The sequence below is a fragment of the Collinsella sp. CLA-JM-H32B genome (assembly GCF_040098065.1).
In the GTDB taxonomy this organism is placed as follows: domain Bacteria; phylum Actinomycetota; class Coriobacteriia; order Coriobacteriales; family Coriobacteriaceae; genus Collinsella.
Genome location: NZ_JBBNNA010000003.1, coordinates 1 through 57,671, shown reverse-complemented (window position 1 = coordinate 57,671; position 57,671 = coordinate 1). Strand labels below are relative to the sequence as shown.

Here is a 57,671-nt window from a genome sequence, read left to right as displayed (position 1 = left end):
GGCGGCGCTCGTTTTAAGCAACAGGTTCCTGCCCAGCGCACGCAGGGGCAGGCCCCGCAATCACGCTCCCACGCACATCATGCTCATGGCTCGCACGGCGTTGCTCCAGCCACGCGTTCGAGCTATAACACGCACGCCCGCCGTGGTGCCCAAAAGAAAAGCTCCCCGGTGCCTTTGATTGTCGGTGGCGTCGCCGCCGTGCTTGCGCTTGTCGCGATCGTTTTCTTTGTCGTGCCAGCCGTTAAGGGCTTCTTTGGCGGTGAGGATGCGAAAGTCGTTGCAGGCCAGCAGGTTACTATCACGATTCCCGATGGTGCCTCGGGTGACAGCATCGCTTCGATTCTCTCTGAGAACCATATCGTCGAAAATCCCAAGGATTATTACGCGGCGGTCAAAAAGCTCAACGCCGATATGTCTCTCAAGCCGGGTAAGTATTCGTTCACCACGCTCATGGACGCGACCGAGGTCGTTCAGCAGCTCATGGAAGGCCCCAATGCGGGCTCCGATGCGCTGACTATCCCTGAGGGCCTGACGGTTGACCAGGTCGCCGATCGCGTGGCCAAGGCATACGACAGTATCTCCAAGGAAGACTTCCTCAATCAGGCAAAGGCCTCCAACTATGTGAAGGACTATAGCTTCCTTGAGGGCGCTGCAAACGATTCGCTCGAGGGCTTTCTATTCCCCAAGACCTATTCGTTGGGCAAGGACCCGTCTGCCGACGATGTGATTCGCGCCATGCTCGACCAGTTCAACGCCGAGTATAAGTCGCTTGACTTTGCCAGCTGCGAGGCAAAAATCAAGGAGCGCTACGGCGTGGAGATGTCCGATTACGACATCGTTAACCTTGCCTCGATCGTCGAGCGCGAGGGCCTTAACGCCGATCAGCGTGCGCACGTGGCATCGGTTTTCTATAACCGTCTGGCGGGCAAGCTCGATGGCCTGCGTTACCTCAATAGCGATGCGACCATGATGTATGTCACCGGCGGCGAGGTTACCGCCGACGACCTGCAGAGCGATAGCCCGTATAACACCTATAAGCACGAGGGCCTGCCGCCCACGCCCATCTGCTCTCCGTCGCTCGAGGCGCTCAAGGCTACCCTTGAGCCGACCGACTCCGATGACCTGTATTTCTACATTACGCAGGACGAGGAGTATTTCTCGAAGACCTACGAAGAGCACCAACAGTCTTGGAATTGATCATGAGGATTTTTAGCCCCAAACGATATGTTGCCTCAGTCGACCGCATCGACCTCGATACCCTGTGGGCCGACGGCAAGCGCGCCATTCTGCTCGATCGCGACAACACCCTGGTGCCGCGTGATACCGAGCAGGTTCCCGCTGCGGTTTCCGCTTGGCTCGAGGCCGCCCATGCCAAGGGCTTTAAGCTGTGCATGGTGTCCAACAACTGGCATCGCGACCAGGTCATGGCATCGGCGCGCGAGCTGGGGCTCGAGGCCATCAGCCATGCCATGAAGCCGGCGCCCTTTGCCCTGAAGGTCGGTCTTAAGCGTCTGGGCGCCACGGCCGATGAGGCCGTGCTAATCGGGGATCAGCTTTACACGGACGTGTGGAGCGGTAACTTTGCCGGTGTTGACACTATTCTGGTCAAGCCGCAGGCAACCCAGGACCTGTGGTACACGCAGATCTTCCGTATCTTTGAGCGCCGGGCCCTGCGCGACCTTCCCTGCGAGGAATAGGTTTCGCCATGTCTCAGCACATCAAACACGGCTGCGACCATATCTTCTTTATCGGCTTTTTGGGCGCGGGCAAGTCGACGCTTGCGCGCAACGTGGGCACTATGTTCAAGCGTCGATTCATTGATACCGATCGTTTGGTTGTGCGTCGTTGCGGCAAGTCGGTGACCGAGATTTTTGAGACCGAGGGCGAGGATCGTTTTCGCGAGCTCGAGACCTCGGCACTCCGTTCGCTTCAAAGCGAGCGCAGTCTGCTGGTATCGTGCGGGGGCGGCATCGTCGAGACGCCGGTTAACATTGAACTGATGCACGAGATGGGTACCTGTGTGTACCTCGAAGGCGACTTTGAGGACTCGTTGCGCCAGATTCGCCGCTCCGATACCCGGCCCGATTTCCGCTCGCCCGAGCACGCCGCGCGCCTGTTTGAGCATCGCCGTCCGCTGTATCGCCAAGCCGCCGATATTACCCTTGATATTCGCAACAAGTCCTTCGAGGACGTTTCCTACCTTTGTGCCGAGAAGCTTTTGGAGCGTGGACTGCTATGATTCGCCGTCAACTTATCAATTTCCAAAACCGCAGTGTCGATGTCCGCGTCGGATTGGGCGCGTTCGAGGAGCTGTCGCGCATGTTTGCCTCGGCTGTGGGCAAGCCTAAGCGCGCGATGGTTGTTTGGAACGACGCCACATCCGAGCGTTTTGGCGAGGTCGTCGAGCATGCGCTGGTCGACGCCGGTTTTGCCGTGTCGCTGCTCGCCCTCGAGGTTTCTCCTGCCGGCGCTACGCTGGCCGATGCCGATACCGTCTTTGGCGCCCTGTCGGCTAACGGTATTACCTGCGACGATCTTGTTGTCGCTGTCGGTGACACGGCGACCTGTTCGGTCGTTTGCTGGTGTGCCAATCAGTGGTGCGGTCGAACCGAGTGCGCCTTGCTGCCGACGACGCTCGACGCCATGCTCACGGTCGCGACGACCATGAAGCCGCTCGTCGCCTCGTCGGCGAATGCGCTTCCCGCTATCGCGTTCCGTCCCGAGCCGGGCTTGGTCGTGTGTGACCTCGACCTTGTACGCGAGGCGGACCCCGAGGACCTCAGACTCGGCTATGCGGTACTTGTTGGCACCATGCTTTCGAGCAGCAAGTCCCGCTGGAATCAGTTTACTGAGACCGTCCCCGAGATTCTCGCGGGCGAGGAGGTCGCGCTCGTCAATGCCATTCAGTGGTCTCAGACTGCCCGCAAGGACGTGCTGATGGCCACGAACCCGAGCGCCCGCCATGCACTTGATTTTGGCAAGATGGGGGAGCGTACCCTGCGCGCCTGCTTGGGCGATGCCGCTTCGCGGGTCCCTGCCTACCAGCTGTTGTCCGAGGGCATGCGCTTTGAGGCGCGCCTAGCACATGATGCCTGCGATTTCGATATCGATTACGTCTTTGAGGTCGATGATTGCCTGGAGGACTTTGGTATCGAGGAGCTTGCCTTCGATCTGGAGCCTGCCGCATATATCGAGGAGTTCCGTAGGCAGCAGTTTGTCCGCTCGAACCGCAGCATGTTGCCGCTGCCCGCGGCACTCGGCGCCATTCGTCTTACGAGCGTTGAGGACGAGGTTCTTGAGCGCCATGCTCACGCCTACTTGGCTTCTCGCAAAGAACTTCTCTAAGTTTTATTGACATCCATCGTCTTTCGTATCATGTTGAGGGGCGGGTTTTCAATCGGTTGCGGATCGCATGCGATTCCGTCGTTCGGTTGAGACCCGTCCCGCACTTTTTGAGACAACAAGAAAGGAATCTGCATGTCTGAGTTTGCTGCCGGTCCTGCCGGTCGTATCGAGCGTGTCCGTGCCCTGATGGTCGAGCGCGGCTACGACGCTATCGTGGTGCGCGACGAGGCCAACCTTCGTTGGCTCACGGGCGTGAAGGGCGTCTTCGACTACACCTTCGAGTTCCCGCACGCGGCGTTTATTACGGCTGACCAGTGCCTGTTCCATACCGACTCGCGCTACCTCAACAGCTTTGAGGAGAACACGCCCGCCGGCAGTCCCTGGGTCTACGACATGGACGAGGGCACCATCCCCGGTTGGGTCGCCGGTAAGATCGCGGCCAACAAATGTCGCGTCTGCGCTGTTGAGGACGATATGCAGATCAACTTCTACCAGGGTATTCAGCGTGGACTTGAGGATCGTTCCGTTGCCTGCATGTTGCCGCTGATGCATGACGACATTCGCAAGATGCGCGCCATCAAGGACGCCGAGGAGATCGAGCTCATGCGCCATGCGCAGTCGATCACCGATGCCGCCTTCCAGCACATGCTCGGCTTTATTAAGCCCGGTATGACCGAGAAGCAGGTTCGCAACGAGCTCGAGAACTTTATGTTCGCCAACGGCGCCGACAGCCTGGCCTTCGGCTCCATCGTGGCGAGCGGTCCCAACACCGCCAACCCGCACGCCGTGCCGAGTGACCGCGTGATCGAGAAGGGCGACTTCGTCCTCATGGATTACGGCGCGGGCTACTGCGATTATCGTTCCGACATGACGCGCACCGTCGTGATGGGCGAGCCTACCCAGGAGCAGCTCGATCTGTACGCGCTCGTGCGCCGTACGCACGAGGAATGCGTCGCCGCCATCCATCCGGGCGTCGAGGGCAATGACATTTTTAAGCTTTCCAAGAAGATCATCGGCGATGCCGGCTATGGCGATTACTACAACCACGGTCTGGGCCACGGCGTGGGTATCGACATCCATGAGCTGCCCAACTTCAACCGCAGCAAGAACACCATCGAGGTCGGCTCGGTTATCACCATGGAGCCCGGCGTGTATCTGCCCGGTGTGGGCGGCGTGCGCCTGGAGGACTACGGCGTGGTCACCGAGAACGGCTACGAGCCCTTCACCAAGACCCCGCACGACCTGCACGTCATCGACTGCTAGCCCATTTCGATAGATTTTTGGGGCGGGGCGTCCGGTTCGATTCGGACGCCCCGCGTTCTCTTTTTATGCGCTCGCTGCAGGCGAGCTCTGCAAGTGTATAATTTCGGTCGTATGTAATTTGGACGCTTGTGCGTTCTGCCCATAACAAGAAAGGTCGCTATGCCTACCATTTCTACCGCCGACTTCAAGAACGGCCTCGGTCTCCGCATTAAGGACAAGGTCTACACCATCGTCGAGTTCCAGCATGTCAAGCCGGGCAAGGGCGGCGCGTTCGTGCGCTACAAGACCCGCGACATCAAGAGCGGCCGCGTCGTCGAGAACACCTGCAACGCCGGCACCAAGTTCGAGAGCGTCATGCTCACCACCCGTGAGTTCCAGTACCTCTACAACGATGGCGCCGACTACATCTTCATGGACAATGAGACCTATGAGCAGGTTCCCGTTCCCGAGGATATGGTGGGCGAGAACTCCAAGTGGCTGCGCGAGAACGACATCTGCCAGCTGCTCTTTGCCGACGACGAGCTCATGGGCGTGACCCCGCCGATGTTCATCGAGACCACCATCGTCCAGACCGACCCGGGCTTTAAGGGCGACACCGTCCAGGGTTCCACCAAGCCGGCCACGATCGACACCGGCGCTGTCATCCAGGTCCCCATGTACCTCAACGAGGGCGAGGTCATCAAGGTTGACACCCGCGACGGCAAGTTCGTCTCCCGCGTCTAGCAACCAACTCTTCTAGGAGGACTCATGCCCCAGGAAATCAAGATTGACGGCATCGGCATTTCGCCCGATGTTCTGACCGCCATCGTCTCGCGCGCCGTGTCGGATGTCGAGGGCATCGCCTCCGTTGGCGTCAAGGACCTTGCCACCAACCTTGTCTCCATGATGCTCTCGTCCAAGGCCCCGGCTTCCGAGCCGGCGGTCGAGGCCGAGGTCGTCGGCGACAAGCTCGCACTCACCGTGCGTGTCGTGGTGTTCTTTGGCTATCCGTTCAAGAAGCTCGCCGAGGCCGTTCGCGCCGCCGTGGTCGCCGCCATCGATGCCCAGGTGGGCGTCGAGGTCGAGCGCGTTGACGTTTGCATCGACGGCCTCGTTTTCCCCAAGGAGTAACCTTTGAGCCTTAAGGTTTATCGCGGGCGCACGCTTGCCCGCAGTCAGGCGCTGCAGCTGCTGTTCCAGGCCGAGGCCACGGACAGCCCGCTCGAGCGCGTCCTCGAGGGCGATTTCCTGATCTCGAAGGGTCCCCTCGACCCCTATGCGCTGGAGCTTTGCCGCGGTGCCTACGAGCACATTGATCGCATCGATTGTGCCCTGCGCGCCGTCGCCAAGAACTGGGATCTTATGCGCATGCCCGGTGCCGACCGCAACCTGCTGCGTATCGCCGTCTACGAGATGCGCTTCCTCACCGACGAGGAGGTCTCGGACGCCATCGTCATCAACGAGGCCGTCGAGATCGCTAAGGCCTATGGTACCGACCAGTCCGCATCGTTTGTCAACGGCGTGCTGGGCAAGATCGCTCGCAGCGAGGAGCTGCCGGGCGAGGACCTGTACCAGGGGCTGCTGGCCGAGGACTGTGCTCGTGAGGAGGCACAGGCTGCCGAGGCAGCCGCCAAGGTCGCTGCTGCTCAGGCTGCCGCCGGTGTACTTGACGAGGATGCGGACGCTGCTGGGGCCGTCGAGGCCGACTCCGTCGAGGAGTAGCCATGCCAGAGGGTTCCGTCCGCAACTTCGATGAGATCTCGGATCGCCTGGACCAGATCATCGCCACCGTTCGCTCCAAGGATACGTCCTTGGAGCGTTCGCTCGATTTGTTTGACGAGGCGATTGAGCTGGGCTCCCGAGCGGTCGATATGGTCGACAAGTTTGAGCTGACGCCGCGTGAGGCCGACAAGCTCGAGCAGGAATACGATGAGGATGCGGCAAACGAGTCCCAAGATAGACAGGCTGCATCTCCGGATACGAATGGTTGATGGCATTCATGAAACGCGTGCGTCTCGATGACGAACTGATTTCACGGGGCATCTGCGCCGATCGCGCGGATGCCCTTCGCACTCTTATGGCCGGCTTGGTTTCGAGTGGCGGTGAGCGTTTGACCTCTCCGGGGCTCAAGGTGACGCCGGGCCTGCCACTGCACGTTAAGGGGCGCATCCCGTATGTTGGGCGCGGCGGCCTTAAGCTCGAGGGCGCGCTCGATGCGTTTGGGATCGATCCGACGGACCTTGCTTGCCTCGATGTGGGATGCTCCACGGGCGGCTTTACTGATTGCCTGCTCAAGCGCGGCGCCGCGACCGTTGTCTCGGTCGACGTGGGCCGTGCCCAGTTTGATTGGTCGCTGCGCCAAGACGATCGCGTGACGCTCCACGAGCGCACGAATGTGACGCAGTTGCCCGAGCTCGGCTACGGCGCTGCTATTGACCTGGCTGTGTGCGATGTGTCGTTTACGAGTATCGCGAATATCATCGACGCCGTGCTGGCGTGCCTGAAGCCTTCGGGTTCGTTTTGCACGCTCGTAAAGCCGCAGTTTGAGGCGCCGGCTGCGCTGGTGGGCGAGGGCGGTATCGTGACCGACCCTGCCGTCCGCCGCGATACACTCGTGGCGGCGATTGAGCTCTTTGCCGCCAAGGGCCTGTTCCCGCTCGATGTGTGCGTGTCGCCAATCCATGGCGCTAAGGGCAACGTTGAGTTTTTCCTGTACGGCACGAGGTTTGCCCCCGGCGAGCGCGCCGAAGATGAGTTGCAATCCCAGGTATCGGCTTTGAGCGAGAAAGCGGCAACGCTATGAAGGTCTTTCTGGTTCCCAATTACTACAAGCAAGAGGCGGTCGAGAGCGGCCTGATGCTCGAGCTCTGGCTGACGCGCCAGGGCTACGAGGTTGCATGGGCTGCCGACCAGCGCTCCAAGATCCAGAGCACGCCCGATGTTGACGATGCCGACTTGGTCATCACGCTCGGCGGCGACGGCACACTGCTGCGCGCCGCCCGTATTCTCAACTACCGCGAGATTCCCATTTTGGGTCTTTCCTATGGCCACCTGGGCTTTTTGACGGCGGCCAGTCCCGAGGAACGCGATATTTTGCAGGTTGTGAGCGATGCCCTGTCCGGTGAGCTCCACGTGAGCCGCCGCGCCACCATCGCCGCGGATATCGTCTCGGTGCGCGATGACGGCACGAAGGATGTCGTGCGTTCGTTCGCCCTCAACGATATGGCGCTCACGCGTGGGCCCCTGTCCGATATGGTCGAGTTTGACATCACGGTGTCCGGCCATCATATCGATCGCCTGCGCGGTGACGGTGTCGTCGTGTCGACGGCGACCGGCTCCACCGGCTATGCGCTTTCCGCCGGCGGCCCTATCGTCAGCCCTGATTACACGGGCATGGTTTGCGTGCCGATTGCTCCGCATACCATTCAGGCTCGCGCCTTCTTGACCTCGCCGAGTGATGTCGTCGAAATCTTTATGTCCGATGATCGCCCGAGCGTGCCTGCCATCGCTATCGACGGACAGTTTATTACCTGCGATGGCACGGTCGAGAGCGTGGCTGTTCGTCGCGGTCCCGGCGATGTGCTGCTGCTGGATTACGGCCCCGAGAGCTTCTATAACTCGGTGAGCCGCGTGTTCTATGGAGTGCGCCATGATCGATGAACTGCAGGTTTCCAACATCGCGCTCATTCGCGAGGCGACGTTGGTTCCGGGTACCGGCTTGACCGTCCTGACCGGCGAGACCGGTGCTGGCAAGACCGCGCTGCTCTCGGCGCTCAAGCTCATTTTGGGCGAGCGCGCGGATTCGTCGACGGTTCGCGAGGGCGAGGCGCTTGCCAGCGTCGAGGCGCGCCTGTTTGACGGCCCGCACGACACGGAGGGTTTTACCGTACAGCGCAGCCTTTCTGCCGAGGGCCGCAGCCGCGTAAAAATTGACGGCCGCATCGCCAGCGTGCGCGAGCTTTCGGAGCGCGTTGGCGTGATGATGGATCTATGCGGCCAGCATGAACATCAGCGTCTGCTCGACCCGGCGCACCATGTTGCCATGGTCGATGCTTGGGCTGGGCGCGCGGCGCTTGAGGCGCTCGAGAAGTATCGCACCTGCTTTAAGGCTTCGCGTGCCGCCGCCAAGGAGCTTCGCCGTGTGGAGGAAGCCTCACGCGCGCAGGGAAGTCGCGTCGAGGAAGCGCGTTTTGCTCTTGAGCGTATCACCGAGGTCGACCCCAAGCCAGGCGAGTACGAGGAGCTCGAGGAGCTGCTGCCGCGCTCGGAGCACGCCGAGGTCTTGGTTGCGACGGCCAACGAGGCCCATGCATCGCTTGCTGCCGAAGGGGGAGCGCTCGATGCCGTGAATGGCGCCGTTGCCGAGCTTTCACGCATGGCGACCGTTGACCGCAAGCTCGGTGACATCGCCGATGCACTTTCGGATGCCTGCATCTCACTTGAGGATTGTGCCAACGAGCTGCGTGCTTATCGCGATGGCGTTGCGTTTGACCCTCGCGAGCTCGCTCGCATGCGCGAGCGATATTCAGACCTCAAGGGCCTGCTGCGTCAGTGGGGTCCTACCATGGATGACGTGTTTGCCATGCGCGATCGCTCACAAGAGCTGTTGTCGCTGGTAGACGATGGTGATGGGCAGATCAAGAAGGCGCGTGAAGCGCTTGGCGCAGCGGAGCATGAACTGTTCGCCGCCGCCAAGGCGCTTAAACGTGCACGCAATACGGCGGCCCCGCGTTTTTGTCATGAGGTTGGCCGCCAAATGGCGCGTCTGGAAATGGGGGGCGCCGAACTCGTCTGGGAGTCGCGTGATCTTCCCCGCGCCGAGTGGACGCTTGCTGGCCCTTCGAGCTATGAGCTTTTGTATCGCAGCGGCGCTGGATTGACGCCGCGTCCCCTGCGCCGTATTGCGTCGGGTGGCGAGCTCAGCCGCGTTATGCTGGCGAGCAAGGTTGTCCTCGGCAACGCGGATGGCGTGGATACACTGGTGTTCGACGAGGTCGATGCTGGTGTCGGCGGCTCTACGGCTCGTGCTCTTGCTGGTGTGCTGGCCGATCTTGCCGCCACGCATCAGGTCATTGTCGTAACCCACCTGGCGCAGGTTGCGGTCATGGCCGACAAGCATTACGTGGTCAGTAAAGAGCCGGGCGATGTTCCCCAAACGCACCTGGACGAGGTGACCGGCGATGCCCGTACCGCCGAGATCGCCCGCATGCTGAGCGGCGATCAATCCGAGGCAAGCTTGGCCCACGCAAAGCAGATGCTCGAAGAAGCGCGTGCTTAGGCCGAGCCGCCACATACATGCCCGACCCGATCGCTACGAAACCGGCCTATCTACTACGTTTAATAGACTATCGGCAACCACGCCAAGAATTGCAAAAAGAAAACCGCAGGTAGAACGCCTGCGGTTTTCTCTATTTTCGGTATGTGGTTGGGCCATACGGATAAAACGTAGTAGATGGGGCGGGTTTCGTGGCGAGAGGCGTCTATCGGCTCCCCAATTTACCTACTCCACGACCTTATCCGGCTGGATGAGCTCCTCGTAGTAGCTGATGTGCTCTCGGGCGTCCTCGATTTCGGGCAGCAGGAAGTTGTAGATGACCTCTATGATCATTGTGGCGCTCATCTTGGAGAACGCGAAGTCGCCCGTTGTCAGCAGTGCCTCGTGATTGACGGTATTAAAGGTGTAGTCGGCCAGGCGCGCAAGCGGAGATTTGCTGTCGCTGCTGATGACGACTACAGTGGCGCCGCAGCCGCGAGCCGCTTTTGCCATGCGATTCAAACGGCGCGACTTGCCGGAGTTCGAGATTAGCACGATAACGTCGCCGGGGCGCAACGTGAGCGCAAAGCCGATTGATGTCTCGCTGATGGTGCTCGCCATACAGCGCAGGCCCAGCTGCGAAAACTTAAATGTCGCATCGAGCGCGACTGCGTTCGTATTGCCCACGGCGGCGAACTCAATAACGCCGGCATTCTTAAGCGCGTGCACAACAGCGGCCAACGTGTCGTGATCAATGCCGTCGATGGTCGCATTAAGCTCGCTCACCTTGGCGGCGAGGATATTTTTAAGGCTCTGCTCCATGTTGTCGAGCGAGACCTCGTCTGTCAGGCCCTCGTTGCGCTGGCTCTCCAAGTCGCGCGCCAACGAAAACTGAAAGCTGCGGAAGCTGCCGAAGCCCAGCTTACGGCAAAAGCGTGAAACCGTCGCCTCGGACGTGGCAGCGGCTCGTGAGAGCTGGGCGGCTGTCAGACGCGGCGCCTCGGACTGGTGCTCCAATATATAGTCGACAATGCGCTGCTCGGAATCGCTGTACCCTTTGTGCGTGCTAATAAGGGAGAGCGCGCTCTTGCTGCTATCGGTCATGGATGGCTCCTGGTTGGCATGAAAATCGGACTCGTTTTTCATGCCATAGTATACGGGTAGTTTCATTTACAAGATACACCTTGCCGTTTCAAGTGTTGATGGTAAACTTTCACTTACCGTTTACGGTTATGAAAGAACCTTTCACCGGAGAATTGCGCCTTGTCTCTTCTCACGCGGACGGTAGGTTGGTATCTTTCAAGTGTGGAAAAACGCGCATTTAAGCGCGTATAGGGGAGCGCCCGCGGGCGCTGTACTCAAGAAGGAGGGACACATGGCTAAGTTTGACATCATCGCCGCGACCGGTTGCCCGACCGGCATTGCGCACACCTTCATGGCGAAGGAGGCGCTGGAGAAGGCAGCTGCCGAGCGAGGTCTGACCATTAAGGTCGAGACTCATGGCCAGGTCGGTGTCGAGAACGAGCTCACGAAGGGTGAGATCGCCGGTGCCAAGGCCGTCGTCGTCGCAGCCGATAAGGATGTCCAGGCTGAGCGTTTCGCCGGTAAGCCCATGGTTTCCGTTGGCGTTTCCAAGGCCCTGTCCGTCGAGGCCGCCGGAAAGCTGATTGACCGCGCGCTCGCCGCCAAGGGCGACGACACGGTTGCCGCTGCCGCCGATGTCGAGGACGAGGTCGAGGAGAAGGAGTCCATCGGTCACGTCATTTACAAGCACCTCATGAACGGCGTCAGCCACATGCTGGTCTTCGTCGTTGCCGGTGGTGTTCTGACCGCCATTTCGTTCCTGTGGGGCATCACGTCCTTTGATTCGACGGCTGCCGACTACAACAGCTTTGCCGCGATGCTCAAGATTATCGGCGGTATCGCCATGAACCTCATGGTTCCGGTGCTCTCCGCCTACATCGCCGAGTCTATCGGCAAGCGCCCGGCGCTCGTCCCCGGCTTTGTTGCCGGTATGATTGCCATCCAGGGTCTGCCCGTTAACGCCGATACCGGCATGATCGACGCTGGAGGCTCGGGTGTGGGCTTTGGCTTCCTGGGCGGCATCGTCGGCGGCTTCCTCGCCGGCTATGTCATTTTGCTGCTCGAGAAGGTTTTCTCTAAAATTCCCGCGAGCCTTAATGGCCTGAAGGCAATCTTCCTGTATCCGCTTTGCTCTACCGCCATCGTCGGCCTGGTCATGCTCGGTATTTCCGGCCCCATGGCTGCCATTAACCAGGGCATGATGGATTTCCTGCAGAGCCTCGGTAACTCCGGTCCGGTGATCCTTGGCCTGGCCATCGGCTGCATGTGCGCCTTTGATATGGGCGGCCCGGTCAACAAGGCTGCTTACGCTACTGGCACCTTCCTGCTCGGCACCGCTCTCGAAGCTGGCGTCGGCACCGAGACCTACAACTTCGGCACCAACTTCATGGCTGCCGTCTCCGCCGCTTGCATCGTTCCGCCGCTGATCACCACCTTCGCAGTCGTTGTCGGCAAGAAGTACTTCAGCCAGGAGGATCATGACGCCGGTATCGTCAACCTTATCCTTGGTTGCACCCACATCACCGAGGGCGCCATTCCGTTCATGACCAAGAACATCTGGCCCGTCATGCCCATCATGATGCTCGGTTCTTCCATCGCTTCCATCCTGACCATCTTCTTCAACGTTCACGATCCGGCGCCCCACGGCGGCTTCCTGGTCCTGCCCGTTGTCGAGAACGGCCCGCAGTGGGTCCTCGCGATCCTCATCGGCGCCGTGGTCGGTGGCATCCTGTTCGTCGCCTTCAAGAAGTATGACTTCGAGAAGAACCAGAAGGCCGCTCCTGCAGCCAAGCCGACTGAGGCCCCTAAGGCCGCTGCTGTCGAGGCCCCCAAGGCCGAGGCTTCCGACTTCGTGAAGGTCGAGAACGTCTTTGTCGCCGAGGACTTCGCTTCTCGTGACGAGGCCCTGAGCTTTGTCTCCAACCAGGCCGTCAAGGCCGGTATCGCCGGCGACGCCGACGCCGTGATGAACGCCTTCCTGGCCCGCGAGGCCGAGGGCACCACGGGCATGATGGAGGGCTTCGCCATCCCGCATGCCAAGTCCGACGCCATTACCGAGGCTGCCGTCATCGTCGTCAAGGACGATTCTGGCGTGACCGGTTGGGACACCATGGACGGCGCTCCCGTCAACGTTGCCATCGCCCTGCTCATCCCGGGCGCTCAGGCTGGCACCACGCATCTCAAGATCCTGTCCAAGGTCGCCGAGGCGCTTATGGACGAGGACTTCCGTGCCACCGTCAAGGGTTCCACCGACGCCGCCGAGATCGCCAAGACGATCAACGCCCGCCTGGTCTAATTCCACGGTACGCGAATAACATCGCCCCTTGTAACAAAGGCGGAGACCCTCACCAGGGCCTCCGCCTTTTTCTACCCCTCCCATAAGTTGCGGTGAAATAGGGACTGTTTAAACGATTCAACCCCAAATTCAGTCCCTATTTCACCGCAACTTACAAAAGGGTATAGATAAACCCCATCAACTAGATCAACCAGACGAACAAAAAATCAGCCAGAATTCCGTTCGCACGATATTGCTCTGGACCGACTGTGTTTCCGCAGCTTGCTCGCCCACAGGGGGCCGGGCGCTGCCAGTGAGATTTATCGCGAGTTCCGCACGAGCCGAAGAGCACTTAATGTGCTCTTCGTGCGAGCAGGACTGTAGAGCAGGAAATCTCACTGGCCGCGCCCGGCCCCCTGTGGGCGAGCAAGCGGACGACAAACACATCTGTCCAACAATTCGTGCGAAACATAATGAAAAACCGTTTGATGTGAGTTAATATAAACAACGTCGTGAATCTGACTCCTGCCGCATGCATGACAGGGGTTAAACACAAAAAAGGAGTCAATTATGGTTTCTGAGAAGGCTACCCTCGTCAATCCGCAGGGTCTTCACATGCGTCCGGCCGGCCTCTTCGCCTCCACCATGGGCAAGTACGCCTGCGACGTGACGGTCGTCACCCCCGAGAAGGAGGTCAACGGCAAGTCCCCGATGGCCCTCATGGCTGCTGGTATCCCTTGCGGTACCGAGGTCGAGGTCAAGTGCGACGGCGCTGACGAGGCCGAGGCTCTGGCTGCTGCCATTGAGCTCATCAAGAGCGGTCTTGGCGAGTAGAACTCAAACGGGTCGCATGTTGAACAATTAAGTTCATACTTAGGGGCGCAGTGACCTGTTCAAGGTAGCTGCGCTCTTTTGTCATGGATATGGCAAAACGCTTTATCACATGACACGGAGAGAGGAATGGGAATGTATCAGGGAGTCAACGCATCCGAGGGCATCGGTATCGGCACCGTCATGGTCGCCGTCGATCCCGACTTGACGTTTGAACCGCACGCGGTTGCTGATTCGGCCGCAGAGAAGGAGCGTTATCAGGCTGCTCTTTCGGTCTTCTGCGAGAAGACCCAGGCTCAGGCCGACCACATGAAGGAGACGGTGGGCGAGGCCGAGGCCGAGATCATGAGCGGGCACATTGTCCTGGCTCAGGATCCGGGCATGACCGACGCCATTAACGCCGCTATTGACGGCGGCACCTGCGCCGAGCAGGCGCTCATGGACACCTCGACCATGTTCGAGAACATGTTCCTGTCCATGGACGACGAGATGTTCCGTCTGCGCGCGGCCGACATCGCCGACATCCGCACCGGTATTCTGGCCGAGCTGCTGGGCAAGGAGGTCGTCGACCTCTCCGTCCTGCCCGAGAACACCGTCGTTGTCGTGCACGACCTTACTCCGTCCATGACCGCTACGATCGATAAGGCCCACGTTGCCGGTATCGTCACCGAGACCGGTGGCCGCACGTCGCACTCCGCAATCATCGCGCGCGCCCTTGAGATCCCGGCTGTCCTTTCGGTTGCCAACAGCTGCACCGCACTGCGCAACGGCATGACCGTTGTCGTCGACGGTGGCAAGGGTGTCGTCGAGGCCGATCCCGACGAGGAGACCCTCGCCGCCTACACCGCCAAGGCCGAGGCTTTCGCTGCCGAGAAGGCGGCTCTCGAGGCCTTCCGCGGCAAGCCTTCTGTGACTGCCGACGGCATCAAGAAGATCATCGCCTGCAACATCGGTAACCCCGATGACGTGCCCAACGCGCTCGATCACGATGCCGAGGCCATCGGTCTGTTCCGCTCCGAGTTCCTGTTCATGGACTCCGCTGAGCTTCCTTCCGAGGAGGAGCAGTTTAACGCCTACCGCAAGGTCGCCAGCGCGCTCAAGGGTGCTCCGGTCATCATCCGCACGCTCGATGTGGGCGGCGACAAGGAGATCCCGTACCTGCACATGGTCAAGGAAGACAACCCCTTCATGGGCTTCCGCGCCGTGCGTTACTGCCTGGCCAACCCCGACCAGTACAAGGTCCAGCTCCGCGCTCTGCTGCGCGCCAGCGCCTTTGGTGACGTCAAGATCATGATCCCGCTCGTCACCTGCGTCGAGGAGGTCGTGGCCGTCAAGGAGCTCGTCGAGCAGTGCAAGGCCGAGCTGACCGAAGAGGGTCGTAAGTTCAACGAGAACATCGAGGTCGGCATCATGGTCGAGACGCCTGCCGCTTCGCTGCTCGCTGACCGTCTGGCCGAGGTCGCCGACTTCTTCTCCATCGGCACCAACGACCTGATCGGCTACACCATGTGCGCCGACCGTGGCAACGACACCATCTCCAACCTGTACCAGGTGTACTATCCCGCCGTTCTCCGCTCGCTCAAGAACATCATCGAGAGCGGCGTGAAGGCCGGCATCATGGTCGGCATGTGCGGCGAGGCCGCTGCCGATCCGCTGCTTGAGCCGCTGCTGATCAGCTGGGGCCTGGAGGAGTTCTCGATGAGCGCTCCGTCGATCCTGCGCGCCCGCAAGACCATCAGCCAGTGGACCAAGGCCGAGTGCGACGAGCTCGCCGAGAAGGCACTCGCCTGCAACACCGCCGCCGAGGTCAAGGCGCTGCTCGAGTCCGCAGCTCGCTAATTTGGTATCAGAGGTAACCGCGTGGTTGGAATGGGCCGGCCACGCGGCCCTCACATATACAGGGGGTACTGTAAATGTTCTACACGCTAACCGCTAACCCGGCTGTCGACATGACGGTTTCGAGCTCTCCGCTCGAGCCCGACGAGAACGTCCGCACCGGCTCGGCCAGCTACACGGCTAACGGCAAGGGCCTCGACGTGTCCTTTGCCTTTAAGAAGATGGGCGTCGACACCGTCGCGCTCGGCTTCTTCGCCGGCTTCACGGGCAAGTTCATCGTCGAGGAGGTCATGAACCTGGGTTGCCTGTGCCGCCCGGTCTGGACCGACGGCATCACGCGCATCAACACCTACGTCAACGATGGCCAGCACGAGTACGGCATCCTTAACCCCGGCGCCCCGATTACGCCGGAGCACCAGAAGGAGCTCTACAACATCCTGGACACCGCGGGCGACCTTGAGTGCCTGATCGTTTCCGGCTCCGTGCCTCCCAAAGCTACGCCCGACTTCCTGACTCAGGTCATGGAGCACGCTCAGGCCCGTGGTGCTGACGTCGTCCTGGACCTGTCCTCCGACAAGCTCAAGGAGCTCGCTCACAAGAAGCCGCTGCTCATCAAGCCGAACCATCACGAGATGAAGGCCATCTTCGGTGTGCCGGTCGACACCGACGACGAGGTCCGCGTTGCCATGAAGCTCGCCCACGACGCCGGCGTCCAGAACGTGCTGCTCACTCGTGGTAGCCGCGGCGACGCCTACTTCTCCAACGGCGAGGACATCTGGTACGCCAAGCGTGAGTTCAACATCAAGCTGGTCTCTTCCGTCTGCGCTGGCGATTGCACCCTCGCTGCGTTCCTGCACAAGTGGTACAGGGATCGCGACAACGTCGAGGAGGCCATGAAGCTCGCTATGGCTACCGGCGCCAACGTTGCCGAGTCCGTGGGCATTGGCGACTTTGGTCACGTTGACGAGTACAGCAAGCGCGTTGCTGTCCGCAAGCTCGATCGCAAGTAAGCGAGACGCGACAAATTCGTGCGCATGCGGCGCCCTGACTTCGGTCTGGGCGCCGTTTTTTTCGTGGGAAAAGTGAGATGAAACTGACCTTCACCGCTTCCACACCGTTCGCCGAGTTGTTGTAGCCTTTTGCCGAAGCGTGGAATATACTTTCATTAACACGTTGCTTCGTGAAAGGAACATTCATGATTTACACGCTCACTGCAAACCCCGCTATTGACTACAACATCGCCTGCGACGGCCTTTCCGCCAATACCGTTACGCGCACCCGTAACGCGGTCTACACCCCCAACGGCAAGGGTCTCAACGTCTCTTTTACGCTCGACCACTACGGCGTCGACACCACAATCCTGGGCTTCTTCGCCGGCTTCTCGGGCGAGTTTATTGTCAAGGGCGCCGAGGCCCTGGGCGTGCCCGTCAAGCCCGTGTGGACTGACGGCATCACGCGTGTCAACGTGTTCCTCAACGCCGGTCCCGACACCGAGTACAACATGGTTAATGCCGGTGCCGCCATTAACGAGGCCAACGAGCAGGAAATGTTTGAGCTTATTGATTCGCTCGACGACATGACCTGCCTGGTTATCAGCGGCTCGCTGCCCCCCAACACCTCCGAGGGTTTCCTGGCCGAGGTCCTGCGTCGCGTCAAGGCGAAAGGCGCCGAGTTCGTGCTCGACATCTCGAGCCATCAGCTTGCCGACCTCATTGCCATGGAGCCGTTGCTCATTAAGCCCAACGACGACGAGTTGCTCGACATTTTTGGCATTAAGGTGAGCGGTGGCGATGACGAGTCCGTCAAGGGCGCGATGGCCGAGCTGCACGCCAAGGGCGCCAAGAATGTGCTGCTGACCCTCGGCGGCGCCGGTGCCTATTTCTCCAACGGCGAGCACATCTGGTTTGCCAACCGCACCTTCGACGTCAAGCTCCTGTCGACCGTCTGCGCCGGCGATTCCTCGCTTGCTGCCTTCTTGTCCGTGTGGCACGACGCCCCCGAGCGCGTCGAGGACGCCCTGCGCCTTTCGATGGCCACCGGCGCCAACGTGGTCGAGTGCCCGGGCTTGGGCGATTTTGCCAAGGTGGACGAATACAAGAAGAACATCGAAGTTCGTCAGGTCTGCTAGCCGCATCGATACATCGTTGCCGAACACCCGCTTTGGATCTCCGAGGCGGGTGTTTTTTGCGCGCTTAACGTATATGGCGTCTGCTGTCTCGTTTTATCGAATCGACGACGCGATTGCGTGTGCGCGCTTTCCCGTTTCTTGTTAGACTTCTTGAGAACCATCGATTTACGCTCGCAAGTGCAGGAGGCCTTAGGCATGTGCAATGTTTCGCTCAACGGTACGCAGCCGACCGATGCCTCCCTGCGCGTCCTACGCGCGCTTGAGGCGGCTGGTCTTGAGGCTTGGTACGTAGGCGGTTGGGTACGTGATGCCCTGATGGGGCGCCCCAGCCACGATGTGGACATGTGTTGCAGCGGCCTGTGGCAGGAGTCCAAGGCGGCGCTCGAGGCGGCTGATATTGTCGTGGTTGAGTCGGGCATTAAATTTGGCGGCATCACGGCCATTTGCGATGACGAGCGCATTGAGGTCACCACCTACCGCCTGGACGGCTTTTACACCGATGGCCGTCACCCCCAGAGTGTGGAGCGTGCGGCGTCGCTTGAGGACGATCTGGCGCGCCGCGACTTTACCGTTAACGCTATGGCCTGGCATCCCGTGCGCGGTCTTGTCGACCGCTACGATGGCCAGGGCGACCTGAAGCGCAAGCTCATCCGTGCCGTTGGAGATCCCAAGCGTCGTTTTAACGAGGACGCGCTTCGCATGCTGCGCGCGGTGCGTTTTGCCTGCCGTCTGGATTTTATGATTGAACTCGCGACCAAACAGGCGCTGGCCGAATGTGCGCCGCTGCTCGATGCCGTGGCACGCGAGCGCGTGGGTATTGAGCTCGAGGGCATCCTTTCGACCGGCCACGGGGGAGACGCCATGCTGCGCTACCCCGAGCTTGTTTGCGCCGCCGTGCCCGAGCTCACGCCCGCCCGCGGGTTTGACCAGCGCAGTGTCTATCATGCCTTTAACGTCTACGAGCATATCGCCCGCGTGCTGACGGTGGCAGGGGAGCTGGCGCTGTGCGATGGTGTTGCGCCCTCTTCGAGCCTTATGTGGGCGGCGTTTTTGCACGACGTTTCCAAGCCCGATTGCTTTACGGTCGATCACGCCGGCAGTGGACACTTCTACGGTCATCCCGAGCTCGGCGCCAAGAAGGCACGTGCCATTATGGATCGTCTGGCGCTCTCGCACGATTTGGTGCGCGATGTGTGCCTGCTGATCAAATACCATGACAAGCCTCTGCGTCCCGAGCGATCCTGTCTGCTCAATATGATGCGCGCGCTTTCGGGCGAGGGCGTCGATACGCCGCGTCTGATGGACGAGCTCATGGACCTTAAGCGTGCCGACACGCTCGGCAAGGCGCCCTCGTGCTTCTATTACGTCGAGACGATCGAGGAGATGCGCGCTCTGGCACGCGAGTTGCTGGCGGCGGGGGAGCCCTATACGCTCAAGATGCTTGCTATCAATGGTGGGGATTTGATCCGCGCCGGCGTCAAGCCCGGGCCGGAAATGGGGCAGCTGCTCAACGCCGCCCTCGACGCAGTGATCGAAGATAACATCCCCAACGAGCGCGAAGCACTCCTGGCTCATCTCAACCTGGGGTAGCCTTCTAGGGATGATTATTCTGGGACGGGGATTTAAAAATCATTAGGTACACAATGATTTTTAAATCCCCGTCCCAGAATAATCATCCTTTGGCTCCATCCCAAATTATCGACCCAGATGACCTGCGCGTTCCATAACCTGCCGACAATTTTTCGGCAATTTGGAATTTCTTCTTGCGCTCGCGTTTTTTGTCTCGTAATATATTTCCTCGCATCACGGCAGTGCAGATGTCATGTGGCCCGTTCGTCTAGCGGTTTAGGACGCCGCCCTCTCAAGGCGGAGATCACCAGTTCGAATCTGGTACGGGCTACCACTTCTTTTCTGCTGAGGCTTATGGCCCGTTCGTCTAGCGGTTTAGGACGCCGCCCTCTCAAGGCGGAGATCACCAGTTCGAATCTGGTACGGGCTACCATGAATCTGATACCCGGACTTCCCACGGAAGTTCGGGTTTTTTATTTACGAGCAAACCATCTGCAATTCCCATTTGGCCCATAGCTTTACGTTCTGCTTGTGGCCCTTGCGGGTACAATATGCAAGATATTTGGACGGTCAGAAGGAGCCTCATGAAGGAGTCCTCTCAGCATACATCTAAGCCCCAGGTCGAGGTTGAGGCCTCGGGCGGCGATGACAACAAGGGTGCACGTCGCGGTGCCATTTTTATCGGCGTCGTGCTGGTTGGCTATATCGTCTATCTGGTCGTGACCGGTCAGATGGGACAGTTCTGGGCCGCCATGTCGAGCGTCCAAGCCCCGTGGCTCGTTGCTGCATGCTTTTGCATGTTCCTGTACCTCTTCTTTGGCATCGTTGCCTATGCGATCGCTGTCTGGCTCGATCCCAATTCGCCCGTTGGCATTCGCGACCTGATTTCGGTCGAGGCGAGCGGTATCTTCTTTGGCAACCTAACGCCCATGATGATGGGCTCCACGCCTGCCCAGATTTACCGCCTGACCAAGGCAGGCCAAAACGTCGGCGAGGCCGGTGCCACGCAGTTCACGCGCTTTATCGTGTATCAGTTTGGCCTCGTTGCCTGGGGCGCCATTCTGCTGCTTGCCCGCATGCCGTTTTTCGCCGAGCGCTATGGCGACATGACGCTGCTGTGCGTCTTTAGCTTTGGCGGTCACTGCTGCATTCTGCTCGGCATCTTTGCCGTCGCGCTTATGCCCAAGACCGTCACGCGCGTCGCGCACTGCATCATCAATTGGCTCGAGCGAATGGGCGTCTCGGCCATCAAGATCGAGGGCTGGCGTACGTTTGTCGACGGCGAAATCTACTCGTTCTCCGAGAAGTTCAAGCTTTCGGCCGGTCACTTTTCGTCCATGCTGCTCACGGTGGTCATCACCATGTTGCAGCTCGCGTTTTTCTATCTCGTGCCGTATTTCCTGATGCTTGCCTTTGGGCACCACGAAGTCGACTTTTTCTCGGTCATGGCCGCGAGCGCCTTTGTTCAACTCCTGAGCTCTGCTGTTCCCCTGCCCGGTGGCACCGGCGGTGCCGAGGGCGGCTTCGCGCTGTTCCTGGGTCATTTCTTTGGATCGGCGTCGACCGCCGGTTATCTGCTGTGGCGCCTCATTACGTTTATCGCGCCGACTATTTTGGCCGCGCCCCTGCTGGGCCTTAAGAGCGCTCACAACGAGAGCATCCATGCACGCTGGGATCGCGTGATGCGCAAGCTCGGACGAACGCCTCAGACGTCCTCTAAGCCTGCAAAGCCCCATCCTGTGCATGCGGTTACCGTGGATCCTAATCAGCATGTTCAGAAGGCTTCTGGGGCCGCCAAACCGGCGCATAAGGCTTATGTGCGCCAGACGGGCGACGGTATCCGTGTGTCCCCGGCTGCTTTGAACAAAAAGAAACTCCCTAAGGCGTAACAGTTGGTCGTGCGTTCTTCATGTTGCCGGGCATTTTTGTGCCGGATGGGGGATAATCCTCTTACGTAGATTAACTCTCATCTGTTGATGAATGCCTGCATTCTGAAGGGACACGTCCATGGCCACCAGCAAACCGCGCCTCGACCGCCGCATTGTTCGCAGCCGCAATGCCATCCTGTCTGCATTTGAGCGCCTGTTGATGGATAAGCCGCTTGCCGACATTACGGTGAGTGCCATCGCGCGTGAGGCGAATGTCGACCGCAAGACCTTTTACGTACACTTCGGTACGGTTGACGGCCTGCTCGATGCCATCGCCGTTGATGTGGTGGAGATGATTGCCGACTCGGTCGAGAAAACGCTTGCTTCCATAGACGGCGACACGAACGAGCGTGCCCTCGGAGCGGCGGCAACGTTTTTTAAGACCATCAACGAGGCACTTTGCAATAACCTCGTGCTCAATCGCCAGTTGATTGAAAACATCCCGCTCGACGATTTTATGACGCGTTTGCGCGTGCCACTCGAGCATGAGATTGCCGAGCGCGACTTGCTGCCCCACGGCCTCAAGGACGAGATGTTCGACTATTATCTGGCATTTTTGCTTTCGGGCATTATCGGCATTTACCGCACGTGGGCGCTCTCCGATGGCTCGGTGCCCATCGAGCGCATCTCGGAGGTTGCTAACAATCTGACGTTGAACGGACTATCGAGTCTGGAGTCTCGTTTCGAATAGCACTAGCGCCTTATCCCCCCCTGAGTTGCGGTGAAATAGGGACTGAATAGGCCTTCTAGCGGCCTATTCAGTCCCTATTTCACCGCAACTCAGGGGGAGTGCATTACTGGTAGCGCAGGCACTCCACGGGGTCGAGTTTTGCTGCTCGGCGGGCGGGATAGAAGCCGAAGATGACGCCGATGCCGACGGAGACCGCAAAGGCCAGCAGTACCGTGGCGATCGAAAAACTCGGCGTAATGGTACCGCTGGCACCGAGCTCGCCAAGCACGCCAGAGCTCGCGGCGAACATCGCTAGACCCCAGGCAAGCAGGTAGCCAATCAAAACACCCAGCAGGCCACCGGTGACGCATAGCGCCGAGGACTCGGCCAAAAACTGTGCGGTGATATCGCGACGGCTCGCACCCAAAGCTCGACGAATACCGATCTCGCGGATGCGCTCGGTCACATTGGTGAGCATCATATTCATGATGCCGATACCGCCCACGAGCAGCGAAATGCTGGCAACGGCGCCCATGATGAGCGAAAACGCGCCCATAAAGGAATTGAGGGCGTCGATGGCACTTTTCATTGAGGTCGCCGATACGCTGTCATACTCGTCGTCGTCCGCGATGCCCTTCATGCTGCGCACCTTGGATTCAATCGTCTTGCACATCTCATCCATGTCCGTGCCCTCGGCGGCGAGCGCCGTTACGCTGGGAAACGACGGGTTCTCGTCGCCAAAAAGACCCGAGATGGTCTCGCGCGGCATGTATAGCGTGAGCGAGCCCATAGAGTCGCTGCCGCCGTCGATAACGCCGACAATCTGCACCTCGCCGTTCGACACCTTGATGGTCTTGCCGAGCGCGTCCTGCTCGTTGCCGTACAGCTGATCAGCGCCGCCACGGCTGATGAGCGCCACGCGTGCGCCAGATTGGGACTCGGCCTGGGTGTAGGTGCGTCCCGCGACAAGCTTGCTGGCGCTCACCGCGTCGAGCATGTCACTATCGACGCCCTGCGCCATGACGGTATAGCTTTTGTCACCGGCCTTGTACTCGGTATAGGCGCTGTCCACGATGCCGATCTGCTCGATCTGCGGCACCATCTTGCGAAGCTTCTCAACGTCCGATTCGGTGAGCTCTTGCGACGAATAGATCTGCACCATACGCGCTGCGTTGAGGCCCAGGCTGTTGACCAGGCTGTTTTGGATACCGCCGATAAGCGAGGTCATGGCAATGACGGAGGCGATGCCAATGACGATGCCCAGGATGGTGAGTAGGCTGCGTCCCTTGTTGGCCTCGAGGGAGTGAAGGGCTTCTTGGATGAGATCGCGCGTGCTCATGCCTTCACTCCTTTCGTCGGATTGGCGTCTGCGTAAATCATGGGCAGGTTATCAATGACGCCGCGCAGGGTCTGCGGCGCGTGCGCGATGTACGCGCCGTCGTGAATCCGGCCGTCGCGAATGGTTACGGCACGGTCGGCCTCGGCGGCGATACCGGGATCATGCGTGATGAGCACGATGGTCTTGCCGCGTTCCTGAAGTTTGTGGAAGGTTTCCATCACGAGTGCTCCGGTGGCGGAGTCCAGGTTTCCCGTCGGCTCATCCGCCAGGATGATGGGCGGGTCGTTGACGAGGGAGCGCGCGATGGCAACTCTCTGCATCTGCCCGCCCGAGAGCTCGGAGATGCGGTGGTCCCAGTGGTCGACCGGCAGCGTGACGGCTTGCAGCGCATGGACGGCGCGCATCTCACGCTGAGCCCGCGGCACGTTGGTGTACGAAAGCGGCAGCATGACGTTTTCGATGACCGATAGGCGCGGCAGTAGGTTAATGCTCTGAAAGACAAAGCCGATGCTCAGGGCTCGGACTTCGGTGAGCTCGTCATCGTCGAGCTCCGCCACGTTGAGGCCCTGCAGGTAATAATCGCCTGCCGTCGGCTTGTCCAGGCAGCCCAGGATGTTCATGAGCGTTGACTTGCCCGAGCCCGATGGGCCGGTAATGGCCACGAATTCGCCGGGATTCACTGCCAGGTTCACGTTGTGCAGGATATGGGCGCAGCCGGCCTCGCTCTCAAAAATGCGATGCACGTTGCGGATGTCGATGACGGGACGCATTACATGCCCTCATCGGCAGACATGCTGCCAGAGTCGCCGCCGTCGGCCGTCATGCCTTCGCCAGTGTCCACGATAAGGGTGTCGCCGTCGCGCAGCTTGGTGACCGGCACGTCCGCGTTGATCTCGTTGCCCTGGTCGTCGCGCTTGACCTGCGTTTTGCCGACCACGGCGTCGTTATCGTTTTGCGTCACGACGGTCACCTTGACGCGTCGGGTCTGTTTGCTTTCGCCGTCGGTTGCCACGTTGACGTAATAATGCTCGCCATCCTCGGTCATGAGCGCCATAGTCGGTACCATCACCACATCGTCGAGCTGTTCGGTTACCACCGAGACCTCGGCGGTCATGCCCGGCTTGAGGCGCGCGTCGGGCGCATCAATCAAAATATCGACGTTAAAGGTCACGCTGCCGCCGCCGTTAGCGTCGGAGTTTGCCACCGAAGCGATTGTCGTGACCGTTCCCTGGCTCACGATATCGGGAAAGGCCGGATAGGTAACGTTGGCGCTCTGGCCCACGGCGATCTTGGCGATATCCTTTTCACCCACCTGAACGGTGACCTTCATCTTGGAGAGGTCGGCGATCTGCATGCACTGCTTGCCGCCGCTCGTATCGCCTTCGCCCATAATCATGCCGCCCGTCACCGTGGCGCCGACCTTGGCGTTGAGCTCTACGATGCTGCCCGAGCTGGGCGCGGTCACGGTGCGCTCGGCAGCTTTGGCGTTGGCTTGGTCCAGGTTCGCCTGGGCCGAGGCCAGGTTGCGTTGGGCGCTCGAGACGGCACTCGTGTCGGCGGTGCCGCTGACGCCACTCGCGCCTGCCGCATCTGTGTCAGTCGCCGGAGCGGCTTGGGCGGCAGCTACCGCTTTCTGTGCGTTGGCGAGGTCTTCCTGTGCCGCTGCCACCGCACGCTGCGCCTCGGCAACGTTTCGATCGAGCTCGTCGTTTTTAATGGTCATGAGCACGTCGCCCTCGTTGACGGACTGGCCGGCCTGCACGTTGATCGATGCCACCGTGCCGTCGACAGAAGGGGAGACCACCGAAGCCGAGATGGGCTTGAGCTGGCCCTTAGCCTCGACGGTGGTCGTAAACGTGCCTTCGGTGACCATGTCGGTAACCGGACCGTCGGTACCTGCAGGCCGTGCGTTGATGACTAAGGTTACGACTACGGCGATGAGCACAATGGCGGCCACGACGCCGGCCGCAATGCCGCGTCGGATGAGTTTTTTGCGTCGACGCTCGGCACGCTTCGCCTTGAGCTTGGCATAGGCCTCTTCGTCAGAAATCTCGGTTGCATCGCTTGTGCTGCCGTTTTGCTGTGTGGCGTGCACGGTTGTTATGAGGGGAAGCGTTTCGGTGGCACCCTCGGGCGCTCGCTCGGTATCATTCGGTCCCGGGGTGATGGTGGGGACATTCGACATGGCGTCTCCTTTATAGAAAGTTCTTCGATAAGTATATGCGCCCGTCGCGAGAGGCGGGCGCATATGGCGGTATCTTTCGGAACTGTTAGATTGGAGCGTCAGTTCCCCGTTGTGTCAAGGCGTGTTTCCCTACGAGTGCACGACCACGCACAGACCGACGCTGATGCAGTCGTGGAGCGCCTTGGCATCGGCCAGGCGCAGGTTGATGCAGCCGTGGCTTCCGCACCATTTGTACGATTCGGCACTATCGAAACTCGAATCGTTTTGCCAGGTAGCGTCGTGGAAGCCGACCATATTGCCCTCGAACGGCATCCAGTAGCTGACCGGGCTCTCGTATTTGGGCTTTCCGGTCGCGGGGTCTTTGGCACCGATGAGCTTGCTCGCGCCGTCATTGCTGTTGATCTGCCACACGCCCTCGGGGGTGGCGTCTTCGCCCGGTTTGCCGGAAATAAAGTTGGCCTCCCATACGATATTGCCGTTCTCGTCGTAGTAGCGCGCGTGCTGCTCGGACAGGTCGACGTCGATATAGGCCTTCCAATCGGGCTCGCCCTTGGCGGTAAACGTGTCGGCCTTCTTGGAGTACGAAATCTCGATATCGCCGGTCTGCTTGTTATTGATGGCGTCCTCGACCTGCTTGGCGAGCGTGTCGCTGTCGATGGACCAGCCAAAGTCGCCGCCCTCGACAGCGCACTCCTTGCCGTCGGCGCGCGTCCACCAGCGGGTGGTGCCCACGGTGTTAAAGCCGTTGGCGAGCTCGGCGGCCCAGCTGCTGATCTGCGATGTATCGAGCGTGGGGTTGGCCGGATCGGCAAAGCTGATCCACTGCAGCACCGAACTGCCGTCCACCTTACCGGCATCATTGCCGTTGAGCTTAAGGGTCACGTTGACGCCCAGGAAGTTGTTGGCGGCATCGCATGCAGCCTGAATCTGGTCGTTGGTGAGGGTGCCGTTGAGCGGTTCGTAGGCGTCGTTGCCAATCTTGGTGATATCGACATTCTCGGCGAGCGACGCGAGCTCGATCTCGGCATATTTGATGACATGTTCGCGGTTGATCTTCTCGTTGGAACGGGCCTTCTCAACGGTGAACTTGCCGGCCTTCTCGTCATAGGAGCTGGCGGCCTCGAAGGTGCCCGAACGGCCCTCGTTGAACTCGTCGATGGCGCTGCCCAGATCCTCCTCAAACTGCTTTTGGTCAAAGGCATCGGAGAGCATGGACAAGTCGACGTCCTGGTCCAAGTCGACCGAGGCTTTCTTGGTGGCGCTATCGGTTTTGCCGCCGAGTGACGCGATGAGGCGCGATGGCCACAGCAGCGGCTCGTTTTTGCTGATAATCTCGTGGGCGGCTTCCTCGCCATCGACGATGGGCTCGTCGGACTCGGGCTGGTAGGTCCAGCTAAAGTTGTCGTCCGAAACGGTGAGCTTGTAGTGCTTCCATGCCGAGTTGACCTTGGTGGCTGCCGAAGATGCGTTAGAGAGCGAGATGTCGACGCCGGCGATGGTAGTGTTGGGGTAAGCGACCTGCGAGAACGCCACGACGCCTACGATGTAGACGATCGCGACGAGGCCGAGGACGACAAAGAGGGCCGTCTTTCCGCCCGGCTTGCTGCTTTTGTTGTTTCGCTTGTCCGCGGGCCCGCGATTGTTTGCCGTGCGAGCGTGCGAAGGGCCCTGCTTGGGGGCGGCACCATGTGCGGGATGCTGCTGGTATTGACGCTGATTCGGGCGCTGAGAGGCATTGGCCGGTCCGTGTTGTTGGGTGTGAGCCGGCGCGATGGGGCGCGGCGATTGGACGCCGCCCGTATGCCTACTGGGCTGTTGCGGATCGGGAATCATGCTGCTGCGGTCGATTTGCGACATCGTATATATTTCCTTCGAGTTTCGCCTTGCGGCTCATCGTGTTTTAACTGGGCTTGCATTATAGCGATTAGCCTGTTGTTTGTGGTTCGGAAACAGTATCAGTTTGGAGAAGTCTGCCTATCCGCATATGCCGCATTTGGCGCAGGCAGAAAGCGCGGCCGGGGCTTGAGCGATGCCACCCTTGGCCGTCTCTCGCAGGGTTGCCGGCAGGGCATGGCCCACCGAGAGCATCACATGCGCCATCTGGTCAAACGGCACCAGGCTTTTGATGCCGGCGAGCGCGAGCTGGGCCGAGCTGAAGGCCGCGGCCACGCCGATGGCATTGCGGTTTTGGCACGGCACCTCGACCAGTCCGCCCACGGGGTCGCAAACGAGGCCTAGCAGATTGCTCAGCGCGATGGAGCTGGCGTCGAGCGCCTGTTCGGGGGTGCCGCCGAGCATCTGCACCAGCGCGGCGGCGGCCATGGCGGCGGCGCTTCCTACCTCGGCCTGGCAGCCGCCCTCGGCGCCGGCGACGCAGGCGCTCGTGGTGAGGTTGAGGCCGATGGCGGCGGCGCAGTAGAGGGCGTCCATGACCTGCTCGTCATTGAGCTGCAGGTGGTCGGCCAGGGCCAGCACGCAGCCGGGCACGACGCCCGCGGAGCCTGCCGTGGGGGCCGCGACGATCACGCCCATAGTGGCGGAGCGCTCAAGTACGGCCATGGCACGTGCCACGGCTTCGGTCTGTACGGCGCCCATTAAACTGGAGCTAAGGTCGTTGCGGCCGGTGGCATCGACGAGCTTAGCCTCGCCGCCGATAAGCCCGCCGAGCGAGCGCTGCGGATTGGCGATGGGGGCCGTGGTCTCCTCGCGCATGACGTCGAGCACGCGGCGCATGGCGGCGACGGCGTGCGCCTCGCCGGTAAGGCGCCCCTCGCGCACGGCCATGACGGCGCCGATGCTGAGTCCCAGCTCCTCGCACGCGTCGAGCAGTTGCTCGCCGTCGTCGAAGATCTCCTTGGCCGAGACGCCGGGGGAGAGCGATGACGCCGAGCCGGGGAGCTCAATAAAGGTGGCGTAGCCGACGTTGTCGAGTTTGCGCACCATGGGGATGACGGTGTCATCGGGTGCGCCGTCGGTCTCAAAGACGGAGTAGGCCTGGCCGCCCACCTCGGTGCGGTAGGTACGGCAGAAGGCGATATTCACGTGCGCGTAGGCGAGCAGATTCGTGAGTGCGGCGAGTACGCCGGGGACGTCCTGATGCGCCACGAAGAGCGTGGAATACATGCCCGAGATGTCGACGCCGACGCCGTTGATGCGGCTGATGCGCATCTTGCCACCGCCCAGGCTCTCACCGCGGACCTGCGCCGTAGCGCCCGTGTCGTCGACCATCTCGATATCGACGGTGTTGGGGTGGATGGAGGCATCGTCGCCCTTGATGTCAAAGTGATAATCGAGGCCCTGCTCGCGCGCGAGGTCGAAGGCCTGCTTGATATTCTCGTCGTCGGTGTCGAGGCCCAGGATGCCCGCGACGAGCGCGCGGTCGGTGCCGTGGCCGCGGTAGGTGTGGGCGAAGGAGTTCCACAGGCCAAAGGTAACCTTGGTGATGCGGCCCTCGAGAAGGCTGGCGGCCACCTGTGCGCAACGCAGGGCGCCGGCGGTGTGCGATGAGCTGGGGCCGACCATGACGGGCCCCAAGATCTCGAATGCCGAGGTCGTAGCTAATGTTTGCGGCTTGCCTGCCATGGCTGCTCCTTTGCCTTGTCTCGTCGTCCCGAGGGGCGGGGCATACTCTGTCTCGCCGTTCCGAGGGCTTTAGTATTTGGTCGCCTGCTCGGACAGTCCTGCTCGCACGGAGGCCACATTAAGTGGCCTCCGGCTCGTGCGGAACTCGCGATCGACCAAATACTAAAGCCCTCGGAACTTAGGATACATGGTAGAGGCACGCTTGCTGCAAAATTTATCGGCCTGTGACCTATTCCATTTCCCAGGTCGACTCATCTTCACCACCGTTTAAATAAAAAAGAAGTACCGGTTGGAGCCGGTACTTCTTTTGGTGCGTTGTTATTTGACTGTAGCTTTTCTCGTTAGCTTACAGGCCGCAGGCTGCCCGGAGTTCTTCGACTCGATCGGTGTTTTCCCAGGTGAAGTCGGCGTCTTCGCGGCCGAAGTGGCCGTAGGCTGCCGTCTTCTCGTAGATCGGTCGACGCAGGTCCAGGTCGCGGATGATTGCGCCCGGGCGCAGGTCGAAGGTCTTCTCGACGGCCTCGACGATCTTGTCCTCGGCAACATGCGCGGTACCGAAGGTGTCGACCATGATCGACAGCGGCTTGGACACGCCGATGGCGTAGGCCAGCTCGACCTCGCAGCGGTCGGCCAGGCCGGCGGCCACCACGTTCTTGGCGACCCAGCGCGCGGCATATGCGGCGGAGCGGTCGACCTTGGTGCAGTCCTTGCCGCTAAAGGCGCCGCCGCCGTGACGGCCGTAACCGCCGTAGGTGTCGACGATGATCTTGCGGCCGGTGAGGCCCGTGTCGCCCATGGGGCCGCCCACGACAAAGCGACCGGTGGGGTTCACATAGATGTCGGCGTTGTCCCACGGCATGTTCTCGGCAGCCATGACGGGGGCGATGACGTGCTCGATGAGGTCGTCCTTGATCGTGCCCATGTCCTCGATCTCGGCGGCGTGCTGCGTGGAGATGACGATGGTCGTGACTTCGACGGGCTTGCCGTCCTCGTAGCGCACCGTGACCTGGGTCTTGCCGTCGGGACGCAGGTAGGGCAGGGTGCCGTCGTGGCGCACGGCGGCCAGGCGCTCGGCCAGACGGCTCGCCAGGTAGTGCGGCATGGGCATGAGGGTCTTGGTCTCGTTGGAGGCATAGCCAAACATCATGCCCTGGTCGCCGGCACCGATCAGGTCGATCGGGTCGGTGGTGACGCCGGTCTGGGTCTCGAAGGACTCGTCGACGCCCTGGGCGATATCGGGCGACTGCTCGTGGATGAGGCTCATAACGCCGCAGGTATCGCAGTCAAAACCGAACTTTGCGCGGTTGTAGCCAATGCGGCGGATAACGCCACGGGCAATCTCCTGCACGTCGACGTAGGCCTGGGTGCGGATCTCGCCGGCAACGATGACGGTGCCGGTGGTCACGAGGGTCTCACAGGCGCAGCGGACGTTCTCAACGTTGGCGGGCACGCCGTTGGGCGCAATGTAGCCCTGCTCCTGAAGCTCTATTTCTTTAGCGAGGATTGCGTCGAGGACGGCGTCGCTGATCTGGTCAGCGATCTTATCGGGATGACCTTCGGTCACCGACTCCGACGTAAATACAAAGGACCCGTGTTGGGGTGGGATGGAACGAAGTTCTTCTGACATGATCGTCCTTTCAAAAACGTGTCCCGGCGACCGTTACCATTCCGCCGAGCTCTATATGCAAGGGCACATCATAGCGCGTAAATGCAACATTCACACCCTTTCCGCACCTACTCATTGGGGACAGACTTAAATGACCAGCCAGGTGCTCATTGGGTAGTCATTTAAGTCTGTCCCCAATGAGTGGGTCGGTGCCCTTTGTGCGGAGGTCGCTTTGTTGCTTTATACTTATGCAGTTATACATCCATCCTGCAATCGAGGAGATATCCATGGCATCAGACGTTCGCGTCCGCTTTGCACCCTCACCGACGGGCAAGCTGCACATCGGCGGCGCCCGCACCGCTATCTATAACTGGGCTTTCGCCCGTGCAAACGGCGGCACGTTCATCCTGCGCATCGACGACACCGACCCCACCCGTTCCACTGACGAGAACACGCAGATCATCCTGCGCGCCATGCGTTGGCTGGGCCTGGACTGGGACGAGGGTCCCGAGGTGGGCGGCGACTATGGTCCCTACGCACAGACCGAGCGCCTGGACCTGTACAAGCAGGCCGCCCAGAAGCTCTGGGACGAGGGCAAGGCCTATCCCTGCTTCTGCACCAAGGAGCAGCTCGACGCCGACCGCAAGGCCGCCCAGGAGCGCAAGGACCCCTTCCAGGGCTATCAGCGCCGCTGCCGCGATCTTGATCCCGAGGAGGCACGCCGCCGCATCGAGGCCGGCGAGTCCTACGTCCTGCGCATCAAGGTGCCCGAGGACCGCGGCGACGTCGTCATCCACGACGCCGTCCACGGCGAGGTGACCTTCGACGCCAAGGAGCTCGACGACTTCGTCATCTTCCGCTCCGACGGCACGCCCACGTATAACTTCGCGACCGTCGTCGACGACGCCATGATGAAGATTACCCACGTCATCCGCGGCGACGACCACCTGTCCAATACCCCGCGCCAGGTCATGGTCTACGAGGCCCTCGGCGCGCCCGTGCCCACGTTCGCCCACATCTCCATGATTCTGGGCGCCGACGGCAAGAAGCTCTCCAAACGCCACGGCGCCACCTCGGTGGAGGAGTATCGCGACGCCGGCTACCTGTCCGACGCCTTTGTCAACTACCTGGCGCTGCTCGGCTGGTCGCTCGACGGCGAGACCACGATTATCCCGCGCGATGTCCTGGCCAGCAAGTTCTCGCTCGACCGCATCTCCAAGAACCCGGCGACTTTCGACCCCAAGAAGCTCGACTGGGTCAATGCCGAGTACATCAACGGCATGTCCGATGCTCAGTTTGCCGACGAGATCATGGTCCCCGAGCTGCACGAGGCGGGTCTCATCGAGGGCAATGTCGAGTACGGCGAGGACTGGATCGACGCGCTTGCCGCCATCGTCAAGCCGCGCACCAAGATGCCGGCCGACGCCGTGACCGTTGCCGCTCCCATCTTTGCCACGGCCGAGACGCTCGAGTATGACGAGAAGTCCGTCAACAAGGGCCTGGCCAAGGAAGGCATGGGCGCCATTCTGGATGCCGCCAAGGCCGCGCTCGAGGGCGTGGACGAGTGGACGGCTGCCAACATCGACGCCGCGCTTGAGCCGCTGCCCGAGCAGATGGACCTCAAGAAGCGCGTGGTGTTCCAGGCTGTGCGCGTCGCCGTCTGCGGCAACATGGTGAGCCCCCCGCTGGGCGAGACCATGGCGCTCGTCGGCCGCGACGACTGCCTTGCGCGCATCGACCGCGCCCGCACGATGGCACTGTAGCAGCTGCGTAAACGCATGTATCCGAGCCCCGTTCACCCCGAGCGGGGCTCTTGTTTCTGTAGACGTATGGGAAGGAGGTGCTGGGGCCATGGCCGAGCAACTTTCGCTGTTTGGTTCGCCAGAACCTAAGGAAGCTCCGAAGTCTGCGGCCCCTGCCGCCGCCCCGGCGCAGCCCGAGCCCGCGCCCGAACCCATCGCCGCCTATGCGAACGTAGTCCTTGACATCCCGACCCGTGCACTCTCCGAGCCATTCGCCTACGGCATTCCGCAGTCACTCGCCAACGATGCCCAGATCGGCTCCACCGTCCTAGTCCATTTTGGCAACCGTGCGGCCGCGGGCTACATCGTCGACATCGCGCCCGAGCTGGCCGACCTGCAAGGTAACGACGTCCTCGATCCCGCGCGCATCAAGCCTATCGAGGCCATCCTCAGCAAGCCGCTCTTTACCGCCGAAGCCGCACGCATTGCGCGCTGGATGAGCCGCGAGTACGTCGCAACGCTTTCCGAGTGCTTGCGCCTGTTCTTACCCCCGGGTGGAAGCCCGCGCGTGGTCAAGGGCGACGACGGCGTGTGGACCGTTGAGCGCCCCGCCGTCAAACCCATTCAAAACCGCTGGGTCATGCTCACGCCCGAGGGTTTTGACTACACGCCGCCCAAGACCGCGGTCCGTCAGCGTCAGCTCATCGAGGCGCTCCAATGCGGCCCGGTCACGACGCGCGACCTCAACCTGCTCTACAACAGCATGTCGGCGACCATTAAGGCGCTCGAAAAACGCGGCGTAGTGGTGGTGGAAGAGCGCCGCGCTTGGCGTGGCTGCGGCGAGCAGACCACGCTGTCCTCGGCGAGCGGCAAGGCCCCGGTGGCACTTACCAACGGTCAACGACAGGCCCTCGCGCAGATTGAGCGCGCACGCTTGGACGCTCACGGTGATGTGGTACTGGTCGATGGCGTTACCGGTTCCGGCAAAACCGAGGTCTACCTCTCGGCGATTGAGCGCGTGCTGGCGGCCGGACGTTCGGCCTGCGTGCTCGTGCCCGAGATCTCGCTGACGGCCCAGACCGTCGGCCGCTTCCGCTCGCGCTTTGGCGAGACGGTCGCTGTGTTCCATTCGCGCCTTTCTGCTGGCGAACGTCTGGACCAATGGGATATGGTCGCCAGTGGTGCTGCGCGCGTGGTCGTGGGCGCCCGATCGGCGCTCTTTTGCCCGCTCAGCGACTTGGGCCTTATCATCATCGACGAGGAGCACGAGACCAGCTACAAGCAGGGCTCCAGTCCGCGCTACCATGCGCGCGAGGTAGCTGCCGAGATGGCGCGCCGCTATCGGTGTCCGCTCGTACTGGGCTCCGCCACGCCCTCGGCCGAGGCCCTCGACCGCTGCCGCCGCGGCACGTACAGCGGCGTCACCTGGACGCGCGTCGAGATGCCTGAGCGCCCGGGGCACGCGGTCCTGCCCACGGTACGCATTGCCGACCTGCGCCGCGAGTTCGCACACGGCAGCCGCTCCATGTTCTCTAAACCGCTGATGGAAGGCCTCGAGCGCGTCGTCGAGCGCCGTGAGAAGGCCGTGCTGCTGCACAACCGCCGCGGCTTTGCGCCGTTCCTTATGTGCCGCGAATGCGGCTGCGTGCCCACCTGCAACCACTGCTCCACCGCGCTCACGTACCACGAGCGCACGCACACGCTGCAGTGCCACACCTGCGGATCGTCCTGGCGCGTGCAGCCGTATCCCGCGCCCACGAGTCGCTGCCCCAAGTGCGGCAGCCGCTACCTGGCAAAAATGGGGCTGGGTACGCAGCAGATCGAGGACGCGCTGCACCAGATGCTGCCCGACGACGTCGCTATCATTCGCATGGATGCCGATTCCACGCGCGGCAAGGACGCGCACAAAAAGCTGCTCGAGCAGTTCGATGCCGCCGATTGCGCGGTGCTGCTGGGTACCCAGATGATCGCCAAGGGCCTCGACTTTCCTGAGGTCACGCTCGTGGGCGTGGTCAATGCCGACTTTGCATTAAAGCTGCCCGATTTTAGAGCGGGGGAGCGCGCTTACGATTTGCTGGAGCAGGTCGCCGGCCGCGCCGGCCGCGGCGATCGCCCCGGCGAGGTCATTATCCAGACCTATCTGCCCGAGGACCCGGTCATTCGCGCCGTCGCCGAGCACGACCGTTCAATCTTTACCGACTACGACCTGGAACAGCGTCGCGACGCTCTGTATCCGCCGTTCGTGCGCCTGGCCAACATTTTGGTATGGTCGGCGAATGCGGATGACGCGCGGGACTACATCGGTCGCATCGCGAAGCTCCTCAAGCGTCGCTGGCATGCCGCCGCGCCCGACTTTTTGCGGGCGGGCAGCGCCGTGCCCCAGGTGCTTGGTCCGGCTTCGTGTGTAATCGAGAGAGCCAAGGACCGTTACCGCTTCCATCTGCTTGTAAAGTCGCCGGTAGGGTACCATGTCTCTGATGATATCGACGCCTGCCTCAAAGAGGTGGGCTCCGTGCGCGGCGTGAGCGTGAGCGTTGACGTCGACGCCTATGATTTGATGTAACAACCCGAAAGGATGGCCATGGAAGCCAACGGAATCGTACTGTCGCCCGACCCTCGTCTGCGCCAGGAGTGCGCCGTCATCGAGGAGATCACCCCGGCGATCGAGGCGCTTGCCGAGAAGATGAAGAAGATGATGTTCGACAACGGCGGTTGCGGCCTGGCTGCCCCGCAGATCGGTGAGCTCATTCAACTTGTCACCATCGACTGCGATTACAGTGACAAGAATGACTATGACCCGTACGTGCTCATCAATCCTGTCATTGTCGAGCAGAGTGACCATCTGGTGCCGTTTAGCGAGGGCTGCCTTTCCATTCCTGGCATTAGCTGTGAGATTGAGCGTCCCGATCACGTTGTCGTCGAGGCGTATGACTTGGACGCCAACCTGATCCGCTATGAGGCCACGGGCGACCTGTTCTGCGTGTGCCTGCAGCACGAGATCGATCACCTGCACGGCAATACCATGTTCGAGCGACTCAAGCCGATGCAGCGGATTAAGGCCGTCAAGGAGTACCAGGACGCCCTGGCCCGCGGCGCTCGACCGGGCGAGACGGAGTAGGTCCCACCGTCCCGGTGCTGAGCGCCCACATATCATCCCGTGCTCAAACATTCTCGCTGCGCTGCGAAACTGCGCGCGGGACGATATGTGGGCGCTCAGCACCGGGGACTGCGTTGTTCTGGCTCGGTTCGCCCGGGTGCCGTCGGGCCAGGGAGGGGCGTCTTCGCTGATAGGTGCTTTACTGAAAGAGCTGCTTTTATTGCGGCTCTTTCTTTGGTTTTGGGTATATTTGTTCTTGTTGAATTGTTATTGCGGATGGGCTTGGTACTTGGCTTTCCGCTGTTATTTGTAGCCGTCTCGGCTTTGGTTGAGGGGAGACGTTCTTTATGCGTATTGTGTTTATGGGTACGCCTGATTTTGCTGTGCCTTCGTTGACTTCGCTTGTTGAGGCTGGGAATGAGATTGCGCTTGTTATTACTCGCCCTGATGCTGTTCGTGGGCGTGGTAAGAAGCTTGAGCCGTCTCCTGTTAAGGCTAAGGCGCTTGAGCTGGGGTTGCCGGTTGTTGAGGCCAATCGTATGACGCCTGAGGTTGTTGAGGCGCTCAAGGCTGCGGATGCCGAAATTTTCTGTGTAGCTGCCTATGGCTGTATTTTACCTGATGAGGTGCTGCATATGGCACCGCTTGGTATTGTGAATGTCCATGCTTCGCTGCTGCCTCGTTGGCGTGGTGCTGCTCCCATTCAGCGGGCCATTCTTGCTGGTGATGAGGTTGCCGGTGTTTCCATTATGCGCATTGGGCATGGCGTGGATACGGGCGCTTATTGCGCGCAGGCCTCGACGTCGGTTTCCGGTAAGCATGCCGAGGCGCTCACGATGGAGCTTGGCGAGCTGGGCGGCAAACTGCTTGCCGATACGCTTCCCTCGCTTGCCGATGGCTCGGCTGTTTGGACTGAGCAGGATGAGTCGCTCGTCACTCATGCTGCCAAGATTTCCAAGCAGGAGATGCGTCTGGATCCGCAGATGGCGGCGCTCGATTGCGTGCGTCATGTGCTCGCTTCGTCCGACACCGCGCCCGCTCGTTGTGTGATCGCTGGCAAGACGGTTCGCGTGCTCGATGCCGCGCCGGCTGATGTGTCGCTTGGCGAGGGTACTGTTGCCGTCAAGAGCAAGCGTGTTTACCTGGGCCTTTCCGATGGCGCGGTTGAACTGCTTGAGGTTAAGCCCGATGGCAAGCGTGCCATGACTGCTTCTGCCTGGGCTGCCGGCCTGCAGGGTGCCGATCTGACGTGGGGTGTTTTGTCATGAGCAAGCTTTCTCCCGCGCGCAAGCTTGCGCTCGATGTGTTGATGGAGGCCGATCGCCGCGGTATGTATGCGCGCGACGTGCTCTCGTCCCGCGCTTCCGCCAAGGCCATTGACCAGCGCGATTCCGCTTTTGCCGCTCGTTTGGCGCTCGGTGTTGCCGCCACGCAGGGTATTTTGGATGAGTTGCTCGATCAGTTTTTGGATAAGCCCAAAAAGGTCGCGCCGCGCGTTCGCATGGCGCTTCGCATCTCGGCCTTCGAGATGCTCTATCTGCATACGCCGGGCCGCGTTGCCGTGAGCCAGGGTGTTGAGCTGGTGCGCAGCGGTGCTAAGTCTGCCGTGGGCCTGGCTAACGCGGTGCTGCACAAGGTTGCGGACAACGTGGAGGATTTTGCTACGGCATCTGACGTGGATGAGTCCGAGCGCCGTTTGGTTCGCCTTTCGCGTTTGATGGGTCTTCCTCGTTGGCTGTGCGCTCGTATTATGGCCTCGTTCGATACGCCCGAGGGCGCGCTGAACTTTGCCGGTAATCTGGCTCCCGCGCCGCTTGCACTGCACGAGAATGCGTTTGCGACCAAGGCTGACCCGTATATCTCGCAGCTCGTTGCGCCTGTCTTTCCGGGCTGCCATGCTCCGGTCGATGCTCAGGTTACGGTTGCTTCGGGCGTTTTTGAGCGCGCTGCCGCGGTTGCCTCGGACCTCAACGCTCAGCTTATCGCTACTGCCGCTACACGTCCCGGTCGTTGCCTGGAGATTGGAGCCGGTCGCGGCACCAAGACCTATGTGATGATGTGCCAGGCCAAGCGTGCCGGGTACGAGCGTCAGCATACCGCGCTCGATCTGCACGATCGCAAGTGCGATCAGAATCTCGCGCGCCTGCATAAGGCGGGTATAACGGGTGTTCGTACGGTGTCGGGCGATGCCTGCGACCTCAATGAGGTGCTCACGTCCTTTGACGCGATTCTTGGCGAGCCCGCCCTGTTCGACACGGTGTTTATCGATGCGCCGTGCTCTGGCACCGGCACCATGCGCCGTCATCCCGAGATACCGTGGCGTCTGACCGAAAACGACGTTACGACTGAGCTGCCCAAGCTACAGCTGACGATGCTCAAGGAAGCAGCCGCGCGCGTTGCTGCCGGCGGTGAGCTTATCTATGCCACCTGCTCGGTTTTTGATGAAGAGAACACGCAGGTCGTGGATGCCTTCCTGGCCTCTTCCGAGGGCGCCGGCTTTATCGTGGCACCGCTCTCCGAAGCCCAGATTCTGCAGCTCCCCGAGTACGACCACGCCAAGAGCCTCGTCACTCTCCGCCAAAACCCTCGAGGCCTCTTCCAAAGTGTCCCCGTAAACGCCGACTCCTACGACGGTCACTTCTGCGCCCGCCTGGTCCACAAGTAACTACTAAGTTGCGGTGAAATAGGGATTGAATAGCGGCATCTACCCGCCAAATAGTCCTTATTTCACCGCAACTCAGAAGGTCGTGCGAGTGGAGATCGCAATAGCGGTAAAGAATGGAAGGATAGCCCTGTCTCAAACTTGCTGTTATCAAAAGTAGGGCGGATTACGGGGCTAGATTGGTGATGCCCGACCATATCAAAAATGGTCTAAATTAAACCGCAGGTAGATGGCTTGTTGAAATTTGCAAATTACCGGAATGGATAGAGGCTGTCAATTCAGCCCCGTAATCCGGCAGAGTTTTGAAATGTTACAAACTTAGCATCAGCCTGAAATCCGATCTAAAGAAAAGTTGCGGTGAAATGGTTCCTGTTTGGCCGTTGGATGGGCTGATTCAGGAACTATTTCACCGCAACTCATAAGGAAACCTGGGTGGCGGGACCGCTTGTCTTTAGTGGTTATGTGGGCAGTTGGCGCAGCAGCCGCTGGTGGCGGTGGTGCTGGAACCACCGCTGCGCTGGTCGGTGTTGTAGAATCCGCTGCCCTCAAACTTGATGCCGCTGGCCGAGAACGTCTTGGATGCCGGGGCACCGCAGCTCGGGCACACGACCTCGGGGGTCTCGGACATGGGATGCTCAACCTCAAACACGTTGCCGCAGCTCGTGCACTTGTAATCGTAGCGCGCCATAATACTTCCTTTTCAGCACAAAGCGGGCAGATCGCTCTGCCCGCATAAATTCAAACAGCTGTAACTGTACCCTATATCGGGTGTTTTATCACGCTTCGCCCCAGAATCTATGGGTGTTGCGCAGGAGCTGTGCGGTTTTGCCCTCGGCGGCCGCAACGTCGGCCTCATCGGCCTGCCACGTCCAGTTGCCCGTGGCCACGCCCGGCACGTTCATGCGCGCGTCGTCGCCAAGCCCCAGGATATCCTGCAGCGGCATCATCACCAGGAGAGCGTCGCTTGCTAGCGCGTCGCCCATCAGCTTGGCCGCCACCTCAACACCGCTCGGCTCGTCGCCGCCCGCAAAGGAGCGCGTGCACCAACCGGCGAGCGTCGACGTGTCGTGCGTCGAGGTGTACAGAATCTTGCCCGGCATGGGATACACGCCGTTGCGGACGTCGTAATCGCTAAACTCCAGCACGTCCATACCGGGGAAACCGCAGGTCGAAGCCATGGCACGAACGCCGGGCGTCAGGTAGCCCAGGTCCTCGGCGATAAAGTTGAGCGGCCCCAGTTCGTCATAGGCAGTCTGGAACAGGTCCTTGCCCGGACCCGCCAGCCAGCGGCCGTCGGAGCAGGCCTTACCTGCGGGAATGCTAAAGTAGCTGTGGAATCCCAGGAAGTGGTCCAGGCGCACACGGTCGTAGAGCGAGAACGCGCGACGCAGACGGTCCATCCACCAGCGGTAGCCGTTCTCCTTCATGTGATCCCAACGGAAGGTGGGATTGCCCCACACCTGGCCCTCGGGCGCAAAATTGTCGGGCGGCGCGCCAGAAATCTCAATCGCCTTGCCGGTATCGGACAGCCAGAAGTTCTCGGGCTCGCTCCACGCATCTGCCGAATCGTCCGAAACGTACATCGGGATATCGCCGATGACATCGATGCCCTTCTTGTGCGCATAGTTCATGAGCTCGCACCAGGCCAGGTCAAAGCGATACTGCATGTACGCCTGCAGTTCAGCCTCGTCGTGGAAACGCTTGTCATCGATCAGGTGCTCGTTGTAGCGCGCGACATCTGCCGGCCAATCGTGACGCGATTCGCCCTCAAAGTACTTCTTAACGGCCATGTAGACGCAGTACTTCTCGAGCCAGTCGGCGTTGCGATGCTTAAACGCCGTGTAGAGCGGGTCTGCATCCTCGCCGCCACGGGCCTTCCAAGTCTCAAAGTCGGCCGCCAGTTCCTCTTGGCTTTCGGGCAGCAGGTCGATATTGCCCGCAAAGGCCGAAGGCCCAGCGTAAGGGGAGCGGAAGAAGTCTGTCGGGTTGACAGGCAGAACTTGCCAGTAGCGCATGCCCATGGCGGCCAGATGGTCGATAAAGCGACGCGTTGGCGCGCCAATCGTACCGGGCTTGCCGTCGTCGGTGGGCACCGAGGTGATATGGCACACGACGCCCGCGCCATGATCGAGCGGCTCCTGCAGGCGCTGCTCGGCATGGTGATAGATGATCGACGAGCCCAGCGGATACAGATCGAGCGTGACCGTACCGTTGTGGATCTCGCACTCGTGACCGCTGATCACGTCACTCGCACATTCGTCGAGCGCCGGAATCGTCACGCGGTGCGAATTGCGCAGGCTGCGGTTGATGATAATCGTCGCGGACTCGCCATCCTTGCCCGTGCGGTTGTAGGCCAGCACCTCGTCGTTGAGCGCAAAGGCCTTGATCTCGCCGTCGATCATAAATGGCAATGCACGGCGTACGGCGGAGGCGTTCTTGACAATAGCCAGCGTGTCGAAGTCGTGCAGTTGGTCCTTGGTCGGCAGTGTGCGGCGGTTGCCCGGATCGGTCAGGCCCTCCAGGCCGTATTCGTCGCCGTAGTAGATCGAAGGCACGCCTGGGAAGGTCATCTGCATGAGCGTGGCGAGCCAAAAGCGGCTCTTGGCCAGGCCCATCGAGTTCTCGTCCAGGCGCCACTTGCTGCGCTCGCACTCGGGCAGCTGTGACTCGTCGGGGCCGCCCCCGAGCACCGAGATGATGCGCGGGCGGTCGTGGCTCGACAGCAGGTTGAGCGCGCAGGACAGGGCTTCGCGCGGATAATTCTCGCGCAGGGTTTCGATATCCTCGGCTGCCTGGTAGGCGTTCTTGTAGCCCATCAAAAAGCCGATGACCATGTCGCGGAAGGGATAATCCATAGCAGAGTCCAGCTCGGAGCCCTGCAGGTAGCGGCGCAGATGGCCGTAGCTAATCTTGTTGGAGGCGTCTTCCCAGACTTCGCCGAGCAACAGTGCGTCGGGCTTTTCGGCAAGTACGGCCTTCTTGATCTCGGCCAGGAAGTCGTCGGAAAGCTCGTCGGCGACGTCAAGGCGCCAACCATGGGCACCGGCGCGCAGCCATTTGCGGATCACGCCGTCCTTGCCCAGGAGCCTCTCGCGTACCAGCTCGGACTTCTCGTTGATGGCCGGCATGTTGCCCACGCCCCACCAGCAGTCGTACGAGCCGTCCTCGTGGAAAGTAAACGCATCGCGCCACGGCGAATCCTCGCTCTGCCAGGCACCCACGCCGGGGTAGTTGCCATAGCGGTTGAAATATATCGAGTCGTCGCCCGTGTGGTTGAAGACGCCGTCCAGGATGATGGAGATGCCCAGCTTCTCGGCTGCCTGGCACAGCTCGGTAAAGTCCTGCTCGGTGCCCAGGATCGGGTCGATCTTGGTGTAGTCGGCCGTGTCGTAGCGGTGGTTGCTCGCGGCTTCAAAGATGGGGTTGAGGTAGATGGCCGTAAAGCCCAGCTCGGCGATGCGGGGCAGGTCTTCCTGGATGCCCTTGAGCGAGCCGCCGTAGAAGTCCCAGGTCTTGATGGAGCCGTCCTCGGCGCGCTCGTACACGGGCGGCTCGTTCCAGTCCTCGACCATCCGGCGCTGAATGCCCTTGCGCGGTTTTTCGAGTTGGGCCATTGTGCGCTCGCGCCAATGCTCGTCACGGGCGTAGCGGTCGGGGAAGATCTGGTAGACCATGCCGCGCTCGTACCAGGTGGGGCGGTTCTCGCGGTGCTTGTAGACGGTAATCTGGAAGGACGGCACCTCGGCGTAGTCGTAGGTTACGCCCTCGCCGCCGGTGCGGCCCTGGGGCGCGCCCAGGCGAACCTCGGGCTGGCCCTCGATATTGCATATAAAGCTGTACCACACAAGACACGGTTCAGTGCATTTGAGCTCGCCGGTAAAAATGCCATCGCCTTCGTGCTCCATCGGAATCAGGGTCTCGCCGACTTCATCGACCCAGGTACGCAGGGTGAGTGTTGCCTGGTTGGGATCGGCATCCTCCAAAATAACCGAGAGTGCAACGGTAGTTCCTGTGGTCACAGCGCCAAACGGAGTGCGAAACTGCGGTAGGCGGCTGTTGTGTATCAATCTCATAGTACGGTCCAGTTCAATAGAATCACGGCCTACGGGCCATGGGCTTTACGCACAAGATATAAGTATATCTGTTGTACACAGGGTGTATAAACAACATCCGTTTACCATCGGCGAACGGTTGTCCTAGAAAATCGTTTTACCAACTGTCTACAGAGAAGGGGCGCCCGGTTGGAGCGCCCCTTGTTTAGGGTTTTGATTAGGTTTTAGATCGTCTGTGGGCTAGCGGCGTTTGCGGGTGGCCGTTGCCTTGCGGACGGAGGTCTTCTTGGTCGGGGCCTTTTCCTCGGCCGGAGCGGCAGGGGAGACCGGGGCCTCCTTGGCGGGCTCGGTCTTTGCCGTAGCCTTCGGAGCGGTCTTGACCTCAGCGGCCTTCGGTGCCGGCTCGGCCTTTACTGCAGGCTTGTCCTCGGCTTTAGCCTCTGCCTTGGGAGCAGCAGCCTTGGTCGTGGTCTTCTTGGCCGTCGTCGTAGAGCGCTTGCGCGTGGTGGTCTTGGCGGCTGGCTTTGCCTCGACGGGCGTCTCCTCGACTCTGGCGGCCGGCTTTGCGGCTGCCTTGGTCGTGGCGGCCTTCGTGGTCGTCGCCTTCGTTGTCGTGGTCTTCTTGGCTGCCGTTGCCTTTTTGGTGGTCGCGGTCGTCTTCTTGGCAGTGGTCTTGGCCGGTGCCTTGACGGCGGGCTTGGCCTCGACGGCGGCTTCAGCCTTTACCTCGGGAGCGGCCTCGGCGGCCTTCTTTGCAGCGGCGGTCGTGCGCTTGCGCGTCGTCGTTGTCTTGGTAGCGGTGGTCTTGGTTGTCGTCGCCTTGGTCGTAGTGGCCTTCTTAGCCGTCGTCTTACGAGTCGTGGTCTTCTTGGCGGCAGACTTTGCAGCCGGCTTAGCCTCAGTCTCGAGAGCTGCCTCAATCTTCACCTTAGATTCAGCTTTAACCGGCTTCTCCTCAGCCTTGGGTTCCTCGACAACCGGCTCGGCCTTGGGCTTGGGCTCGGCCGCAGTCTCCTCAGCCACAACCGCAGGCTCGTCGACAACCGCCGCCGGCCTCTCAATCTCCGGGTGCATAAAGAAGTACAGGTCCAGATACTTGTCGGCCGAGCGCGTCCAGCTAAAGTCCTGGCTCATGGCCTGCGTGACCAGCTGGTTCCAGGCATCGCGGTTGTCCCAGAAAAGACGCGCCGCGCGGAACACCGCGTCGCCCATCTCGTCACCGTTAAAGTTGCTAAACGAGAAGCCCGTGCCCTCGCCGGTAAACTCGTTATACGGGATCACGGTGTCCTTCAGACCACCGGTTTCGCGAACAATCGGAAGGGTGCCGTAGCGCATAGCGATGATCTGCGACAGGCCGCAGGGCTCAAACTTCGAAGGCATCAGGAACATATCGGCGGCGGCATACATACGCTGCGACAGCGCCGGGTCAAACTCGATGCGCGCGGCCATGGTGCCGGGGTACTTGTCCTGGAAGTAGCGTAGGCCGTCCTCGTAGTCGCGGTCGCCGGTGCCCAGCACGGCCACCTGCACGCCGCCGGCAAGAATGCGGTCGAGCGCGTACATGACCAGGTCCAGGCCCTTCTGACGCGTCAGGCGCGTAACCATCACCATGAGCGGACGGTCGTCGCGAACCTCGAGCCCCAGCTCTTCCTGCAGCTTGGCCTTGCACACGGCCTTGCCCCCACGGTCATCAACCGTGTAGTTTGCGGCAATGCGCTTGTCAGTCGCCGGGTCAAAGCCCGCCACGTCAATGCCGTTCAAAATGCCCTGCAGCGCATAGGAGCGCTCGCGCAGCACGCCGTCCAGGCCCTCGCCAAACTCGGGCGTCTGGATCTCGTTGGCATAGGTGGGGCTCACCGTGGTGATGGCGTCGGCATAGCGTAGCGCACCCAGCATGTAGTTGATGCTGCAGGCGTCGCAACGCAGCTGCGAAGCGGCCGCCGGAATGTGCGCCACGCCCAGGATGTCCTCCATCACGGTGTCGCTAAACTGGCCCTGGAACGCCACGTTGTGGATCGAGAACACGGTCTTGACGCGGTCGTACAGCGGCAGTCCCTGGTAGAACTCGCGCAAGAACACGGGCGCCAGTGCCGTCTGCCAGTCGTTGCAGTGCAGGATGTCGCACTCAAAACCGGCCGGCAGGTGCTGCAGGCTCTCGGTGATGGCCTTAGAGAAGAACGCAAAGCGCTCGCCGTCGTCAAAGAAGCCGTACGGATAGTCGCGCGCAAAGTAGCGTTCGTTGTCGATGAACATATAGGTGACGCCGTCGTGCTCGAGCTTCTCGAGTCCGCAGTACTCGTTGCGCCAGCCCAGGCTCACATAAAAGTCGGAGAAGTGCTCCATCTGCGCCTTGTACTCGTCCTTGATGGTGGCGTACTTGGGTACCATCACGATGACCTCGGCGCCGGCGCGCACAAGCGCCGCAGGCAGCGAGCCCGCCACGTCGCCCAGGCCACCGGTCTTTACAAACGGTGCGCACTCGGCCGAGGCAAACACGATCTGCATCTTTTTGCTGGAATCTGCCATATTGTCTCCCATGTTGCAATTCGAGAATAGCCGCCTGGCGCAAACCGGGCGGCTATTCTGCATGTTACGAGCGATGTTGCGGTGCCTACGTTAATGCACGATGGTGGTATCGGGAGTTAACGGGGCTTTGCCCAGCACCAGGATGTTCTCGGGCGTGCCGCGAAGCTCGGTGTTGGTGGGAACCACGTTGTTCTTGTCCAGGATGGCGTTCTCAACGCGGGCGCCGCTCTTGATGATGCAGCTCTGGTTGATGATCGAGTTGGTCACCGAGGCGCCTTCCTCAACCACAACGCCGCGCGACAGGATCGAGTTGCGCACGGTGCCCTTGATGATGCAGCCGGCTGAGATGATCGAGTTGCACGCGTGGCTGCCGGTCGCATAGCGCGAAGGCGGCACGTCGTGAGCCTTGGTCAGGATCGGGCGCTCGGGATCGAAGAGCTGGTCGGCCACGGTCTGGTCGAGCAGGTCCATGCTGCGGCGATACAGCGACTTCTCGCTAAACACGCCCACGACCTCGCCTTTGTACTCGTAGCTGCACACGTCGATATTGCCAAAGTCGCCCTGGAGTGCCTCGAGCAGATCCAGATAGTCGGCGGCCTGGTAGTGGTCGATGATCTCGAGCAGCGTCTCGCGGTTGACGATGCAGCAGTCCATAGAGGCGTTGTCGCCGTACACGACGCCGGCGCTCACGCCTGTCAGGCGGCCGTTCTCGTTGATCTCGAGCTTGGTCTCGTCATCGACGTTGCGCGTGGCCTTGCAGTACACCACGGTCATCTGAGCGCCGGAGTTCTCGTGCGCGTCGATGATGGTGTTGAGGTCCATGTTAAAGATGATGTTGGAGCCCATCATCACAACGTAGGGCTTGTCCGAGCGCTGGAACAGCGTCTTGTTGGAGATGATGTCGCGCAGCAGGAAGCGCATGCCGCCCTTGGTGGTGCCATACGCGTTGCCGGGCACCATGAACAGGCCGCCCTTCTTGCGGTCCAGGCCCCAGTCCTTGCCCGAGCCCACGTGGTCGATCAGCGAGCGGTAGTTGCCCGGCATGACGACGCCGACGGTCTTAATGCCGGCATTCATCATGTTGGACAGCGGGAAGTCGATCAGGCGGTAGCGGCCCAAAAACGGAACGGACGCGATGGGGCGGTCCTTGAGCAGCACGCCGCCGTAGGTCGAAGAGTAGTTAGCGGTGATATAACCGATGGCCTTGCGATTGATCATCGGATCATTCCCCCTTCCCGATAACGACGTCATTTCCAACGACGGCCGTATCCTTGGTGGTATCGACAGAGCCGAGCTTCACGCCCTCTTCGACCGTGGAGTTCTCGCCCAAAATAGCGCGGCAGATGTGCGCGCCGCTCTTAACGTGCGCACCCGGCAGCAGCACGGAGTCCTCGACCACGGCGCGCTCCTCGATGATGACATCGGTCGAAAGGATCGAGTGGCGAGCGGTGCCGTAGATCTTGCAGCCGTTGGAGACCAGGCAGTCGTCCAGGCGGCCGTCCGGGCCAATGTAGTGCGGCGGACGCGTGGTGATGTTGGACATGATGGGGAAGTTCTTGTCAAACAGATCGAACTCGGGGTTGTTGCCCAGCAGGTCCATCGAGGTCTCGTGGAAGCTGGCGATGGTGCCGACGTCCTTCCAAAAGCCGTGGAACTCGTAGCTGTACAGGCGCTTGCCCTCGCCGAGCAGCTTGGGGATGATGTCCTTGCCAAAGTCGTGGCTCGAGCGCTGGTCCAGGGCGTCCGCCTCGAGCGCCTCGATCAGCACGTCGGCCGAGAAGATGTAGATGCCCATGGACGCAAGGTTCGAATCGGGCTTCTCGGGCTTCTCGGTGAACTTGGTGATGCGGCCGTCCTCGGGGTCGGTGGTCAGGATGCCAAAGCGGCTGGCCTCCTCCCACGGCACGGGCATAACGCTCACCGTGAGGTCGGCGTTGTTCTCAATGTGCGTCTTGAGCATCTTGCGGTAGTCCATGCGATACAGGTGATCGCCCGAAAGAATCAGGACGTACTTGGGGTCGTTGGCCTTGATGTAGTCGAGGTTCTGCGTAATGGCGTCGGCCGTGCCCGCATACCAGGCGCCACCGGTCTGCGTCTCGTACGGCGGCAGGATCGACACGCCGCCGTCACGGCTGTCCAGATTCCAGGCCTCGCCGGAGCCCACATAGGCATGCAGCAGGTAGGGACGGTACTGCGTCAGAACGCCCACCGTGTCGATGCCCGAGTTGGAGCAGTTGGACAGCGAAAAGTCGATAATGCGGAACTTGCCACCAAAGCTAACCGCCGGCTTGGCGATCTTTTGGGTGAGTGCCCCCAATCGGCTGCCCTGTCCTCCTGCGAGGAGCATCGCGATGCATTCTTTCTTACTCATCGATTTCTCCTTCTGTCATCGATGTTCTTAAACCCATTAGCGACGGGCGCGGCGCTCGGTCGCGCCCGTCGAGTAATGCCGTGCTGGCATAGGGGAACTCGCGCGCCTTTACGCGTGCCAGATCTCGTCGCGGTATTCGCGAATGGTGCGGTCGCTCGAGAACCAGCCGGAGGAGGCGGTGTTGAGCAGCGCCTTGCGGTTCCAGGTCTCCTGGTCGCCGTAGCTGTTCGTGAGCGCCTCCCACGCATCCACGTAGCTGCGGAAATCGGCCATGACCAGGTCGGGGTCGTTGTTGTTCATGAGCTCGTTGTAGATACTCTCGAAGTTGCCCGAAAGACCCTCAAAGGTGTCGTCCTTGAGCTCGTCCATAACGCGGCCCAGACGCTCGCGATCGTTGTTGAGCGTATCCCACGCAAAGTAGCTGTTGGATGCCCAGAGCTTCTCGACCTCGGGAGCAGTCAGGCCAAAGATGGCCTCGTTCTCGCGGCCGGCCAGATCGGCGATCTCGATGTTGGCGCCGTCGAGGGTGCCCAGCGTAATGGCGCCGTTCATCATGAGCTTCATGTTGGACGTGCCCGAGGCCTCCTTGCCGGCCGTGGAGATCTGCTCCGAGATCTCGGCGGCGGGGTAGATGAGCTGGGCGTTGCTCACGCGGAAGTTGGGGATAAAGCAGACCTTCATGACCTCGTTGACGCGGGCATCGTTGTTGATGACGTCGGCCACGGAGTTAATGAGGCGGATGGTCTCCTTGGCGAAGGTGTAGCTCGAGGCAGCCTTGCCGCTAAAGATGAAGGTCGTCGGCGTCACGTGGAAGTTGGGATCGGCGATGCGGCGGTTGTAGATGTCCATCACCTTCATGATGTTCATGAGCTGGCGCTTGTAGGCATGGAAGCGCTTAACCTGAACATCGAAGACGGTGTTGGGGTCGATGACCAGACCGGTCTCGGCCTTGACGTAGGCGGCCAGACGCTCCTTGTTGGCGCGCTTGGAGGCACCCACGGCCTTCAGGAACTCGGTGTCGTCCTTAAACTCCTTGAGCTTCTCCAGCTCAAAGGCGTCCTTGAGCCAGCCATCGCCAATGGCATCGGTGACGAGCTTGGCGTAGGTTGGGTTGGCCTCGGCAAAGAAGCGACGGTGCGAGATACCGTTGGTCTTGTTGTTGAACTTCTCGGGCGTCAGGGCATAGAAGTCCTTGAGCACGATGTTCTTGATGATGTCGGAGTGGATCTTGGCCACGCCGTTGACGCTGTGGCTGCAGATCACGGACAGGTTGGCCATGCGAATCTCGCCGTCCCACAGAATGGCGGTCTGGCGCAGACGCTCCTGCCAGCCCTCCTGCGTGGTGTCGAACGACTCGTGCCAACGACGGCTGATCTCGTCGATGATCTGGTACACGCGGGGGAGGAGCTTGGAGAACGTGCCGATGGGCCACTTCTCCAGAGCCTCGGGCAGGATGGTGTGGTTGGTGTAGCTCACGACCTGTGTCACGATGTTCCAGGCGTCATCCCACTCGAGCTTCTTCTCGTCGATGAGGATGCGCATGAGCTCAGGACCGCACATGGCGGGGTGCGTGTCGTTGGTGTGGATGGCCACAAACTGCGGCAGCAGCTCCCAGTTCTCGCCGTGCTCCTTCTCAAAGGTGTCGAGCAGGCTGTAGATGCCGGCCGATACAAACAGGTACTCCTGCTTCAGGCGCAGCAGACGGCCGTGCTCGCCGGCGTCGTTGGGGTAGAGGATGGCGCTGATGGCCTCGGCCTCGGCGCGCTCGGCGTCGGCCAGGGCATAGTCGCCGCGGTTGAAGGCCTCCAGGTCAAAGTGCTCCTCGACCGGCTCAGCGGCCCAGACGCGCAGCTTGTTGACGGTCTCGCCGGCATAGCCCACCACGGGGATGTCATAAGGGACGGCCAGGATGTCCTGCGTGTCCACCGTGCGGTAGAACGTGCGGCCGTTCTCCTCAAAGCCCTCAACATGGCCACCAAACTTGATGGTCACGGCCTTGTCCTGACGACGGACCTCCCAGGGATAGCCGTGGGTGAGCCACTCGTCGGTAGCCTCGACCTGGCTTCCGTTGACGATTTCCTGCTTAAACAGGCCGTAGCGGTAGCGCATGCCGTTGCCGTAGCCGGCAATGCCCTCGGCTGCCATGGAATCCAGGAAGCATGCGGCAAGACGGCCCAGACCACCGTTGCCCAGAGCCGGATCGGGCTCCTGGTTCTCGATGACGGAAAGGTCGAAGCCCATGTCGTCGAGCGCCTCGGCGACCATGTCGCGCACGCCAAAGTTGAGCAGGTAGTTGTCGAGCAGGCGGCCGATCAAAAACTCGATCGAGAAGTAGTACACGCGCTTCTTGCCCTCGGCGGTGGCGCGGGCGTCACTCTTGGTGGCAACGGTGCGCGCCTTCTCGGCCACGAGCTTTGCCAGGGCGTTAAAGCGGTCGAGGTCGCTGGCGGCCTCGACGCTCTTGCCGCTGATGCTCATGACGGCATCGCGATAGAGCTCGGTAAACTCCTGCTTGTTGTCGAAGATCTTATTCATACGTTCCTTTCCCCCGGGGATGATTCTCCCGGAACGGTTATGACTTGTATCCTACGCCCCGGCGAGGCGGGTAATTACAGCTGTAACGGCTTTGTTACGCATCCTTGGCCGACGGCTTAACAGAAGCAGACTTGGCCTTGGCAGCGGCCTTTTTGGCAGCCGGCTTCTTGGTCGCGGTAGCCTTAGCAGCGGGCTTTGCGACAGCCTTGGCCTTGGTCGTCGTAGCCTTTGCCTTGGTCGGAGCCTTCTTGGCAGCCGCGGGCTTGGGCTTCACCGAGGACGTGCGCTTGCGCGTCGCTTTCTTGGGCTCCTCAACCACCGGCGGCTTGTAGCTGCTGGGACCGCGGCGCTTAAGGACCACGCCTGCCAGGCCGGGCACCTTGATCTCGATGGAGTCCATCTGCCCGTTCCAGGGATAGGGCTCGCTCGAGCAGGTGTAGGGCTCCTCGCCGGCGTATCCGCTGCCGCCAAACTCGGGACGGTCGGAATCAAAGATGACCTCCCAGTCGCCCTCACGCGGCACGCCCACACGGAAGCTCTCATAGCTCGCCGGGTCAAAGTTGATCAGGATCACCAGGTCGTCATCGACGTCCTCGCCCTGGCGCACAAAGCTCACGATGGACTGCTTGGAGTTGTCCGCGTCGATCCAGGTAAAGCCGTCATCGGTGTAGCCGCGCTCGTACAGGGCGGGCTCGGCGGTGTACAGGTGGTTGAGCGCCTTGATAAACGCCTGATGATGCTTGTGGGTCTCGTACTCCTCGGTCAGGAACCACTGGATAGACTCGTAGTAGCGCCACTCAAAAAACTGGCCAATCTCGTTGCCCATAAAGTTGAGCTTGGCACCGGGGTGCGTCATCTGGTAGAAGGCCAGCGTGCGTAGGCCGGCAAACTGGCGCCACCAGTCGCCCGGCATGCGGCCGATGAGCGAACACTTGCCGTGCACGACCTCGTCGTGGCTCAGCGGACAAATGAAGTTCTCGGTAAAAGCGTACATGATGGAGAACGTGAGCAGGCCGTGGTTGCCGGGGCGCCACGGAAAATCGGTCTGCATGTAGTGCAGGGTGTCGTTCATCCAGCCCATGTCCCACTTGTAGTGGAAGCCCAGGCCGCCGTCCTGCGGCGGGTAGGTCACGAGCGGCCACGCTGTGGACTCCTCGGCCATCATCATCACGTCGGGGTAGTGCGCCTCCACGGCGCAGTTGACCTGACGGATAAACGCGCTGGCGTCCAAGTCCTCCTCGGTACCGTACTTGTTGAACTTCTTTTGGCCCGGATCGTCGATGCCAAAGTTGAGGTACAGCATGCTGGACACGCCGTCCATGCGAATGCCGTCCACGTGGAAGTTCTCGAGCCAGTACAGTACGTTGGAGACCAAGAAAGAGCGGACCTCGCCGCGGGCGAAGTCGAACTTGTGCGTGCCCCAGTTGGGGTGAATCTCGTGCTCAAACAGCATATGGCCGTTAAAGGTGGCAAGGCCGTGGGAATCGGCGCAAAAACCGCCGGGTACCCAGTCCATGATCACGCCGATGCCCGCCTCGTGGCACGCATCGATAAAGTGCATGAGCTGCTGCGGATTGCCGTAGCGCGACGTGGCGGCGTAGTAGCCGGTCGTCTGGTAGCCCCAGGAGCCGTCGAAGGGATGCTCCATGAGCGGCATGACCTCGATATGCGTGTAGCCCATGTCGCGCACGTAGTCCACGAGCTCCACCGACAGTTCGTCGTAGGTGTAGAACTCGCCGCGCTGTGCGGGGAAGGGATCCATGGGGCCGGGGTAGTTGCCGTACTCGTCCGGATCGCCCTGCGGCGCGTCGCCGTGGCGCTTCCACGAGCCAATATGCACCTCATAGATGTTAAGGGGCTGCGACATGTGGTTATGGCTGGCACGGCGCTTGAGCCACGCGGCGTCGTTCCACTTGTAGCCATCGAGGGTCCACAGCACGCTCGCCGTTCCCGGAGGGCACTCGGCCTTAAAGGCGTACGGATCGGCCTTGTAGAGCTTTTCGCCCTCGTTGGTCTCGATAAGGTACTTATAGAGCTGGCCCTGCTCGGCACCAGGAATAAAGCCTTCCCAAATAGCGCTCGTATGCATGGGCACCAGCGGGTTGGCTTCCTCGTCCCAGTCGTTAAATTCGCCAATGACATGGACGCTCTTTACGTCGGGCGCCCAAACGCAAAAGCGCCAGCCGCGCGTACGGTTCTGCGTGTCGGGGTGAGCGCCCATCTTTTCCCAGCTGCGCTCCCACATTCCAATGCCAAACAGGTAGACATCGTCCTTGGAGAGCTCCGGTGCGTGCGGGGCGGCTTTGCGGGTAGCAGGCTTTTTGGTTGCTGGCTTTAGCTTTGTATCGCTCACGTTTGATCCCATCATGACGCGGCAGCGTGTTGCCTTGGTGACTAGATGCGAAAGGTCCAAGGCTGCACGAATCGAAGGGACGGCGATAGTTCTATGATTCGTTCCACCTCGCGTGCTCGGTGGAACTTTCGGCAGAAACTACGATAACACCTGTACGTTAGTTTTATGGACGAAAGCGGATTTGCGGGGGCGTTTAATCGGTAAGCGACATGTTTATACCACTGGCAGAATTGCTGTGGTAAAACCCTTGACAGTTTTACCAATTAGGGTTTCAAAACTGATAGGCTTACGTTTGGTAAAACGTTTTTAGCAGGTTGTTTACTATTTGACATCGAAAGGCTCGTTTATGAACCACATCGCTGCTCCAAGTGTTGCTTTTATTTTCGATTGCGACGGAACTCTGGTTAATAGCTCCCCCGTCTGGGGCCATGCGCAGACCGAGTTATTGCGCCGTCATGGCATTGATGTAACGGTCGACGATTTTGCCCAGTTTGAGCATTTGTCGCTCGAGGACGAGTGCCAGGCCTACCACGACACGTGGGGCATTGGCGCGAATGGTGAGGAGCTGTATCGTGAGCTTGGCGAGATTTTGATCGATGGGTACTCCAAGGTGCCGCCGCGTGAGGGGCTCCTGGCATTTTTGGAGCAGGCGAAGGCGGCGGGCATTGCCATGTGCGTGGCCACGTCCACGCCGGCCGAACTGGTGCAGTCCGCCCTTGCGGCTGCTGGCCTTGATCGCTATATGGAGTTTATTACTACGACGGGCGAGGCGGGGCGCTCCAAGCAGTTCCCCGACGTGTATGAGCTGGCGTTGCGTTGCCTGGAAGAGCGCCACGGGCACAAGTTCGAGCGCGCTTGGGTATTTGAGGACGCCGTCTTTGGCCTTAAGAGCTCTGGCACTGCTGGATTTAAGCGCGTGGGCATTTATGACCCGCACGGCCGCATGGAGCGCGACGAGGTTCGCGGCAACTGCGACATCTTTATCGACAGTTATGAGGACCTGGACCTGGCCCGCGTGCTTTCGTTTGAGGGCTAGGCGAGGGCCGTGGCTTGTAAAGTATTAGTTGTTTGCGGCTCGCCGGTGGTGGCGAGTGCGGATCTGCTTCGCCAGCTGGCAGGGGAGTGCGACCACATCGTAGCCGTAGACCGCGGCCTGGACGCCCTGTTGGGCGCTGGCCTGAGCTGCGACGTCTACGTGGGCGACGCCGACACCGTTAGCGATGAGGGTCGCGCTCTGGTCGATGCCGCTGTCGATTTTGAAGTAGAACGTCACAGCCCCTACAAGGACTACACCGATTTAGCACTAGCTCTAGACACCATCCGCCGCCGCTGGCCGAGTGCCGAAGTGGTTGCGACCTGCGCTGCCGGTGGCCGCCCAGATATGGCCCTGTCTGTGTTAGGGCTACTGGCAGGCTATGCGGATGCCCCCGTCTGGATCGTAGAAGACGAAGTAACGGCCAGAATCCTGCACCAGGACGAGACCTTGACCATCGAAAACGCCGAGGGCAAAACCTTCTCCATCATCGCCATAGCCCCCAACACAGAGATAAGTGAACACGGCCTAGAATGGGAACTAGACCACAACCCCCTGGGCCTGTTAGCCGACACAGGCATTAGCAACATAGTCAGGTCAACCGCAAAGATCGAAGTCCACACCGGTATCGCCATCGCTTACCTCTACAAGTAAGGTCTATCGCATCAGGGTTTTATCGGGACGGCGGATAAAAATAATCGCTCGTAGAGTGATTATTTTTGCCCCGTCCCAGGAAAACCCGTAAGGTGGATAATCAATCCAAAATTTCCCCTTGCATCCCCGAAGATCTTCCCCTATAGTACTACCTCGTCACGGGGGCGTAGCTCAGCTGGGAGAGCGCTTGACTGGCAGTCAAGAGGTCAGGGGTTCGATCCCCCTCGTCTCCACCATCGTGAATGCATGGCCACTCAACCGAGTGGCCTTTTTTATTTGCATACGATATTAAGTGGCCTGAACTGCATTTTTGCAAAATATGCAAATTACTTCCCTGTTCAAGTTCGCCGTCAGCAGCAGTTGTCGCAAATTTTGCGACAACTGTTGCCCAAAAAGTTGCGCAATTACCTTCCCGGTTTTGTACAAAGTTTGTTAGCCAAGCATAATAGTTTGAGCAATTCACGCCGCCAACAATACAACTCGGGCAGTGATCGTCAGCCCACACACCCCCATAAACCTGCGGCAATGCGTGCAAGGCAGCGCGATATCCCCCATAACCACGGCAAATAAACAATATGTTGCTCAACACGCCCCAAAACGTATGGGCCACCTGCTGTGCTAGGATAGCTAACGTTACATGGGTTCAACTGTGCTCACGGCTCCAGCAAGCCGCAAAGCACAGGGTCGATCGGCATCCGGCCGTAACGGCGGTGCCAGAAAAACCACGAGCTCCAATAGCGTCGTCGTGCATATCGCATCGAATGACTTTGTTCTTGTCTATGTGCAGTTTTTCATTCGATTCGACATTTCATGACAAATCGCAGCAGTCCTGCAGCTGTTTGCGTGCGGTCCAGTTTTGTTCCCGCTTGACTGGGTCGCACGCAGCTAGCTGGGGACGCGGTCTTTTTGCGATACACGTCCGCGTCTCTAGCCACTGCACTCATACATACCGTTCACGGTGGGGCAGAGCCACGTGCTTGTCTAACTGGGCTCAGGGTTTGAATATGGAGCGCCTTCGCGCACAAGCGCCCTGGCGAAGCCATAGCCAAACCCCGTGAGCCACACGTAAGACAGCAAGGGGGTGGTGCTCGTGTGGTATGTGATCCAGGTCATTAACGGTCGCGAAGACGTAATGCGCGAGCGCATCGAGCGTATGGTGCCGGCTGGCGCCATGCAGGAGTTCTTTTATCCTCAATTTCAAACCGAGATTAAGGTACACGGCGAATGGGTCGATACGACCAAGCCGCTCTTTCCCGGTTATCTTATCTGCGATACGTCAGATCCCCGCACCGTGCAACAGTATCTGCTGCGGATGGACGACTTTGCCCGGGTGCTATCCCAGGACGGTCGGTTTGTGCCGCTGGCAAAAGAAGAGGTCCAGCTTATTGGCGGCTTTACGCATAGGGGAGACCGCGTAGTGCCCATGAGCGAGGCCCTAAAAGACGGTGACCAGGTCGTAGTGACGGCAGGTCCGCTGCTGGGGCACGAAGGCCTTATCAAAACCATTAACAGACGCAAGAGCACTGCTTATTTGGAGCTCGACCTGTGCGGCCGACGCGTAACTACGCGCGTTGGCCTTGCCGTGCTTTCAGCCGAGCAGCGCGTAATGCGAAACCTAAAAAGGGCGATTGCCTAGCTGCAGGCGACTGTTTAACGGGACAGGGAGGATCCCCGAGGGCGGGGACGTTGACTTGAAGGAAATAGTGTCAGACAAAACTGAAAATTCAGTAGAAGCGCCGGTAGGGGCCTCGCTGGTTGCCCAAGCCATGAGCGGCGGCGACTCGAGCATGCGCTACAAGGCCATGCAGGCCGTGAAGGACTGGGACCGCACGCGCCTGGCCTACCGCACCGTCAAGCGCGCCTTCGACATCGTGTTCAGCGGCTGCGTGCTGGCCGTCATCGCCATACCCAGCCTTGTGCTCGCTGCCGCCATCCGCCTGGAGAGCGAGGGCAACCCGTTCTACAGCCAGATCCGCGTGGGCCAGACCCACCGCGACGGCAGCCTTTCCACCTTCCGCATGTGGAAGTTCCGCAGCATGTTCAAAGACGCCGACAAGCGCCTCGTCGAGCTCAAGGGGCAGAACGAGATCGCCGGCGCCATGTTCAAGATGAGGGACGACCCGCGCGTCACCAAGATTGGCAAGTTCATCCGAAAGCACTCCATTGACGAGTTTCCGCAGTTCCTGAACGTGTTCCTGGGCCAGATGTCCGTCGTGGGCCCGCGTCCGCCTCTGCCGAACGAGGTGGCGGAGTACACCGAGTACGACCTGCAGCGCCTGGCCGTGAAGCCGGGGATCACCGGCTGGTGGCAGGTGACGGAGCGCAATTCGACCGGGTTCGACGGCATGGTCCGCCGAGACCTGGAGTACATCGCCAACCGGGGCATTTTTACCGACCTCAAGATCGTTGTCCTCACGGTGATCGAGGTCATCACCGGTAAGGGTGCGTGTTAATGCTTCAGGACTATTCTAAATTCGTTGAGCTCAAGCGCGTTCCCGTAATCGATGTTCCGATCACGGGAACCAATATGTCTGAGTGTGTCGAGTTTCTCACTCGCCATATAGATGAGCTACATGGCGAATATATTTGCGTTTCCAATGCTCATACCTCGGTTATGGCCCATGACGACCCTTCCTATTGGGCCTGCCAAGCTGACTCCCTCATGTCCGTTCCTGACGGCAAGCCTTTATCTGTCGTCGGACGTAAAACAATAGAGTCTATGGGGCGTGTAACTGGACCCGATCTGATGCGAGAGATATTCAATATTTCCTTGCAGCAAGGATGGAGCCATTACTTCTACGGTAACGAGCAGAAGAATCTCGACGCTCTCAAAAATTCACTTCAAGAGGAATATCCAGGCCTGGAAATCGCTGGCATGGAGGCTTCGGTTTTCCGACCGCTCTCCGACAGCGAGAAGCGAGACCTTTCGCGACGTATCGCTGATTCGGATGCAGACTTCGCATGGATAGCTCTTGGCGCGCCCCGTCAAGAAGTTCTTATGCACGAGCTCAAGGGAGGGCCACAACCGTTGATGATCGGTGTTGGCGGAGCGTTCAACGTTCTCGCCGGCGTGGTGCCAGAGGCGCCGATGTGGATGCAAAACCTGAGTCTCGAGTGGCTATACAGACTTATTCAAGAGCCGAAGCGGCTTTTCAAACGATACCTCGTAACTAATACGAAATTTCTCTTTTACCAGTTTACAAAAGCCAAACGTAAGGAAGGCAAATAGATGAACGATTCGACCACCTTTAAAGACAAGACCCTTATGATCACGGGCGGCACCGGATCGTTCGGCAACACTGTGCTCAAGCACTTCATGAACACCGACCTGGCGGAGATCCGCATCTTCTCGCGCGACGAGAAGAAGCAGGACGACATGCGCCACCGCCTGCAGGAGAGGTCCCCCGAGCTCGCCTCCAAGGTGCGCTTCTTCATCGGCGACGTCCGCAACGCCCAGAGCGTGCGCGACGCCATGCACGGCGTGGACTACATCTTCCACGCCGCCGCCCTCAAGCAGGTGCCCTCCTGCGAGTTCTTCCCCATGGAGGCCGTGCGAACCAACGTCATCGGCACGGACAACGTCCTGCACGCAGCCATCGACGAGGGCGTCGACCGCGTCGTGTGCCTGTCCACCGACAAGGCCGCCTACCCCATCAACGCCATGGGCAAGTCCAAGGCCATGATGGAGTCCATCATCTACGCCAACGCCCGCAACGGCGCCGGCCGCACCACCATCTGCTGCACCCGCTACGGCAACGTCATGTGCTCGCGCG

At 60.4% G+C, this 57,671-nt stretch carries 46 protein-coding genes and 3 tRNA genes (1 of these 49 running past the window's edge); 35 read left to right on the top strand and 14 right to left on the bottom strand.

All coding sequences use genetic code 11. The features are described from left to right. From mltG to AAA138_RS03260, 12 genes are all read left to right on the top strand, one after another. Positions 1 to 1,197, top strand: the 3' portion of a protein-coding gene (gene mltG / locus AAA138_RS03315; RefSeq protein WP_349089548.1) for an endolytic transglycosylase MltG. 159 nt of this gene lie to the left of the window's left edge; the window shows 1,197 of its 1,356 coding nt (coding positions 160-1,356); its start codon lies beyond the left edge, outside the window; the stop codon is at positions 1,195 to 1,197. Between the two features lie 2 nt (positions 1,198 to 1,199). After that, the gene (locus tag AAA138_RS03310) at positions 1,200 to 1,697 is read left to right on the top strand and encodes a YqeG family HAD IIIA-type phosphatase (RefSeq protein WP_349089547.1); all 498 of its coding nucleotides are present in this window, start codon (positions 1,200 to 1,202) and stop codon (positions 1,695 to 1,697) included. An 8-nt stretch (positions 1,698 to 1,705) separates the two neighbouring features. Continuing rightward, a complete protein-coding gene (locus tag AAA138_RS03305) occupies positions 1,706 to 2,239 on the top strand; it encodes a shikimate kinase (protein ID WP_349089546.1) in 534 nt (177 codons plus the stop codon). Further along, positions 2,236 to 3,345, top strand: coding sequence for a hypothetical protein (locus tag AAA138_RS03300; protein WP_349089545.1), 1,110 nt, complete (start codon positions 2,236 to 2,238; stop codon positions 3,343 to 3,345). Before AAA138_RS03305 ends, AAA138_RS03300 begins: the two co-directional genes overlap by 4 nt. Before the next feature lie 132 nt (positions 3,346 to 3,477). Further along, a complete protein-coding gene (locus AAA138_RS03295; protein ID WP_117769618.1) occupies positions 3,478 to 4,608 on the top strand; it encodes a Xaa-Pro peptidase family protein in 1,131 nt (376 codons plus the stop codon). 159 nt (positions 4,609 to 4,767) lie between these two features. Continuing rightward, positions 4,768 to 5,331 (top strand): elongation factor P, encoded by a 564-nt coding sequence (efp, locus tag AAA138_RS03290; protein WP_117806186.1) that lies wholly within the window; start codon positions 4,768 to 4,770, stop codon positions 5,329 to 5,331. 24 nt (positions 5,332 to 5,355) lie between these two features. Beyond that, the gene (locus tag AAA138_RS03285) at positions 5,356 to 5,718 is read left to right on the top strand and encodes an Asp23/Gls24 family envelope stress response protein (RefSeq protein ID WP_006233982.1); all 363 of its coding nucleotides are present in this window, start codon (positions 5,356 to 5,358) and stop codon (positions 5,716 to 5,718) included. Between the two features lie 3 nt (positions 5,719 to 5,721). Next, positions 5,722 to 6,309, top strand: coding sequence for a transcription antitermination factor NusB (nusB, locus tag AAA138_RS03280; protein WP_349089544.1), 588 nt, complete (start codon positions 5,722 to 5,724; stop codon positions 6,307 to 6,309). Positions 6,310 to 6,311: 2 nt separating this feature from the next. Continuing rightward, positions 6,312 to 6,578 carry an exodeoxyribonuclease VII small subunit gene (locus AAA138_RS03275; RefSeq protein ID WP_089571754.1) on the top strand — a complete coding sequence of 89 codons (267 nt, stop codon included), beginning with the start codon at positions 6,312 to 6,314 and terminating at the stop codon, positions 6,576 to 6,578. Between the two features lie 8 nt (positions 6,579 to 6,586). Continuing rightward, positions 6,587 to 7,390, top strand: a complete 804-nt coding sequence (locus AAA138_RS03270) for a TlyA family RNA methyltransferase (RefSeq protein WP_346977111.1) — start codon at positions 6,587 to 6,589, stop codon at positions 7,388 to 7,390. Next, positions 7,387 to 8,247, top strand: a complete 861-nt coding sequence (locus tag AAA138_RS03265) for an NAD(+)/NADH kinase (protein ID WP_217750036.1) — start codon at positions 7,387 to 7,389, stop codon at positions 8,245 to 8,247. The genes AAA138_RS03270 and AAA138_RS03265 overlap by 4 nt, the downstream gene beginning before the upstream one ends. Then, positions 8,237 to 9,865: a DNA repair protein RecN gene (locus AAA138_RS03260; RefSeq protein WP_349089543.1), complete on the top strand. Its 1,629-nt coding sequence runs from the start codon at positions 8,237 to 8,239 to the stop codon at positions 9,863 to 9,865. The genes AAA138_RS03265 and AAA138_RS03260 overlap by 11 nt, the downstream gene beginning before the upstream one ends. Before the next feature lie 222 nt (positions 9,866 to 10,087). Here AAA138_RS03260 and AAA138_RS03255 read toward each other — a convergent pair whose 3' ends face one another. Next, positions 10,088 to 11,011, bottom strand: coding sequence for a MurR/RpiR family transcriptional regulator (locus AAA138_RS03255; protein WP_346977109.1), 924 nt, complete (start codon positions 11,009 to 11,011; stop codon positions 10,088 to 10,090). 205 nt (positions 11,012 to 11,216) lie between these two features. Between AAA138_RS03255 and AAA138_RS03250 the strand changes: the two genes are divergently transcribed. The 10 genes from AAA138_RS03250 (at position 11,217) to AAA138_RS03205 (ending at position 22,182) form a co-directional block, all read left to right on the top strand. Next, positions 11,217 to 13,220, top strand: coding sequence for a fructose-specific PTS transporter subunit EIIC (locus tag AAA138_RS03250; RefSeq protein WP_349089541.1), 2,004 nt, complete (start codon positions 11,217 to 11,219; stop codon positions 13,218 to 13,220). A gap of 549 nt (positions 13,221 to 13,769) precedes the next feature. After that, positions 13,770 to 14,033 carry an HPr family phosphocarrier protein gene (locus AAA138_RS03245; protein WP_022094575.1) on the top strand — a complete coding sequence of 88 codons (264 nt, stop codon included), beginning with the start codon at positions 13,770 to 13,772 and terminating at the stop codon, positions 14,031 to 14,033. Positions 14,034 to 14,165: 132 nt separating this feature from the next. Then, the gene (ptsP, locus tag AAA138_RS03240) at positions 14,166 to 15,869 is read left to right on the top strand and encodes a phosphoenolpyruvate--protein phosphotransferase (protein ID WP_349089540.1); all 1,704 of its coding nucleotides are present in this window, start codon (positions 14,166 to 14,168) and stop codon (positions 15,867 to 15,869) included. A 74-nt stretch (positions 15,870 to 15,943) separates the two neighbouring features. Beyond that, entirely contained in the window at positions 15,944 to 16,876 is a 933-nt protein-coding gene (locus tag AAA138_RS03235; RefSeq protein WP_349089539.1) for a 1-phosphofructokinase family hexose kinase, read from the top strand. A 185-nt stretch (positions 16,877 to 17,061) separates the two neighbouring features. Further along, entirely contained in the window at positions 17,062 to 17,994 is a 933-nt protein-coding gene (locus tag AAA138_RS03230) for a 1-phosphofructokinase (RefSeq protein ID WP_349089538.1), read from the top strand. A gap of 195 nt (positions 17,995 to 18,189) precedes the next feature. Continuing rightward, the gene (locus AAA138_RS03225) at positions 18,190 to 19,584 is read left to right on the top strand and encodes an HD domain-containing protein (protein ID WP_349089537.1); all 1,395 of its coding nucleotides are present in this window, start codon (positions 18,190 to 18,192) and stop codon (positions 19,582 to 19,584) included. 236 nt (positions 19,585 to 19,820) lie between these two features. Then, positions 19,821 to 19,897 (top strand) — tRNA-Glu (locus AAA138_RS03220). A 22-nt stretch (positions 19,898 to 19,919) separates the two neighbouring features. Further along, positions 19,920 to 19,996: transfer RNA gene (locus AAA138_RS03215), tRNA-Glu, on the top strand. 151 nt (positions 19,997 to 20,147) lie between these two features. Then, complete coding sequence (locus AAA138_RS03210) at positions 20,148 to 21,452, top strand: lysylphosphatidylglycerol synthase transmembrane domain-containing protein (RefSeq protein WP_349089536.1); 1,305 nt, start codon at positions 20,148 to 20,150, stop codon at positions 21,450 to 21,452. Positions 21,453 to 21,570: 118 nt separating this feature from the next. Further along, the gene (locus tag AAA138_RS03205; RefSeq protein ID WP_349089534.1) at positions 21,571 to 22,182 is read left to right on the top strand and encodes a TetR/AcrR family transcriptional regulator; all 612 of its coding nucleotides are present in this window, start codon (positions 21,571 to 21,573) and stop codon (positions 22,180 to 22,182) included. A 103-nt stretch (positions 22,183 to 22,285) separates the two neighbouring features. Here the strand turns inward: AAA138_RS03205 and AAA138_RS03200 are convergent, their stop codons facing one another. The 6 genes from AAA138_RS03200 to metK all read right to left on the bottom strand — a co-directional run bounded on the left by AAA138_RS03200 (position 22,286) and on the right by metK (position 30,894). Then, the gene (locus AAA138_RS03200) at positions 22,286 to 23,500 is read right to left on the bottom strand and encodes an ABC transporter permease (RefSeq protein ID WP_349089533.1); all 1,215 of its coding nucleotides are present in this window, start codon (positions 23,498 to 23,500) and stop codon (positions 22,286 to 22,288) included. Next, positions 23,497 to 24,270, bottom strand: a complete 774-nt coding sequence (locus tag AAA138_RS03195; protein ID WP_349089531.1) for an ABC transporter ATP-binding protein — start codon at positions 24,268 to 24,270, stop codon at positions 23,497 to 23,499. The genes AAA138_RS03200 and AAA138_RS03195 overlap by 4 nt, the downstream gene beginning before the upstream one ends. Further along, positions 24,270 to 25,685 (bottom strand): efflux RND transporter periplasmic adaptor subunit, encoded by a 1,416-nt coding sequence (locus tag AAA138_RS03190; protein ID WP_349089530.1) that lies wholly within the window; start codon positions 25,683 to 25,685, stop codon positions 24,270 to 24,272. The genes AAA138_RS03195 and AAA138_RS03190 overlap by 1 nt, the downstream gene beginning before the upstream one ends. A gap of 129 nt (positions 25,686 to 25,814) precedes the next feature. Next, positions 25,815 to 27,542 carry a L,D-transpeptidase gene (locus tag AAA138_RS03185; protein ID WP_349089529.1) on the bottom strand — a complete coding sequence of 576 codons (1,728 nt, stop codon included), beginning with the start codon at positions 27,540 to 27,542 and terminating at the stop codon, positions 25,815 to 25,817. Positions 27,543 to 27,659: 117 nt separating this feature from the next. Next, the gene (gene sdaAA, locus AAA138_RS03180; RefSeq protein WP_349089528.1) at positions 27,660 to 29,267 is read right to left on the bottom strand and encodes an L-serine ammonia-lyase, iron-sulfur-dependent, subunit alpha; all 1,608 of its coding nucleotides are present in this window, start codon (positions 29,265 to 29,267) and stop codon (positions 27,660 to 27,662) included. A 346-nt stretch (positions 29,268 to 29,613) separates the two neighbouring features. Then, positions 29,614 to 30,894, bottom strand: a complete 1,281-nt coding sequence (gene metK / locus AAA138_RS03175; protein WP_349089527.1) for a methionine adenosyltransferase — start codon at positions 30,892 to 30,894, stop codon at positions 29,614 to 29,616. A gap of 266 nt (positions 30,895 to 31,160) precedes the next feature. On the opposite strand from metK, the gene gltX reads away from it, so the two are divergent. From gltX to AAA138_RS03150, 5 genes are all read left to right on the top strand, one after another. Further along, complete coding sequence (gltX, locus tag AAA138_RS03170; protein WP_329738008.1) at positions 31,161 to 32,636, top strand: glutamate--tRNA ligase; 1,476 nt, start codon at positions 31,161 to 31,163, stop codon at positions 32,634 to 32,636. Positions 32,637 to 32,724: 88 nt separating this feature from the next. After that, the gene (gene priA, locus AAA138_RS03165; protein ID WP_349089526.1) at positions 32,725 to 35,178 is read left to right on the top strand and encodes a primosomal protein N'; all 2,454 of its coding nucleotides are present in this window, start codon (positions 32,725 to 32,727) and stop codon (positions 35,176 to 35,178) included. Between the two features lie 18 nt (positions 35,179 to 35,196). Then, positions 35,197 to 35,733 carry a peptide deformylase gene (gene def, locus AAA138_RS03160; RefSeq protein WP_055250379.1) on the top strand — a complete coding sequence of 179 codons (537 nt, stop codon included), beginning with the start codon at positions 35,197 to 35,199 and terminating at the stop codon, positions 35,731 to 35,733. A 326-nt stretch (positions 35,734 to 36,059) separates the two neighbouring features. Next, positions 36,060 to 36,980 (top strand): methionyl-tRNA formyltransferase, encoded by a 921-nt coding sequence (gene fmt / locus AAA138_RS03155; RefSeq protein WP_349089525.1) that lies wholly within the window; start codon positions 36,060 to 36,062, stop codon positions 36,978 to 36,980. After that, positions 36,977 to 38,377, top strand: coding sequence for a transcription antitermination factor NusB (locus AAA138_RS03150; protein WP_349089524.1), 1,401 nt, complete (start codon positions 36,977 to 36,979; stop codon positions 38,375 to 38,377). The genes fmt and AAA138_RS03150 overlap by 4 nt, the downstream gene beginning before the upstream one ends. Before the next feature lie 448 nt (positions 38,378 to 38,825). Here the strand turns inward: AAA138_RS03150 and AAA138_RS03145 are convergent, their stop codons facing one another. From AAA138_RS03145 to glgB, 7 genes are all read right to left on the bottom strand, one after another. Further along, positions 38,826 to 39,062 (bottom strand): FmdB family zinc ribbon protein, encoded by a 237-nt coding sequence (locus AAA138_RS03145; RefSeq protein ID WP_271730480.1) that lies wholly within the window; start codon positions 39,060 to 39,062, stop codon positions 38,826 to 38,828. A gap of 88 nt (positions 39,063 to 39,150) precedes the next feature. Continuing rightward, positions 39,151 to 42,447 (bottom strand): 4-alpha-glucanotransferase, encoded by a 3,297-nt coding sequence (locus AAA138_RS03140; RefSeq protein WP_349089523.1) that lies wholly within the window; start codon positions 42,445 to 42,447, stop codon positions 39,151 to 39,153. Between the two features lie 219 nt (positions 42,448 to 42,666). Further along, positions 42,667 to 44,952 carry a glycogen synthase GlgA gene (gene glgA, locus AAA138_RS03135; RefSeq protein WP_195568142.1) on the bottom strand — a complete coding sequence of 762 codons (2,286 nt, stop codon included), beginning with the start codon at positions 44,950 to 44,952 and terminating at the stop codon, positions 42,667 to 42,669. Positions 44,953 to 45,042: 90 nt separating this feature from the next. Further along, complete coding sequence (glgD, locus tag AAA138_RS03130) at positions 45,043 to 46,170, bottom strand: glucose-1-phosphate adenylyltransferase subunit GlgD (protein WP_349089522.1); 1,128 nt, start codon at positions 46,168 to 46,170, stop codon at positions 45,043 to 45,045. Positions 46,171 to 46,174: 4 nt separating this feature from the next. Next, entirely contained in the window at positions 46,175 to 47,323 is a 1,149-nt protein-coding gene (locus AAA138_RS03125; protein ID WP_349089521.1) for a glucose-1-phosphate adenylyltransferase, read from the bottom strand. A gap of 108 nt (positions 47,324 to 47,431) precedes the next feature. Further along, the gene (locus tag AAA138_RS03120) at positions 47,432 to 49,858 is read right to left on the bottom strand and encodes a glycogen/starch/alpha-glucan phosphorylase (RefSeq protein WP_349089520.1); all 2,427 of its coding nucleotides are present in this window, start codon (positions 49,856 to 49,858) and stop codon (positions 47,432 to 47,434) included. A 94-nt stretch (positions 49,859 to 49,952) separates the two neighbouring features. Further along, complete coding sequence (gene glgB, locus AAA138_RS03115) at positions 49,953 to 52,226, bottom strand: 1,4-alpha-glucan branching protein GlgB (protein WP_349089636.1); 2,274 nt, start codon at positions 52,224 to 52,226, stop codon at positions 49,953 to 49,955. 331 nt (positions 52,227 to 52,557) lie between these two features. Here glgB and AAA138_RS03110 point away from each other — a divergent pair, with 331 nt between their 5' ends. The 8 genes from AAA138_RS03110 to AAA138_RS03075 form a co-directional block, all read left to right on the top strand. Further along, entirely contained in the window at positions 52,558 to 53,247 is a 690-nt protein-coding gene (locus AAA138_RS03110; RefSeq protein ID WP_349089519.1) for an HAD family phosphatase, read from the top strand. Positions 53,248 to 53,256: 9 nt separating this feature from the next. Beyond that, positions 53,257 to 53,898 (top strand): thiamine diphosphokinase, encoded by a 642-nt coding sequence (locus AAA138_RS03105; RefSeq protein ID WP_349089518.1) that lies wholly within the window; start codon positions 53,257 to 53,259, stop codon positions 53,896 to 53,898. A 160-nt stretch (positions 53,899 to 54,058) separates the two neighbouring features. Beyond that, positions 54,059 to 54,134, top strand: a tRNA-Ala gene (locus tag AAA138_RS03100). A gap of 10 nt (positions 54,135 to 54,144) precedes the next feature. After that, entirely contained in the window at positions 54,145 to 54,468 is a 324-nt protein-coding gene (locus AAA138_RS03095; protein WP_349089517.1) for a hypothetical protein, read from the top strand. 520 nt (positions 54,469 to 54,988) lie between these two features. Then, positions 54,989 to 55,534, top strand: a complete 546-nt coding sequence (gene loaP, locus AAA138_RS03090) for an antiterminator LoaP (protein WP_349089516.1) — start codon at positions 54,989 to 54,991, stop codon at positions 55,532 to 55,534. Between the two features lie 67 nt (positions 55,535 to 55,601). After that, on the top strand, positions 55,602 to 56,351 hold the full coding sequence (locus AAA138_RS03085; RefSeq protein WP_349089515.1) for a sugar transferase: 750 nt from the start codon (positions 55,602 to 55,604) through the stop codon (positions 56,349 to 56,351). Continuing rightward, a complete protein-coding gene (locus AAA138_RS03080; protein ID WP_349089514.1) occupies positions 56,351 to 57,127 on the top strand; it encodes a WecB/TagA/CpsF family glycosyltransferase in 777 nt (258 codons plus the stop codon). Before AAA138_RS03085 ends, AAA138_RS03080 begins: the two co-directional genes overlap by 1 nt. Further along, on the top strand, positions 57,128 to 57,671 hold a 544-nt coding region (locus tag AAA138_RS03075), incomplete at its 3' end, for a polysaccharide biosynthesis protein (protein WP_349089512.1).

Excerpts from the sequence above, each read along its gene's own strand:
- AAA138_RS03310 (WP_349089547.1), top strand. The coding sequence starts at position 1,200 with ATGAGGATTTTTAGCCCCAAACGATATGTTGCCTCAGTCGACCGCATC.
- AAA138_RS03305 (WP_349089546.1), top strand. The coding sequence starts at position 1,706 with ATGTCTCAGCACATCAAACACGGCTGCGACCATATCTTCTTTATCGGC.
- AAA138_RS03300 (WP_349089545.1), top strand. The coding sequence starts at position 2,236 with ATGATTCGCCGTCAACTTATCAATTTCCAAAACCGCAGTGTCGATGTC.
- AAA138_RS03295 (WP_117769618.1), top strand. The coding sequence starts at position 3,478 with ATGTCTGAGTTTGCTGCCGGTCCTGCCGGTCGTATCGAGCGTGTCCGT.
- efp (WP_117806186.1), top strand. The coding sequence starts at position 4,768 with ATGCCTACCATTTCTACCGCCGACTTCAAGAACGGCCTCGGTCTCCGC.
- AAA138_RS03285 (WP_006233982.1), top strand. The coding sequence starts at position 5,356 with ATGCCCCAGGAAATCAAGATTGACGGCATCGGCATTTCGCCCGATGTT.
- AAA138_RS03275 (WP_089571754.1), top strand. The coding sequence starts at position 6,312 with ATGCCAGAGGGTTCCGTCCGCAACTTCGATGAGATCTCGGATCGCCTG.
- AAA138_RS03270 (WP_346977111.1), top strand. The coding sequence starts at position 6,587 with ATGAAACGCGTGCGTCTCGATGACGAACTGATTTCACGGGGCATCTGC.
- AAA138_RS03265 (WP_217750036.1), top strand. The coding sequence starts at position 7,387 with ATGAAGGTCTTTCTGGTTCCCAATTACTACAAGCAAGAGGCGGTCGAG.
- AAA138_RS03260 (WP_349089543.1), top strand. The coding sequence starts at position 8,237 with ATGATCGATGAACTGCAGGTTTCCAACATCGCGCTCATTCGCGAGGCG.
- AAA138_RS03255 (WP_346977109.1), bottom strand. The coding sequence starts at position 11,011 with ATGAAACTACCCGTATACTATGGCATGAAAAACGAGTCCGATTTTCAT.
- AAA138_RS03250 (WP_349089541.1), top strand. The coding sequence starts at position 11,217 with ATGGCTAAGTTTGACATCATCGCCGCGACCGGTTGCCCGACCGGCATT.
- AAA138_RS03245 (WP_022094575.1), top strand. The coding sequence starts at position 13,770 with ATGGTTTCTGAGAAGGCTACCCTCGTCAATCCGCAGGGTCTTCACATG.
- ptsP (WP_349089540.1), top strand. The coding sequence starts at position 14,166 with ATGTATCAGGGAGTCAACGCATCCGAGGGCATCGGTATCGGCACCGTC.
- AAA138_RS03235 (WP_349089539.1), top strand. The coding sequence starts at position 15,944 with ATGTTCTACACGCTAACCGCTAACCCGGCTGTCGACATGACGGTTTCG.
- AAA138_RS03230 (WP_349089538.1), top strand. The coding sequence starts at position 17,062 with ATGATTTACACGCTCACTGCAAACCCCGCTATTGACTACAACATCGCC.
- AAA138_RS03225 (WP_349089537.1), top strand. The coding sequence starts at position 18,190 with ATGTGCAATGTTTCGCTCAACGGTACGCAGCCGACCGATGCCTCCCTG.
- AAA138_RS03210 (WP_349089536.1), top strand. The coding sequence starts at position 20,148 with ATGAAGGAGTCCTCTCAGCATACATCTAAGCCCCAGGTCGAGGTTGAG.
- AAA138_RS03205 (WP_349089534.1), top strand. The coding sequence starts at position 21,571 with ATGGCCACCAGCAAACCGCGCCTCGACCGCCGCATTGTTCGCAGCCGC.
- AAA138_RS03200 (WP_349089533.1), bottom strand. The coding sequence starts at position 23,500 with ATGAGCACGCGCGATCTCATCCAAGAAGCCCTTCACTCCCTCGAGGCC.
- AAA138_RS03195 (WP_349089531.1), bottom strand. The coding sequence starts at position 24,270 with ATGCGTCCCGTCATCGACATCCGCAACGTGCATCGCATTTTTGAGAGC.
- AAA138_RS03190 (WP_349089530.1), bottom strand. The coding sequence starts at position 25,685 with ATGTCGAATGTCCCCACCATCACCCCGGGACCGAATGATACCGAGCGA.
- AAA138_RS03185 (WP_349089529.1), bottom strand. The coding sequence starts at position 27,542 with ATGTCGCAAATCGACCGCAGCAGCATGATTCCCGATCCGCAACAGCCC.
- sdaAA (WP_349089528.1), bottom strand. The coding sequence starts at position 29,267 with ATGGCAGGCAAGCCGCAAACATTAGCTACGACCTCGGCATTCGAGATC.
- metK (WP_349089527.1), bottom strand. The coding sequence starts at position 30,894 with ATGTCAGAAGAACTTCGTTCCATCCCACCCCAACACGGGTCCTTTGTA.
- gltX (WP_329738008.1), top strand. The coding sequence starts at position 31,161 with ATGGCATCAGACGTTCGCGTCCGCTTTGCACCCTCACCGACGGGCAAG.
- priA (WP_349089526.1), top strand. The coding sequence starts at position 32,725 with ATGGCCGAGCAACTTTCGCTGTTTGGTTCGCCAGAACCTAAGGAAGCT.
- def (WP_055250379.1), top strand. The coding sequence starts at position 35,197 with ATGGAAGCCAACGGAATCGTACTGTCGCCCGACCCTCGTCTGCGCCAG.
- fmt (WP_349089525.1), top strand. The coding sequence starts at position 36,060 with ATGCGTATTGTGTTTATGGGTACGCCTGATTTTGCTGTGCCTTCGTTG.
- AAA138_RS03150 (WP_349089524.1), top strand. The coding sequence starts at position 36,977 with ATGAGCAAGCTTTCTCCCGCGCGCAAGCTTGCGCTCGATGTGTTGATG.
- AAA138_RS03145 (WP_271730480.1), bottom strand. The coding sequence starts at position 39,062 with ATGGCGCGCTACGATTACAAGTGCACGAGCTGCGGCAACGTGTTTGAG.
- AAA138_RS03140 (WP_349089523.1), bottom strand. The coding sequence starts at position 42,447 with ATGAGATTGATACACAACAGCCGCCTACCGCAGTTTCGCACTCCGTTT.
- glgA (WP_195568142.1), bottom strand. The coding sequence starts at position 44,952 with ATGGCAGATTCCAGCAAAAAGATGCAGATCGTGTTTGCCTCGGCCGAG.
- glgD (WP_349089522.1), bottom strand. The coding sequence starts at position 46,170 with ATGATCAATCGCAAGGCCATCGGTTATATCACCGCTAACTACTCTTCG.
- AAA138_RS03125 (WP_349089521.1), bottom strand. The coding sequence starts at position 47,323 with ATGAGTAAGAAAGAATGCATCGCGATGCTCCTCGCAGGAGGACAGGGC.
- AAA138_RS03120 (WP_349089520.1), bottom strand. The coding sequence starts at position 49,858 with ATGAATAAGATCTTCGACAACAAGCAGGAGTTTACCGAGCTCTATCGC.
- glgB (WP_349089636.1), bottom strand. The coding sequence starts at position 52,226 with ATGATGGGATCAAACGTGAGCGATACAAAGCTAAAGCCAGCAACCAAA.
- AAA138_RS03110 (WP_349089519.1), top strand. The coding sequence starts at position 52,558 with ATGAACCACATCGCTGCTCCAAGTGTTGCTTTTATTTTCGATTGCGAC.
- AAA138_RS03095 (WP_349089517.1), top strand. The coding sequence starts at position 54,145 with ATGGCCACTCAACCGAGTGGCCTTTTTTATTTGCATACGATATTAAGT.
- AAA138_RS03080 (WP_349089514.1), top strand. The coding sequence starts at position 56,351 with ATGCTTCAGGACTATTCTAAATTCGTTGAGCTCAAGCGCGTTCCCGTA.